This is a genomic window from Streptomyces sp. A5-4 (assembly GCF_051131715.1).
Taxonomy (GTDB): Bacteria; Actinomycetota; Actinomycetes; order Streptomycetales; family Streptomycetaceae; genus Streptomyces.
In genome coordinates this window covers 56,796-113,955 of record NZ_CP178591.1, presented here as the reverse complement: position 1 = coordinate 113,955, position 57,160 = coordinate 56,796, and the positions used below count along the sequence as shown (strand labels likewise).

Annotated in this window: 50 protein-coding genes and 3 pseudogenes (1 of these 53 running past the window's edge); 37 read left to right on the top strand and 16 right to left on the bottom strand. The window is 68.3% G+C overall.

Annotated elements, in window-relative coordinates; genetic code table 11:
• Positions 1-2,059, top strand: the 3' portion of a protein-coding gene (locus ACLLJJ_RS00530; protein WP_434587250.1) for a LamG-like jellyroll fold domain-containing protein. 1,313 nt of this gene lie to the left of the window's left edge; only the last 2,059 of its 3,372 coding nucleotides appear in the window; its start codon lies beyond the left edge, outside the window; the stop codon is at positions 2,057-2,059.
• A 91-nt stretch (positions 2,060-2,150) separates the two neighbouring features.
• On the opposite strand, the gene ACLLJJ_RS00525 is transcribed toward ACLLJJ_RS00530, so the two are convergent.
• Positions 2,151-4,502: an AbfB domain-containing protein gene (locus ACLLJJ_RS00525; RefSeq protein ID WP_434587248.1), complete on the bottom strand. Its 2,352-nt coding sequence runs from the start codon at positions 4,500-4,502 to the stop codon at positions 2,151-2,153.
• 76 nt (positions 4,503-4,578) lie between these two features.
• Complete coding sequence (locus ACLLJJ_RS00520) at positions 4,579-6,960, bottom strand: RICIN domain-containing protein (protein WP_434587246.1); 2,382 nt, start codon at positions 6,958-6,960, stop codon at positions 4,579-4,581.
• 612 nt (positions 6,961-7,572) lie between these two features.
• Between ACLLJJ_RS00520 and ACLLJJ_RS00515 the strand changes: the two genes are divergently transcribed.
• The 6 genes from ACLLJJ_RS00515 (at position 7,573) to ACLLJJ_RS00490 (ending at position 14,604) form a co-directional block, all read left to right on the top strand.
• Positions 7,573-8,658 (top strand): ABC transporter substrate-binding protein, encoded by a 1,086-nt coding sequence (locus ACLLJJ_RS00515; protein ID WP_434587244.1) that lies wholly within the window; start codon positions 7,573-7,575, stop codon positions 8,656-8,658.
• A gap of 84 nt (positions 8,659-8,742) precedes the next feature.
• The gene (locus ACLLJJ_RS00510; protein WP_434587242.1) at positions 8,743-10,362 is read left to right on the top strand and encodes a sugar ABC transporter ATP-binding protein; all 1,620 of its coding nucleotides are present in this window, start codon (positions 8,743-8,745) and stop codon (positions 10,360-10,362) included.
• Positions 10,359-11,330 (top strand): ABC transporter permease, encoded by a 972-nt coding sequence (locus ACLLJJ_RS00505; RefSeq protein WP_434587240.1) that lies wholly within the window; start codon positions 10,359-10,361, stop codon positions 11,328-11,330. Before ACLLJJ_RS00510 ends, ACLLJJ_RS00505 begins: the two co-directional genes overlap by 4 nt.
• Positions 11,327-12,376 carry an ABC transporter permease gene (locus ACLLJJ_RS00500; RefSeq protein WP_434587238.1) on the top strand — a complete coding sequence of 350 codons (1,050 nt, stop codon included), beginning with the start codon at positions 11,327-11,329 and terminating at the stop codon, positions 12,374-12,376. Before ACLLJJ_RS00505 ends, ACLLJJ_RS00500 begins: the two co-directional genes overlap by 4 nt.
• 43 nt (positions 12,377-12,419) lie before the next feature.
• Positions 12,420-13,442, top strand: coding sequence for a LacI family DNA-binding transcriptional regulator (locus ACLLJJ_RS00495; RefSeq protein ID WP_434587237.1), 1,023 nt, complete (start codon positions 12,420-12,422; stop codon positions 13,440-13,442).
• Between the two features lie 46 nt (positions 13,443-13,488).
• On the top strand, positions 13,489-14,604 hold the full coding sequence (locus ACLLJJ_RS00490) for an aldose epimerase family protein (protein ID WP_434587235.1): 1,116 nt from the start codon (positions 13,489-13,491) through the stop codon (positions 14,602-14,604).
• A 1,439-nt stretch (positions 14,605-16,043) separates the two neighbouring features.
• On the opposite strand, the gene ACLLJJ_RS00485 is transcribed toward ACLLJJ_RS00490, so the two are convergent.
• Positions 16,044-19,649, bottom strand: a complete 3,606-nt coding sequence (locus ACLLJJ_RS00485; protein WP_434587232.1) for a protein kinase domain-containing protein — start codon at positions 19,647-19,649, stop codon at positions 16,044-16,046.
• A gap of 637 nt (positions 19,650-20,286) precedes the next feature.
• On the opposite strand from ACLLJJ_RS00485, the gene ACLLJJ_RS00480 reads away from it, so the two are divergent.
• The gene (locus tag ACLLJJ_RS00480; RefSeq protein ID WP_434587230.1) at positions 20,287-20,997 is read left to right on the top strand and encodes an esterase/lipase family protein; all 711 of its coding nucleotides are present in this window, start codon (positions 20,287-20,289) and stop codon (positions 20,995-20,997) included.
• 78 nt (positions 20,998-21,075) lie between these two features.
• Here ACLLJJ_RS00480 and ACLLJJ_RS00475 read toward each other — a convergent pair whose 3' ends face one another.
• Positions 21,076-21,381, bottom strand: a complete 306-nt coding sequence (locus ACLLJJ_RS00475; protein WP_434587228.1) for a cupin domain-containing protein — start codon at positions 21,379-21,381, stop codon at positions 21,076-21,078.
• 353 nt (positions 21,382-21,734) lie between these two features.
• Here ACLLJJ_RS00475 and ACLLJJ_RS00470 point away from each other — a divergent pair, with 353 nt between their 5' ends.
• Entirely contained in the window at positions 21,735-22,091 is a 357-nt protein-coding gene (locus ACLLJJ_RS00470) for a hypothetical protein (RefSeq protein WP_434587226.1), read from the top strand.
• A 530-nt stretch (positions 22,092-22,621) separates the two neighbouring features.
• On the top strand, positions 22,622-23,728 hold the full coding sequence (locus tag ACLLJJ_RS00465) for an alpha/beta hydrolase (protein ID WP_434587224.1): 1,107 nt from the start codon (positions 22,622-22,624) through the stop codon (positions 23,726-23,728).
• 1,199 nt (positions 23,729-24,927) lie between these two features.
• On the opposite strand, the gene ACLLJJ_RS00460 is transcribed toward ACLLJJ_RS00465, so the two are convergent.
• Positions 24,928-25,110, bottom strand: coding sequence for a hypothetical protein (locus tag ACLLJJ_RS00460; protein WP_434587221.1), 183 nt, complete (start codon positions 25,108-25,110; stop codon positions 24,928-24,930).
• Between the two features lie 258 nt (positions 25,111-25,368).
• Positions 25,369-26,028 carry a TetR/AcrR family transcriptional regulator gene (locus ACLLJJ_RS00455; RefSeq protein WP_434587220.1) on the bottom strand — a complete coding sequence of 220 codons (660 nt, stop codon included), beginning with the start codon at positions 26,026-26,028 and terminating at the stop codon, positions 25,369-25,371.
• 63 nt (positions 26,029-26,091) lie between these two features.
• Here ACLLJJ_RS00455 and ACLLJJ_RS00450 point away from each other — a divergent pair, with 63 nt between their 5' ends.
• From ACLLJJ_RS00450 to ACLLJJ_RS00430, 5 genes and pseudogenes are all read left to right on the top strand, one after another.
• Positions 26,092-26,718 (top strand): class I SAM-dependent methyltransferase, encoded by a 627-nt coding sequence (locus tag ACLLJJ_RS00450; protein ID WP_434587219.1) that lies wholly within the window; start codon positions 26,092-26,094, stop codon positions 26,716-26,718.
• 52 nt (positions 26,719-26,770) lie between these two features.
• A pseudogene (locus tag ACLLJJ_RS00445) lies at positions 26,771-26,932 on the top strand (IS3 family transposase); the annotation flags it as partial.
• A 35-nt stretch (positions 26,933-26,967) separates the two neighbouring features.
• On the top strand, positions 26,968-27,369 hold the full coding sequence (locus ACLLJJ_RS00440) for a DDE-type integrase/transposase/recombinase (protein WP_434587218.1): 402 nt from the start codon (positions 26,968-26,970) through the stop codon (positions 27,367-27,369).
• Positions 27,335-28,696 carry an IS30 family transposase gene (locus tag ACLLJJ_RS00435; protein ID WP_434587217.1) on the top strand — a complete coding sequence of 454 codons (1,362 nt, stop codon included), beginning with the start codon at positions 27,335-27,337 and terminating at the stop codon, positions 28,694-28,696. The genes ACLLJJ_RS00440 and ACLLJJ_RS00435 overlap by 35 nt, the downstream gene beginning before the upstream one ends.
• Complete coding sequence (locus tag ACLLJJ_RS00430; RefSeq protein WP_434600253.1) at positions 28,677-29,000, top strand: integrase core domain-containing protein; 324 nt, start codon at positions 28,677-28,679, stop codon at positions 28,998-29,000. The genes ACLLJJ_RS00435 and ACLLJJ_RS00430 overlap by 20 nt, the downstream gene beginning before the upstream one ends.
• A gap of 83 nt (positions 29,001-29,083) precedes the next feature.
• Here ACLLJJ_RS00430 and ACLLJJ_RS00425 read toward each other — a convergent pair.
• Positions 29,084-29,236: pseudogene (locus tag ACLLJJ_RS00425) on the bottom strand (hypothetical protein); the annotation flags it as partial.
• Entirely contained in the window at positions 29,233-29,688 is a 456-nt protein-coding gene (locus ACLLJJ_RS00420) for a MauE/DoxX family redox-associated membrane protein (RefSeq protein WP_434587215.1), read from the bottom strand. The pseudogene ACLLJJ_RS00425 and the gene ACLLJJ_RS00420, both read right to left, overlap by 4 nt.
• A gap of 266 nt (positions 29,689-29,954) precedes the next feature.
• On the opposite strand from ACLLJJ_RS00420, the gene ACLLJJ_RS00415 reads away from it, so the two are divergent.
• Complete coding sequence (locus tag ACLLJJ_RS00415) at positions 29,955-30,251, top strand: hypothetical protein (RefSeq protein WP_434587213.1); 297 nt, start codon at positions 29,955-29,957, stop codon at positions 30,249-30,251.
• Positions 30,252-30,321: 70 nt separating this feature from the next.
• On the opposite strand, the gene ACLLJJ_RS00410 is transcribed toward ACLLJJ_RS00415, so the two are convergent.
• Both ACLLJJ_RS00410 and merB read right to left on the bottom strand, forming a co-directional pair.
• Positions 30,322-30,522: a hypothetical protein gene (locus tag ACLLJJ_RS00410; RefSeq protein ID WP_434587211.1), complete on the bottom strand. Its 201-nt coding sequence runs from the start codon at positions 30,520-30,522 to the stop codon at positions 30,322-30,324.
• Between the two features lie 1,315 nt (positions 30,523-31,837).
• On the bottom strand, positions 31,838-32,785 hold the full coding sequence (merB, locus tag ACLLJJ_RS00405; RefSeq protein WP_434587209.1) for an organomercurial lyase: 948 nt from the start codon (positions 32,783-32,785) through the stop codon (positions 31,838-31,840).
• Positions 32,786-33,222: 437 nt separating this feature from the next.
• Here merB and ACLLJJ_RS00400 point away from each other — a divergent pair, with 437 nt between their 5' ends.
• From ACLLJJ_RS00400 to ACLLJJ_RS00325, 16 genes and pseudogenes are all read left to right on the top strand, one after another.
• The gene (locus ACLLJJ_RS00400; protein WP_434587207.1) at positions 33,223-33,798 is read left to right on the top strand and encodes a redoxin domain-containing protein; all 576 of its coding nucleotides are present in this window, start codon (positions 33,223-33,225) and stop codon (positions 33,796-33,798) included.
• Positions 33,799-33,801: 3 nt separating this feature from the next.
• Positions 33,802-34,653, top strand: coding sequence for a cytochrome c biogenesis CcdA family protein (locus ACLLJJ_RS00395; RefSeq protein ID WP_434587205.1), 852 nt, complete (start codon positions 33,802-33,804; stop codon positions 34,651-34,653).
• A gap of 240 nt (positions 34,654-34,893) precedes the next feature.
• Positions 34,894-35,388: a TQO small subunit DoxD gene (locus ACLLJJ_RS00390; RefSeq protein ID WP_326437162.1), complete on the top strand. Its 495-nt coding sequence runs from the start codon at positions 34,894-34,896 to the stop codon at positions 35,386-35,388.
• A 21-nt stretch (positions 35,389-35,409) separates the two neighbouring features.
• Positions 35,410-35,817, top strand: a complete 408-nt coding sequence (locus tag ACLLJJ_RS00385) for an Rv1678 family membrane protein (RefSeq protein ID WP_434587203.1) — start codon at positions 35,410-35,412, stop codon at positions 35,815-35,817.
• Positions 35,814-36,938: an Rv1679 family acyl-CoA dehydrogenase gene (gene fadE16 / locus ACLLJJ_RS00380; protein WP_434587201.1), complete on the top strand. Its 1,125-nt coding sequence runs from the start codon at positions 35,814-35,816 to the stop codon at positions 36,936-36,938. Before ACLLJJ_RS00385 ends, fadE16 begins: the two co-directional genes overlap by 4 nt.
• 34 nt (positions 36,939-36,972) lie before the next feature.
• Positions 36,973-37,785, top strand: coding sequence for an Rv1680 family SBP-like protein (locus tag ACLLJJ_RS00375; RefSeq protein ID WP_434587199.1), 813 nt, complete (start codon positions 36,973-36,975; stop codon positions 37,783-37,785).
• The gene (locus tag ACLLJJ_RS00370; RefSeq protein WP_434587197.1) at positions 37,779-38,762 is read left to right on the top strand and encodes an Rv1681 family radical SAM protein; all 984 of its coding nucleotides are present in this window, start codon (positions 37,779-37,781) and stop codon (positions 38,760-38,762) included. The genes ACLLJJ_RS00375 and ACLLJJ_RS00370 overlap by 7 nt, the downstream gene beginning before the upstream one ends.
• Before the next feature lie 371 nt (positions 38,763-39,133).
• Positions 39,134-39,517: a hypothetical protein gene (locus ACLLJJ_RS00365; RefSeq protein WP_434587195.1), complete on the top strand. Its 384-nt coding sequence runs from the start codon at positions 39,134-39,136 to the stop codon at positions 39,515-39,517.
• 3 nt (positions 39,518-39,520) lie between these two features.
• Entirely contained in the window at positions 39,521-40,543 is a 1,023-nt protein-coding gene (locus ACLLJJ_RS00360; protein ID WP_434600252.1) for an IS3 family transposase, read from the top strand.
• Positions 40,544-41,024: 481 nt separating this feature from the next.
• Entirely contained in the window at positions 41,025-41,135 is a 111-nt protein-coding gene (locus ACLLJJ_RS00355; RefSeq protein ID WP_434587193.1) for a keywimysin-related RiPP, read from the top strand.
• 25 nt (positions 41,136-41,160) lie between these two features.
• Positions 41,161-43,017 (top strand): lasso peptide isopeptide bond-forming cyclase, encoded by a 1,857-nt coding sequence (locus ACLLJJ_RS00350; RefSeq protein ID WP_434587191.1) that lies wholly within the window; start codon positions 41,161-41,163, stop codon positions 43,015-43,017.
• 41 nt (positions 43,018-43,058) lie between these two features.
• A complete protein-coding gene (locus tag ACLLJJ_RS00345; protein ID WP_434587189.1) occupies positions 43,059-43,313 on the top strand; it encodes a lasso peptide biosynthesis PqqD family chaperone in 255 nt (84 codons plus the stop codon).
• On the top strand, positions 43,310-43,744 hold the full coding sequence (locus tag ACLLJJ_RS00340; RefSeq protein WP_434587187.1) for a lasso peptide biosynthesis B2 protein: 435 nt from the start codon (positions 43,310-43,312) through the stop codon (positions 43,742-43,744). The genes ACLLJJ_RS00345 and ACLLJJ_RS00340 overlap by 4 nt, the downstream gene beginning before the upstream one ends.
• Positions 43,741-45,597, top strand: a complete 1,857-nt coding sequence (locus ACLLJJ_RS00335; protein ID WP_434587186.1) for an ABC transporter ATP-binding protein — start codon at positions 43,741-43,743, stop codon at positions 45,595-45,597. The genes ACLLJJ_RS00340 and ACLLJJ_RS00335 overlap by 4 nt, the downstream gene beginning before the upstream one ends.
• 119 nt (positions 45,598-45,716) lie before the next feature.
• Positions 45,717-46,202: pseudogene (locus tag ACLLJJ_RS00330) on the top strand (ISL3 family transposase); the annotation flags it as partial.
• 596 nt (positions 46,203-46,798) lie between these two features.
• Positions 46,799-47,725: a hypothetical protein gene (locus tag ACLLJJ_RS00325; RefSeq protein ID WP_434587184.1), complete on the top strand. Its 927-nt coding sequence runs from the start codon at positions 46,799-46,801 to the stop codon at positions 47,723-47,725.
• A gap of 140 nt (positions 47,726-47,865) precedes the next feature.
• Here the strand turns inward: ACLLJJ_RS00325 and ACLLJJ_RS00320 are convergent, their stop codons facing one another.
• Together ACLLJJ_RS00320 and ACLLJJ_RS00315 are read right to left on the bottom strand one after the other, a co-directional pair.
• Positions 47,866-48,069 carry a hypothetical protein gene (locus tag ACLLJJ_RS00320; RefSeq protein WP_434587182.1) on the bottom strand — a complete coding sequence of 68 codons (204 nt, stop codon included), beginning with the start codon at positions 48,067-48,069 and terminating at the stop codon, positions 47,866-47,868.
• A gap of 62 nt (positions 48,070-48,131) precedes the next feature.
• Positions 48,132-48,674 carry a transposase family protein gene (locus tag ACLLJJ_RS00315; RefSeq protein WP_434587180.1) on the bottom strand — a complete coding sequence of 181 codons (543 nt, stop codon included), beginning with the start codon at positions 48,672-48,674 and terminating at the stop codon, positions 48,132-48,134.
• A 256-nt stretch (positions 48,675-48,930) separates the two neighbouring features.
• On the opposite strand from ACLLJJ_RS00315, the gene ACLLJJ_RS00310 reads away from it, so the two are divergent.
• Complete coding sequence (locus ACLLJJ_RS00310; RefSeq protein ID WP_434600251.1) at positions 48,931-49,119, top strand: DDE-type integrase/transposase/recombinase; 189 nt, start codon at positions 48,931-48,933, stop codon at positions 49,117-49,119.
• A 27-nt stretch (positions 49,120-49,146) separates the two neighbouring features.
• Positions 49,147-49,494 (top strand): transposase, encoded by a 348-nt coding sequence (locus ACLLJJ_RS00305; protein ID WP_434587179.1) that lies wholly within the window; start codon positions 49,147-49,149, stop codon positions 49,492-49,494.
• Between the two features lie 58 nt (positions 49,495-49,552).
• On the opposite strand, the gene ACLLJJ_RS00300 is transcribed toward ACLLJJ_RS00305, so the two are convergent.
• From ACLLJJ_RS00300 to ACLLJJ_RS00290, 3 genes are all read right to left on the bottom strand, one after another.
• A complete protein-coding gene (locus ACLLJJ_RS00300) occupies positions 49,553-50,119 on the bottom strand; it encodes a nitroreductase family protein (RefSeq protein ID WP_434587178.1) in 567 nt (188 codons plus the stop codon).
• Positions 50,120-50,433: 314 nt separating this feature from the next.
• Positions 50,434-51,753 (bottom strand): aminotransferase class V-fold PLP-dependent enzyme, encoded by a 1,320-nt coding sequence (locus tag ACLLJJ_RS00295; RefSeq protein ID WP_434587177.1) that lies wholly within the window; start codon positions 51,751-51,753, stop codon positions 50,434-50,436.
• Between the two features lie 950 nt (positions 51,754-52,703).
• Complete coding sequence (locus ACLLJJ_RS00290) at positions 52,704-53,822, bottom strand: ScbA/BarX family gamma-butyrolactone biosynthesis protein (protein WP_434587175.1); 1,119 nt, start codon at positions 53,820-53,822, stop codon at positions 52,704-52,706.
• A gap of 75 nt (positions 53,823-53,897) precedes the next feature.
• On the opposite strand from ACLLJJ_RS00290, the gene ACLLJJ_RS00285 reads away from it, so the two are divergent.
• The 3 genes from ACLLJJ_RS00285 to ACLLJJ_RS00275 are packed head-to-tail and all read left to right on the top strand — an operon-like array spanning position 53,898 to position 56,238.
• Entirely contained in the window at positions 53,898-54,521 is a 624-nt protein-coding gene (locus tag ACLLJJ_RS00285; RefSeq protein ID WP_434587173.1) for a ScbR family autoregulator-binding transcription factor, read from the top strand.
• Positions 54,518-55,507 (top strand): NAD(P)H-binding protein, encoded by a 990-nt coding sequence (locus ACLLJJ_RS00280; RefSeq protein WP_434587171.1) that lies wholly within the window; start codon positions 54,518-54,520, stop codon positions 55,505-55,507. Before ACLLJJ_RS00285 ends, ACLLJJ_RS00280 begins: the two co-directional genes overlap by 4 nt.
• A complete protein-coding gene (locus ACLLJJ_RS00275; protein WP_434587169.1) occupies positions 55,504-56,238 on the top strand; it encodes an SDR family NAD(P)-dependent oxidoreductase in 735 nt (244 codons plus the stop codon). Before ACLLJJ_RS00280 ends, ACLLJJ_RS00275 begins: the two co-directional genes overlap by 4 nt.
• Positions 56,239-56,256: 18 nt before the next feature.
• Here ACLLJJ_RS00275 and ACLLJJ_RS00270 read toward each other — a convergent pair whose 3' ends face one another.
• Positions 56,257-56,886, bottom strand: a complete 630-nt coding sequence (locus tag ACLLJJ_RS00270) for a TetR family transcriptional regulator (protein WP_434587168.1) — start codon at positions 56,884-56,886, stop codon at positions 56,257-56,259.
• Positions 56,887-57,160 lie beyond the last annotated feature (274 nt).

Sequence of the window (57,160 nt, the reverse complement as noted above, 5' to 3'; positions counted from 1 at the left end):
GTTGAAGCTCAACTTCGACGCCGTCGACTACCAGTCCACGGTCTGGGTCAACGGCACCAAGGTCGCCGCACACACCGGCGGCTACACCGGGTTCAGCGCCGACATCACCGACGCGCTCAAGGGCAGCGGCCCCCAGGAGATCGTCGTCGCCGTCACCGACAAGACGGGGCCGAACCAGCCCAAGGGCAAGCAGTCCACCAACCCCGGCGGTATCGTCTACACCCCGTCCTCGGGCATCTGGCAGACCGTGTGGATGGAGCCGGTGGCGCCCGCCGCCATCGATTCCCTGACCACCACCCCGGACATCGAAACGGGCCGCCTCGCCGTCACCGTCAACTCCGCCAAGGCGTCCGCCGATGCCCGGATCACCGCCGTCGCCCGGGACCGCAAGGGCAAGGTCGTCGGCACGGTCACCGGACCGGCCAACAGCGCCCTGAGCCTGAAGGTCAAGAATCCGCACCTGTGGTCGCCGGACGACCCCTACCTGTACGACCTCGACGTCCAACTCTCCGACGGCCGCTCCAAGGACGGCGTCGAGAGCTACTTCGGGATGCGCCAGCTGAAGATCGCCAAGGTCGGCGGCTACCAGAAGCTCGTCCTCAACGGCAAGCCGTTCTTCTCACTCGCCATGCTCGACCAGGGCTTCTGGCCCGACGGTCTGCACACCCAGCCCAGCGACGCGGCCCTCACCTTCGACCTGAAGGCGCAGAAGGACCTCGGCTACAACGCGGTCCGCAAGCACATCAAGGTGGAGTCGCCGCGCTGGTATTACCACGCCGACCGGCTCGGGCTGCTGGTGTGGCAGGACTTCGTGTCCGCCGACATCGACAACGACACCGGCAAGGACGCCTTCCTCTCCCAGGGAAAGGAGATGATGAAGCAGCTCCACAACTACCCCTCGATCGGCGGCTGGATCGTCTTCAACGAGGGCTGGGGCGAGTGGGACCGGACCGAGACCGGCAAGATCGCCGAGGACGTCAAGGCGCTGGACCCGTCCCGTGTGGTCAACGCGCACAGCGGCGTCAACTGCTGCTCGTCCAAGGGTGATTCGGGCAAGGGCGAGATCATCGACCATCACGACTACGTGAACAACGACGCGCCGACCCCGGACCACCGCGCCGCGATGGACGGCGAGCACGGCGGCTTCACGCTTCGTACCCCCGGGCACATGTGGCCGGGCGCCCCCGCCAACATCTACAGTGGGGTCGCGGACAAGGCCGCCCTCACGGCGAAGTACGTCGACAACACCCGTACGTACTATCTCGCTGCCGCCGGCGCTGAGCTGTCCGGCTCGGTCTACACCCAGGTCAGCGACCTGGAGAACGAGCTGAACGGGCTCTGGACGTACGACCGCCGCGACATCAAGGTCGACCCGAAGAAGGTCCGGGAGATCAACCGCCAGGTGATCGCCGCAGGGGCCAACGCCGGTGCGCGGGACGAGCTGAAGGGCGGCGGTTTTTGGTCGCTCGACGAGAACCAGGGCGCCACCGCCCGCGACAGCGGTCCCAACAAGGCGCACCTCGCCCTGGAGGGCGGCGCGTCCTGGGCGCCGGGCGCGAAGGGCTCGGCGCTGAAGTTCAACGGCGAGGGGCAGTACGCCCAGAGTGCCGGTCCGGTGGTGGACACCACCAAGGACTACTCCGTCTCCGCCTGGGCCTCGCTGGACACCCTGCCCGGCAACTACGCCACCGTCGTCAGCCAGGACGGCAGGCGCACCGAGAACCCCTTCTATCTCCAGTACGGACAGGGGGCGTTCGCCTTCTCCACCCCGGGCGGCAAGCGCGCCCGCCTGGAGATCACGCCGGAGACCGGGAAGTGGTATCACCTGGTCGGCGTCCGGAAGGGCGACGAGAGCACGCTGTACGTCGACGGGAAGGCCGTGGCCACCACCGCGGCCGGACCGGCCGATGTGAGCACCGGTCCGCTCTCTGTCGGGCGGGCCCAGTACGCCGGTGCGAAGGGCGACTTCTGGAACGGCTCCGTCGACCAGGTCGGGGTCTTCGACAAGGCTCTGACCGCCGATGAGGTGAGCGCGCTGCACGGCCGTCAGAAGCCGTAGCGGGCACCCACGAGGTCGGCCCGGCGACGTACGGGAGAACTGTCCCGTCGTCGCCGGGCCGACCGGTCACGGCCTCAGCGGCCTCGACGCATCATGGGGCCCAGGGGGCGTCCACCGCCCAGGTGGTGTCCTCGGCGAACAGGGCCGGGTTGTCGAAGGCCCGCCCGCCGCTCGGGGTGGCGAGCCACACCTCGGAGTCGATGTGTCGCAGATAGCTGCCGGGGAGGTTGGCGCTGGTGAACCGCACTCCGCCGTTCCCGGCGATCGCGCACCAGGTGGCATCCGCCTTGAACAGCGCGGAGTTGTCGTTGGCGTCGCGACGTACCCGGAAGTCCTGGTGGCGCAGGAACTCACCGGGGTAGTTGCGGGACTCGAAGGAGTAGCAGTTGCTGTTGGCGAGACCGGTGACGACCTTCCAGGTCGCGTCCGCCTTGAGCACAGCGGAACTGCCGCTGTTCACCACCTCGGTGCGGGCCAGGGAGTCGATGTGGCGCAGGTGCTTGGTTGTATGCCCTGGGGTGGTGACCCGTAGCGATTTGTACTGCCCGGTGGGCAGTGTCACCGGGGGAGCGGGGTTGCGGGACGCGTTGATCAGGGCCTGGTTGGCGGCCTTCACCCGCGCCGTGTCCACCTTGACCACCTGGCGGTCGTAGGTGAGGAGCCCGTTCGCCTCGTTCTCGACGTCGGTGATCTCCGTGTAGACCGACGCGGAGAGCCCGGCGGGCAGTTGGCCGACGCGGATGCTGTCGAGGAGGCCGGTGAACCGGTTGTTCAGCGCAGCGATGCTCGGCTGGTCCTCGTAGCTGAAGCCGCCGCCCGGATACCACTCGTGGCCCGGCACCTTGTAGCCGAGGCCGCCGAACTCGCCGAGGACGGCGGCCCGGGTCGCGGTCGGGGCGGTGTTGCCGGGGCCGACGTAGATGTGGTTGTCCACCACGTCGCCGTTGCCCCCGTCGACCGAGCCGCAGCAGTTGACCCCGCTCATGTTGTTGACCAGCCGTGAGGGGTCCTGGGCCTTGACCTCGTTGGCGATCCTGGCCTGGTCGTACTGTCCCCACCCCTCATTCTGGTTGACCCACATGACCACCGACGGGGAGCTGCGGTGCTGGTCGATGACGGCCCGGTACTCCGTCTCCCACTGGGTGCGGGCGGGACCGTCCGGAACCTTGCCGGTGTCCATCGCCGGCATGTCCTGCCACACCAGCAGGCCCAGCCGGTCGGCCCAGTAGAACCATCGCTGGGGCTCCACCTTGATGTGCTTGCGGACCATGTTGAAGCCGAGGTCCTTGTGCGCCTGAAGGTCGTACTTGAGCGCCTCGTCGCTCGGCGCGGTGTAGATGCCGTCCGGCCAGTAGCCCTGGTCCAGAGTGCCGCTCTGGAACACGAACTTCCCGTTGAGCACCGGCCGCAGGATGTTGTCGACCTTGGCGATCCCCACGGACCGCATGCCCGTGTAGCTGCCCACGGTGTCGGTGACGGCCGAGCCGTCGAGGAGGTCGGCCCGTACGTCGTACAGGAACGGGTCCTCGGGGCTCCACAGCCGCGGGTTGGCAACGGGGACGGAGATCTCCCCGCCCTCCGGGCCGGTCGCCGTCCCCACGACGGTACCGCCGCTGGAGACGGTGACCCGGGCGCTGCGGCCTGCCGCGCCCGCCGTCTGGACCTTCACCCGCAGGGTGCTGTTGCCCAGGTTCGGCGTCATGTCGAGGCGGGTGATGTGGGCGGGCGCCACGGGCTCCAGCCAGACGGTCTGCCAGATGCCGGAGGCCGCGGTGTAGAAGATCCCGCCGCCCGGGTGGGGCTTGACGTCGTTGATGCGCTGCTTGCCGACCGCCTGGCCGCCGGTCTGGCTCGGGTCGTACACCGATACCACGACCGTGTTGGTTCCGCCGCCCAGCTGCGGGGTGATGTCGTACGAGAACCCGTCGTAGCCGCCCTTGTGGGCCCCGACCTGGGTGCCGTTGACCCATACCGTCGTCTGCCAGTCGGACGCGCCGAAGTGGAGCTTCACCCGGCGGTTGTCCCAGTTGGCGGGGACGGAGAAGGTCCGCTTGTACCAGAGCTTGTCGTTCTCGGTGATCCGGCGCTGAATGCCGGAGAGTGCGGACTCGGCGACGAACGGGACGCGGATCTGCTCCGGGAAGGCCGTGGGCTGCCCGGCATCACGGCCGGTGACCGCGAAATCCCAGATGCCGTTGAGGTTCGTCCAGTCCGGGCGGGTGAGCTGCGGGCGCGGGTACTCGGGCAGCGGCTTGTCGACCGGCACCTGGTTGGTCCACGGCGTTGTCATGGGCGCCGGCTTCGGCGTCCATGCGGCGGGCGCGGCGGTGGCCGGAGCGGCGCCGCTGCCCACGAGTGCGGTGGCCACGAGGGCGAGCATGCCGGTGGTGGCCGTTAATCTCCGCCACCAGGTGCGGTGGCGTGGTGCGGGTGCTGGTCGCATGGAGGAGTTCCTTTCGCGGTCATGCTGAAGGACTCCCCGCGCCGGAGTGGCGCGGGGAGGGGTAAGAGGAGAGCGCTCAGAGGAGCCGCCACAGGTGGTCGGCCGTTCCGTTGTCGTCGTACTGCACGACATGGGCGCTGTCGTTGGTGGACATTCCGTCCACCCCGAGCACCTTGTCCGCGTGCCGGTTGCGGATCCGGTACCAGCCGGCCCCGTCCGGGACGAGCCGCCACAGGTGGTCGGCGGTGTCGTTGTCGTCGTACTGCACGACGTGCGCGCTGTTGGCGGTGGACATCAGGTCGACGCCCAGCACCTTGCCGGAGTGCCGGTTGCGGATCCGGTACCAGCCGTCGCCGTTGGCCACCAGCCGCCACAGGTGGTCGGCCGTTCCGGTGTCGCCGAACTGCACGACGTGCGCGCTGTTGGCGGTGGACATGCCGTCGACGCCCAGCACCTTGCCGGAGTGGCGGTTGCCGATCCGGTACCAACGGTCCGCGAGCCACGGTTCGCCGTCAGGGCGGGCCGTCGGGAAGGACGTGATCCGCAGCCGCGCCGCGCCCATCGGCACGAGCGTGACCTCCTGGACCGGCTCGTCGGAGCGCGCGGGGCTCGGCTGGAGGGGGGCGACCACGTGCTCGTCGTCCACCGTCCACTCGGGGATGCGCCGGGCGCGGGCGGTGATGGTCAGGGGGGTGCCCTCCAAGGTGAACGGGTTGTCGCCGGGAGCGCGGCCCGTGGAGCGGTGCTGCAGGGAGGTGGTGGGGCGGGCGCTGTCGAGGACGAGGCCGTAGTTCCAGGGGCTGGTGGCGTGGACGGCGTACTCCGGGAAGGTGTCGCTGCCGCCGATCCGCTCGTAGCGCTCCGCGATGCGCAGCGAGTACGTGAGCGGGCCGTGGTCGACGCTGACGGAGTTGTGGTTGTCCGCCCAGGTGCGTACGGCGGTCTGCTGCGGCAGGCGCAGGGTGACCTGCTGTCCGTTGACCTGGATCTGCGGGTTCGCACACCACGCGGGGATACGCAGTACCAGGGGGAAGCGCAACGGTTTCGGCGAGGTGAGGGAGAGCGTGACGGTGTCGGTGAAGGGGTAGCCGGTCTCCTCGGTGAACGTCACCTCTGTGCCGTCCGCGACCTTGGCGCTCACCTGGCTCGGCGCGTACATCGCCGCCGCGAGACCGCCGTCCGGGGTGGCGAGCCACAGTTCTTCGGTGAAGTACGGCCAGCCCATGCCGTAGTTGTGCGGGCAGCAGCGGTACTGGTCCACGCCTGGGAGGAAGGCCAGCATGGCGAAGCCGTTCTGGAACTGGCGGTCGCGCTTGGGCAGGTTGTCCAGATCCACACTGTTGGCGCAGGTGATGTAGTGCACTGCCTTGCCCGAGGGGTCGAGCGAGGCCGGGAGCGAGTTGAAGGCCAGCTCCTCGCAGCGGTCCGCCCACAGCGGGTCCCCGGTGATCCGGGTGAGCAGCTGGTGGCTCGCCATGAACTCGACGATGCCGCAGGTCTCGAAGCCCTGTCGGGGGTCGCCGTGCCCGGGCCGGGCGTTCTCGTCCCCGGCGAATCCGCCGCCGGGGAACTGGCCGTAGGCGTCCATGGCTCTGGTGTACGTGCGGTAGGTGTCGCGGGTGTCGGTGGCCGAGCCGCTGCGCAGTGCGAACTGGGCGGGCTCGCGGAAGCCCTGCGCGATGTTCACGTTGTGCGGGTTGACGAGGTTGTCGCCCCAGTCGGCCCCGTACCGGTGGATCTTGTCGACGAGGTCCAGGAGGAACGCGTCGCCGGTGCGGTTGTAGAGCCACATGATGCTGTCCAGGCCGTCGCCCCAGCGCAGCGCGATCCAGCTGGTGTCGAACGCGCCGCGGCCCTGGGCGTTCATATAGCGGAAGAATTTGCTGAGGAACGGGATGACGCGGGTGTCGCCGCTGTACTCCTGCCAGGAGCGCAGGGCCTGGATCAGCGGGAGGAACGGCCAGAAGTCGGGGCCGCCGTTGAGGGAGGTCCGCAGTGCCTTGGGGCCGAAGAAGCCGTCGGGCTGCTGGGTGGCGAGGATCGCGTCCATCCAGCGGCGGGTGGCGGCGAGTGCGGTGGTGTCACCGGTGACGATCGCGAGGTCGGTGTAGCCCCGGAGCCAGTACGGCGCCTCCTCCCAGCCGCCGCGCTCGGGGCGTACCCAGCCGGTGGCCGTGAAGTCGAGGAAGTGCGAGAACTCCTCGTAGCGGCCGCACAGCCCCTCCAGTTGGAGCCGGAGCTGACCGGCCAGCCAGCCCCGCGCCCGTACCGCGCCCGGGGGAAGCTTCAGGAAGGCGGTGGGGTGCAGGGGAGCCGCGTTGGGGTGGTAGTGGCCGCCCGGGGCGGCCGGCGCGCGGCTGTGGTGGGGTGTCGCGGCGGTTGCCCATCGGCTCGTCGGGCCCATGGCCAGGGCGGTGGCTGCCGCGGTGGTGATGAGTTGCCTTCGGTTCAGGGGCATCGTTGGCTCCTGCTCTTCCGGCCCGGTCGCTGGGCGGCGGCCGGTTCGGTGGGGGTGGCTGCGCGGCACCGTGGCCGTGCAGTGCGGGGCTGCGGGCGGTGCGAAGTGGCCTGACGTGCGGCTGAGCGGTGAGCGGGCTGCTGCCGGGCGTGGGGCGGGGGGCTGTCCGGCCGGGGGAGCGGTGGGGCGGTCGGCGGGGCGCATGCCGAAGGGCGCCGTCGCGTGGTGTGGTGACGGACGGCAGCGGTTCTTTCAACGTTGGAAAATGGGCGTCCGGCGGTATGACAGCACGGTGTCGGGCCGGTGTCCAGACTCTGCACAGGCCCAGTGCCGTACGGCGGATGGATTCCCTCGCGCGAGCCCCGTGGTCGTCCGACACATTTTGGAAACGCATCGCCAGCACTCTTGCCGCCCGTGGCGCACCGGATATATAACGTTGTAAACCGAGTCGCCGACAGACCGTGCAGGCTTTCACGACCGCTGTTCCCGCAGCACGGAGCAGGGGCGTGAGCAATGCAATGACGTCAGCCGCCGAGCGGCCGATGCCTCCTCCCGCACGCCCGACCGCACGCCGATCAGCGTGCCGTCAACCCGCCAAGGAGCGTTCCGCGCATGATGATCCAGCGTCGATCCCGTACCCTCGCCGTGGCCTGCCTCCTCACCGCCACCGTCACGCTGGCCGCCGCCGGCTGCGCCAAGTCGGAGACCTCCAGCAACGCGGGCGGCGACAGCAGCCAGGGGGCCCAGGAGGCCAAGTCCCCTGATTCCTCGTCCGGTTCGGGCTGCTCGCTGAAGACCTACGGCGCGCCGAAGCTGGACCTGAAGAACGCGGTGGTCGGCTTCTCCCAGTCGGAGAAGGAGGCCAACCCGTTCCGGATCGCCGAGACGCGGTCCATCAAGGACGAGGCCAAGAAGATCGGCGTCAAGAAGCTGCTCACCACCAACGCCCAGTCCCAGCTGTCCAAGCAGATCAGCGACATCCAGGACATGCTGTCCCAGGGCGCGCAGTTCCTGATCGTCGCCCCGCTCAACTCCGACGGCCTGGAGCCCGCGTTGAAGGCGGCGGCCGCCAAGAAGGTCCCGGTCCTCACCATCGACCGCACGGTCAACTCCGCGGCCTGCAAGGACTACGTGGCCTTCCTCGGCTCCGACTTCGTCGAGCAGGGCAAGCGCGCCGCCGACGCGATGATCAAGGCCACCGACGGCAAGGGCAAGGTCGCCATCCTGCTCGGCGCCTCCGGCAACACGGTCACCACCGACCGCACCAAGGGCTTCGTCGACCAGGTCAAGGCCAAGGCACCCGGCCTGGAGATCGTCGCCCAGCAGACCGGCGAGTTCGCCCGCGACAAGGGCCAGCAGGTCATGGAGCAGCTCATCCAGTCCAAGCCCGACATCACCGCCGTCTACGCGGAGAACGACGAGATGGGCCTCGGTGCGATCACCGCCCTCAAGGCCGCTGGGAAGAAGCCCGGCAAGGACATCAAGATCGTCTCCATCGACGGTACCCGCAACGCCGTCCAGGCCCTGGTCAACGGGGAGTACAACGCGGTCATCGAGTCCAACCCGCGCTTCGGCCCGCTGGCCTTCGCCACCGCGCAGAAGTTCTACGCCGGTGAAGTGATCCCGCAGAACGTGATCATCACCGACCGGGAGTACGACGAGGCCAACGCCAAGGAATCACTCGGCGGAGCGTACTGACCCCACCGGAGGCCGGCCGCTGCGACCGTCTCGGCGCTCGCGGCGGCCCAGCCCCACTCCCGTAACACCGAAAGGCCAGGATTCATGGCACCAACCGAAGCGACACCCCAGCATGCGGAGACCGCCGGGGCGGGCGGCCGTGCCGCGGCGGCGACCGTGCTCGAAGCGCGCTCGGTGAGCAAGCGGTTCCTGGGCGTCGTCGCCCTGGACGGCGTCTCCTTCTCGCTGCGCGCGGGGGAGGTCCACGCGCTCGTCGGCGAGAACGGGGCCGGCAAGTCCACCCTCATCAAGGTGCTCACCGGTGTCTACCAGAGCGACGAGGGCGAGGTGCGGGTGGCCGGCGAGCCGGTCCGTTTCTCCCGCCCGTTCGAAGCGCAGCAGGCCGGGATCTCCACCATCTACCAGGAGGTGAACCTCGTCCCGCTGATGAGCGTGGCGCGCAACATCTTCCTGGGCCGCGAGCCGAAGAACCGTCTCGGGCTCATCGACTTCGCCCGGATGAACCGCGAAACCACCGAACTCCTCGACGGGTTCGGCGTCCGCGTCGACCCCCGGCGGCCCCTGCACACCCTGGGCATCGGCACCCAGCAGATGGTCGCGCTGGCCCGCGCCGTGTCCGTACAGGCCCAGGTCGTCATCATGGACGAACCCACCTCGTCGCTGGAGCCCCGCGAGGTCGAGACCCTCTTCCGGGTCATCGAGGACCTGCGCGGCGGAGGCATCGCCGTCCTATACGTGAGCCACCGCATGGACGAGCTCTACCGCATCTGCGACCGGGTCACCGTCCTGCGCGACGGCCGCCACATCCACACCGGCGACCTGGCCGGCCTGCAACGCATGCAGCTCGTGTCGATGATGCTCGGCCGCGACATGGCGGAGGTCCGGCGTGACGGCCTCACCGGCTTCGACGCCGCGGGCCACGACGCGGCCCGCGTCCCCGTCCTCACCGCCACAGGCCTCGCCCGCCGCCACCAACTGCACGACATCTCGCTGTCGCTGTACGCCGGTGAGGTCCTGGGACTGGGCGGACTCCTCGGCTCCGGCCGTAGCGAGACCGCGAAGGCGCTGACCGGCGCACTGTCTCTGGACGGCGGTGAGATAACCGTCGACGGCAAGCGCCTGGGCCGCCCCACCCCCGCCGCCGCCATCCGCGCCGGCATCAGCATGCTCCCCGAGGACCGCAAGGCCGAGGGCATCGTCCCCGGACTCTCGGTCCGCGAGAACATCGTGCTCGCCGCCATGCCCCGGCTCTCCCGGGGCGGGATCGTCTCCCGCGACCGGCAGGACCGGATCGTCGGCATCTTCATGAAACGGCTGCGCATCAAGGCCTCCAGCCCCGAGCAGAAGGTCGGCGAACTCTCCGGCGGCAACCAGCAGAAGGTGCTGCTCGCCCGCTGGCTCTGCCTGGAGCCCAAGGTGCTGCTGCTCGACGAGCCCACCCGCGGCATCGACGTCGGTGCCAAGGCCGAGGTGCAGAGCCTCATCGACGACCTCGCCCGTGAAGGGCTCGCCGTCCTGCTGATCTCCTCCGACATCGAGGAGCTCATCGAGGGCGCCGACCGCATCGTCGTCCTGCGCGGCGGAGCGGTCGCCGGTGAACTCGCCGGCGACGAGGTGGACGAGAGCCGCCTGCTCGAAGTGCTCGCCGAACACACGCCCCATCCCGGGGGCAAGGCCCAGGCCGCCCAGGAGGACCCCCGATGACCCAGGCCACCTTGACCCGCCCCGCGAAGCCGCCGGCCCGGCTGCGCGATCCAGCCTGGTACCAGAAGTACGGGGTGTACGCGGCCGTCGGCGTCGTGCTGTTGTTCAACGCGCTGTTCACCGAGCACTTCATGACGGCCGACAACCTGCGCACCCAGCTCGTCCAGGTCGCGCCGATCGTGATCGTCGCGCTCGGCATGGCCCTGGTCATCGGCACCGAGGGCATCGACCTGTCCGTCGGCTCGACCATGGCGCTCGCCGCAGCCCTGCTGCCGCTCTACCTCGGCTACGGTCTGGTACCCGCGCTGCTGATCGCGCTGCTCGCCGGAGCGGTGGTCGGCGCGATCAACGGCACGCTCGTCTCCCTCGTGGGGCTGCAACCCATCGTCGCGACCCTCGCCCTGTTCGTCGGCGGCAGGGGACTTGCCCTGGTGATGGCGGACGGTCAGCTCAAGCAGATAGTCAACCCGGACATCCTCGCGCTCGGCACCGGATCCTTCCTCGGCATTCCCCTGGTCGTCCTCATCGCCGGCGTGCTCGCGCTTGCCGTCGCGTTCCTGGTGCAGCGCACCACCTTCGGACGGCAGATCGTCGCCATCGGCGGCAACCGCGCGGCCTCCGCCCTGTCAGGACTGCCCGTCAAGCGGGTCCTGATCGGCGTCTACATGCTGTGCGGAGTGATGGCGGCCCTCGCCGGCATCCTCGCCACCGCCCGGCTCACCGCCAGCGACCCGTCCTCGCTCGGCACTCTCATGGAACTCTCCGCGATCACGGCCGTCGTCGTGGGCGGCACCCCGCTGGGCGGCGGCTCCATCCGGGTGCTCGGCACCGTCGCGGGCGCCCTGCTGATGCAGCTGCTGCGCGCCACTCTCGTCAAGCACGACCTGCCCGACTCCACCGCACAGATCGCCCAGGCGGCCATCATCATCGCCGCCGTCTACGTCGCCCGGGAGCGTAGGTCCCGATGAACAACACCTCACCCGCCCCCGTGTCCGCCACCGAGGCCCCGGCGCCGCTCAAGAACGCCCCCTCACGGCCCGAACCCCGCCCCGAGCGCACCACCGGCTCGCGTATCGGCGAACTCCTCCAGCGCCAGGGCGTACTCGCGGTCCTGCTGACCGTCATCCTCATCGCCTCGTTCGTCTACCCCACGTTCGCCACCCTCGACAACGCTCGCGGCGTCACCGTCCAGGCGTCCTTCCTCGCCGTTGTCGCCCTGGGCATGACCCTGGTCATCATCACCGGCGGCATCGACCTGTCCGTCGGCTCCGTCTTCGCCCTCGGCGGTGTGCTGGCGGCTTGGGCCTCGCAATGGGGCTTCTTCGCCGCGCTGCTGGTGCCCCTGGCCGTCTGCGGCGCGATCGGACTGCTCAACGGGCTACTCATCGCCCGCGCGAACATGGCTCCCTTCATCGTCACGCTCGCCACCCTCCTCGCCGCGCGGGGCATGCTGCTCGCTTTCACCGACGAAGGGGCCACCACCTACCTGGTGCCCAAGGACTCGGCCTTCGCCGAACTCGGCCAGGGCAGCGTCTGGGGGTTCGGCTACCCGATCCTCATCGCCCTGGCCCTCTTCGGGGCGGGTGGGCTGCTGCTTCAGCGGACCTCGTTCGGGCAGACCCTCTTCGCCGTCGGAGGCAGCAGCGACGCGGCCACCCTGATGGGCCTGCCCGTCGCGCGCACGAAGATCCTGGTCTACACCCTCAGCGGACTGCTCGCCGGACTCGCCGGAGCGCTCAGCGCCGCCCGTCTGTCCTCCGGCGTCACCATCGTCGGCGTTGGTATGGAACTCGACGCGATCTCCGCCGTCGTCATCGGCGGCACCCTCCTCATCGGCGGCGCGGGCTCGATCAGCGGCACCCTGTGGGGCGTCCTGCTGCTCGCGGTGATTCAGAACCTCATCAACCAGATCGGCTCGCTCAACTCCTCGTACCAATCAGTGGTCAGCGGCGGCTTCCTTATCGTTGTCGTGGTGGCGCAGCGTTACCTCGCACGCAGCCGGAGATCCACCTGAACCGCACCGACCGGGCCGAGTCGAACCACGTACAAGGAGTGTTGTGAGCGTCAGCCTCAAGGACGTAGCTGCCCGGGCGGGCGTGTCCATCAAGACCGTGTCGAACGTGGTGAACAACTACCAGCACATCACCCCCAAGATGCGCGCCAAGGTCCAGCAGGCGATCGACGAGCTCGGCTACCGGCCGAATCTCACCGCCCGCCACCTGCGCAAGGGCCGCACCGGCATCATCGCCCTGGCCGTCCCCGAATTCGGCAACCCGTACTTCGCGGAGCTGGCCGGCGCGGTCGTCGACGCCGCCGCCCGGCACGACTACACCGTCCTGGTCGACCACACCGGTGGCCTGCGCGACAAGGAGCTGCTGGTCAGCCAGGGGTTTCGGTCCCACGTCATCGACGGCCTCATCCTCAGCCCCATCCACCTGGAGACCGAGGACCTGATGGCCCGCACCGAGACGGCACCGCTGGTGCTGCTCGGCGAGCGCGAGTACGAGGCCCCGTACGACCACATCGCCATCGACAACGTGGCCGCGGCCCGCGCGGCCGTGGCCCACCTCATTGGCCTCGGCCACCGCAAAATCGCTTTCCTCGGCTCCCGCACCGGCCGCGAGCGCCAACCTGCCCATCTGCGGCTGCGCGGCTGGCGCGAGGAATTGGCGGCCTCGGGCATCGAACCCGACGAGTCCCTGGTCGTCGTCACCGACGGCTACGGCCGCGAGGACGGCGCGGCGGCCATGGCCTCGCTCCTCGACCGGGGGGACCGGCCCGACGCCGTCTTCGCGTACAACGACCTGATCGCGATCGGGGCGATGCGCACCATCACCGAACGGGGTCTGCGCATCCCGTCCGACATCGCGGTCGTCGGCTTCGACGACATCGAGGAGAGCCGCTACGGGGCCACCACCCTCACCACCATCGCGCCGGACAAGGCGGCCATCGCCCAACTCGCCGTCGACAGCCTTGTCGAGCGCCTGGCCGGCACCCCGGTCACCGAACCCCGGCGGCCCCGGCCCGGCTACCGCCTCATCGTCCGCGAATCCACCACCCCCGGACAGGCCGCCCGCTGACGCTCCGCGCCTCCCGCCCGGCGGACCGCACCTCAAGGAACTCCACATGCCCACCGTGCACCGCACACCGTTCGGCCGCGCCCACGGGCAGACGGAGGTCGACCTCTGGACCCTCGACTCGGAAACCGGCGTCCGGGCCGAGATCCTCACCTACGGCGGTGTCCTGCACAGCCTCACCGTCCCGGACACCGTCGGCGCCCCCGGCCTGGTCGTTCGCTCCCTGCCCGCCCTGGACGACTACACCGACAAGAACCCGTACTTCGGGGCGGTCGTGGGCCGGTACGCCAACCGCATCGCCCACGGCCGCTTCACCCTGGACGGCATCACCCACCACATCCCCGCCAACGACCGGGGCCACGCGCTGCACGGAGGCCCCGACGGCTTCCACACCAAGGTCTGGCAGCCTGCGGGACACCGCACCGACACCACCGCTGTCCTCCGGCTCACCCTGCACAGCCCCGACGGCGACATGGGCTTCCCCGGCGCGCTCGACGTCGCCGTCACCTACACCCTGGACACCACCGGGACCCTCGCCGTCGACTACACGGCCGTCACCGACCGGCCCACCATCGTCAACCTCACCCACCACGCCTACCTCAACCTCGGCGCCGACGACATCCTCGGCCACACCCTCCAGGTCGACGCCGGCCACTACCTCCCCATCGACCACGACGGCATCCCCGAAGGCCCGCCGGCCCCGGTGAACGGCACCCCGTTCGACCTCACCGCCCCGCGGCCCATCGGCGAGCCCCTTGCCCGCCCGGACGCACAACTGGGCCGCGCCGGAGGCTTCGACCACTGCTGGGTGCTGCACCCCGCCGCTCCCGCCACCCTGCGCCGGGCGGCCCGCCTCACCGCCCCCGGCGACCGGCGGACCCTGGAGCTGTGGACCACCGAACCCGGCCTCCAGGTCTACACCGCCAACCAGCTCGACGGCGCGTTCACCGACGGCACGGGCCGCCGCCACCAGCGCCACGGCTCTGTCTGCCTGGAGACCCAGCACCTGCCCGACTCGCCCAACCGTCCCGACCACCCCAGCACCGTGCTGCGCCCCGGAGCGACGCTGCGCAGCCGCACGGAATGGCGCTTCCCGCACCTGGACATCGCTCGGGCAGACCGCGTCGGACCGACGCACACCGGCGCGCGACCGGCTGCTCGCTGAGCAGGGGGTGACCGCCCATCAACGGGCGGAGCGGCTGCGGCATTCCTCAACGGCCGGCCGGGGGTTGCACGCGCCACAGTGGTCGGTGGCGAAGCTCGCGAAGTGGGCGCCCCCACTCCCGCTGGCTGCGCACGTCCGTATCAAGCCGGGTCGACACGGCGCACGTCTCGGGCCTTGGCAGACCGGGACGGAGCCACGGTAGGAGAAGCCGGCTGAGCAGCTCCGCTGCGACCCCAACACCGGGGGAGAAGACCAGAATTCACCATCAGCGGTCCGGCGACCACGCGGTGAGGCTTCCGCGATCATCTTCGGCGGATGCGGGTTGTCCTGGTGACTGTTCCTCGACGGGGACGTTCACTGCGGGAAGGCTGAGGAACGGTCGGGCGTGTGGCGAACGTGAGGCCCGGCGCCCGGCTCGAAGGGGAGAAGGCCCGGCAGGCGCAGCCCGCCGGACGGATCCACGGTACGGGTCGTAGGGGCGAGGGAGCCTGTGGTGCGAGAGTGCTGGTTTTGCGGGAATGCCACACCGGCGTCACGGCACGACCGTGTCCTGGGGCTGCACCAGGGCGCCGACACCGCGATGACCCCGTGGATCGTCGTCCTGCGCACCACGTGGCGCCGTGAAATCGTGCATGTGCCACGCTGCCCCCGCTGTCACACCGGATATCAGATCGAGCAGACCGCGGCGGTACTCTCCATGGTCGCGTTACTCGCCTACGCCGCCAGTGGCCAGCTGGACAGACTCCTCGGCACTCTCCCGACCTCGACCGGCGAGCGGACGGCCGCAGTGATCTGGGCGACTGTGGCCTGCCTGCCTGGGCTCACTTGGATCGCCATGAGGCGTGGCCGGTCGGCGTGGCGGCGCCTGGCGCCCCACCGCCTGGGCTACGCCCGTCACCACCCGGAGTTTCTCCGGCTCCGAGATGAGGGGTGGAGGCCAAGGCCGGGGCCCTTCCCCTACTGGACGAAATCCGTCGAACCCCCATTACCCGCCGCCGATGAACAGATTGCGGCGATGGGTCGGACGCACAATCGACCTGGTGGGAACAGCCTGCGCCATTGCCGTCCCGATCACCTACGTCCAGGGCTACGAAGAACTGGCCGGAGGTCTCACGCCACGTATGGGCCTTTGCCTCGTCGCCGCCCGACCGCCGCTGCGCTCCAGCTCAACAGCCATGAACTGCTCGCGCACGTGGGGGCCTGAAATACACCCCGCCCTCCGCGACCGCATCCAGGCGGTGATCACGACCGATGAGGCAGGGCCGGCGGTACCGGGCCGCAGGGCCCCGATGAACTCCGCGGCCGGAGCGTCGTCGCCCTACGCGAGGAACTCGAAACCCTGATCCCCGCCGACCGCGGACCGGGTCGGCCGTGGAAGCAGGGCCCGCCGCCGCGTCGGGAAGCGGGCCGTCGACGTAGGCTGGTTGGTTTCCACCAGGTCAGCATGTCTTGCGGTAGGGGACGTCGGGGATGTGGGTTTTCCATTCCTGTTCCGTGAGAGGGCCTGACTTGGCGCAGAGGTCTCGGATCAGCTGCGCAGGGGCGATGCCGTGAGTGAAGAATCTGCCGCGCTTGTCCACACTGGTTAGTGTCGAGCCGTCTGGAGCGAACGCGAGTGCGACGATCTCGTCGTTGTACGCCGTGAGCGGGGCGCCGAGCTGCGTCCGGGTGCGGCTGTTCCATACCTTGATCTGGTAGTGGGGTCCGGACTGGTGGACCGTGGCGAACAGTCGGCCGTCGGACGAGGCAGCGGTGGCCCCTTCCGGCGTGGACAAGGCAGCGGCTACGGCGCCCGTGCGCAGGTCGTTTCCTTCGGGTAGGAGCGTCCGAGCGTCCCAGAGCCGGATGTAGGGCCTGAATCGACGAGGGTAGGTGTAGATCGTTGCGCCGTCGTCGCTGATGGAGTCCACCTCCAAGGTCGAGGCGCCCTTGGTGATGACCCGGCCGGAGGGGAACGCGACCCTGCCGAGGTTCGGGGCGGCGATCACGGACTTACCGTCGGGCTGGAAGAAGACGGCCCCTCCGTTGCTGGGGTAGCCGAGGTCGGCCTGCACCTTGCGGAGCTGGCGCATGGTGGTCAAGTCGCAGAACGTGAGTGTGTTGGTCTGGGCTTTCACGACCTGGACGGCGAGTGACTTGTTGTCCGGTGAGAACGCGACCCTCTTGTCCGGTGCGAATGGGTACGGCTGCGCCGCTCCGTCGGGCTTGTCCTTTTCGAGGATGGACAGGCTGCCCAGCAACGCCGGCTTCTTCTTGGCCGTATCCCAGATCTCGACTTGGGTATCGGCGACAACGGCAAGCAACCGGCCATCGCGGCTGAGCTGGATCTCCTCCACGCTGTGCCCCCTACTTCCCGCGACCGAGGTCACGGTGGAACGCTTGGTCCGTGACGGCGTGGACCAGATTTCGATGCCGTCGCCATCGCTGAGCGCGAAGGTGCGCCGGTCCAGACTCACCGCACTCGCTTGGTAGTACTCACCGGTCGACTCGGGGGGTTTGGTGAAGGCATGGATGTCGAGCGACCGGACGACGCCGTCGGTTCCGGCGCACCGGAGCTTCGAGTTGTCGGCCGTGAAACGCAGGGCCGTCAGAGGGTGACACTCGCTCTGGGTGGTCGCGTAGCGCATGACAGGCTCGGATGCCCACAACGCTTCTGTGTCCCAGACGATGGCGTTCCGTACGAGAAACCGGCCGTCGTGACTGAAGTGGAGGGGATAGGCGCTGGGGTCCTCGGCGCCCCTGAGCTCAGTGCCGAGCGGTTCTTTGAGGTGTCGGAGGAACACGTTGATCTTGCCGCCCTTGAGCGTCAGAGCCACGGACTTCGCGTCCGGGCTGAACACCGCGGGCCCCTGGATATCGGCGGCCTTGACCCCGTAGGGGAGGGGGACGGGCAGCTTCTTCTTGGTGTGTGTGTCGAACCAGGTGAACCGCTTCCCCTTGGCGCCGTCGGGCACGGAGAGTATGCGTTCGTCCGGGGAGAACGAGGAGTCCGCCGAGAAGGAGACGGGTCCGAGGGAACTCATGGTGATGAACTTGCGGCCGGTGCGCGTGTCCCAGATCGCCATCGTGGTCTTTATGGCGGTGTCGGTCGCTTCGATCGATTCGGCCATCAGGTAGGTGCCCAGCGGGCTGAGTGCGGCCCTCGGCCAGAGTCCGGTGCTCTCCTTGACGGTGGGATAGGTGTGAGTGCTGCGCAGGCGGGCGGTGGAGACGTCGAGCAGGCGGGTGTATCCGTCATCGGTGCTGACGATCGCCGTCCTGCCGTCGTCGGAAAGGTCCACTTGGTGGACCCTGGCCGGGGCGGTGTAGGAACCGGTCTTCCTGCGGCTCTGGACGTTCCAGAACTCCACGCGGGTGCCCGCGGCGGCTACGTAGGTCTGCCCGGTGCTGTCGAGATCTGATTCCGTCGCCACGAAGCCTGGCAGTTTGAGCGCATCGTCTTCCCGCTGGTTGCGCAGGGCAAGCAGGGCCGACCAGGACTCGGGACTGTCGGCCAGGCGTGCCGAAGCCACAGCCAGCCGTCGGCCGAGTTCGGGATCGGTGCGGCGAAGTGACTGGGCTGTGCCGGCCACCTGGGCGGAGGTGGCGCGGTCACGCTGGATGCTGACGGTCTGCCGTTGGTCGAAGGCGATGGTTGCGGCTCCGACCGCGATGACCAGCAGGACGGACAGGACGGCGCTGAGCAGGACGCGTAACCTGCCACGGTGGCGAGCCAGTCCCGATCCGGCGTCCAGGAAGTCGCGTTCGGTGTCGTTGAGGGTCAGATGGCGGCGGCCTGTCGCGGCCCAGTCCCTTGCGCGGTCCAGGGCCGTTCCCTGCAGCAAGTCGCTTTTTTTGTGGCCGTGGTCGTCCCAGGCCCGGGATGCTTCGGACAGGCGCTGATGGACGCCCAGGCCGGCGCGTTCGGCCTCCACCCACCCGCGCAGTCGGGGCCAGGCCCGGATCAGGGCGGCGCTGGACAACGCGACCTTCTCGCCCTCCCAGAGCAGGATCCCGGCCCCGGTGAACGCCTCAAGCACCTCCTCCAGGACCTGCTCCGGAGTCTGGCCGTCGGAGAACTCGGTTCTGCGCGCCGAGCGCAGTGTGTCCTCGGCGCGTTCGCCCGGGGCGACCAGGCGCAGCAACACCCGAGGGGTGGCCTCCCGTGCCGTGTTTCCGAGACGGTCGTACACCACCCTGGCCACTTCGGAGCGGGAGGGCTCGTCAGGCTTGAGCGGGATTCCGGGGGCAGCCCCCCGCACGACATCGGCCAGGTCTGCGCGGCCGACGAGGGACAGCAGGAGTTGCTCTGATGTCGGCCGGTCCCCAGGTTTTTTGGACAGCGAGGCCGCTACCAGCGAACGGAGCGGTTCCGCAAGCATCGAGGTGTCGGGTTCGTGGGTGGAGACCTGATACGTCAGAGCCAATGCGTTCTCGCCGTCGAAGGCGTGTCGGCCGGTCGCGGCGAACACGACGACGGCTGCCCAGCCCCACACGTCGACCTTGCCGTCGCCGTGTTCGCCGCGGCAACGCTCGGGCGGCATGTAGCGAAGGGTGCCCATGGGCAGGCCGGCAGTGGCGGTCCCCTCCATGATCCGGGCGATACCGAAGTCGATCACCCGCGGGCCGTCGGGGCCGAGGAGGATGTTCTCGGGCTTGAGGTCCCGGTGCACCACGCCGGCCCGGTGGATGGCCACCAGCGCCGTGGCCACACCGATCGCCAGACGGCGAAGCTCCTCCGGTTCGTACGGGTCGCCGATGTCGAGCGTGCGCCGCAGATCGGAGCCCGCTACGTACTCGCTGACGACGAACGGGATCGGACCGTCGAGGTCGGCGTGGAGCATCTTCGCGGTGCAGAAGGGCGCCACCCGGCGCCAGGCCTCGGTCTCCTTGCGGAGCATGTCCCGGTCGCTGTCGCTCACCCCGTGGAGAGCCTTGACGGCCACCCGCTCTCCGTCGGCGGCGTACCCCTCGTACACCACGCCCTGACCGCCCGCGCCGAGTCGGCCGTCGAGATAGAAGGTGCCCAACTGCCGTGGGTCGCCAGGAAGAAGCGGTGCCGCCAAGACGAAGCCTCCTGTAGCGCTGAACGTGCCTCACTGATCGTCAAGCTGTATAGACGCTGCCGTCTGCTTATTGGTTCGGCGGGCCCAGCGCCCTCTTCAGGCCCCGGTTCGCCGATCGGTCTGATGACGGTCCTGCCGTGGCACTCGCGGGTCGCAGGGTGGGCACTGCCCGCCGCCCGCTGCCTTGCGTTCTCCAGCTCCTGCGCTGACGGCTCCCCAGTGAAGTGTTCGCACTGGGTTATCGGATCTCCTGAAAGACACTCAACAGTCACGACTGGTGATGCTGGGCAGCAGGAGTCACCGCCGTCCCTGCAATGATCGAACCTAGACTCCCCGGACCGTGATCGTTCCCTAGCGTTCAATCCAGCAGAATCACCGGCGGGACCGTCATCTCGACAAGCGCCCGGTACCCGAATCAGTTGTCCGCGCGCTCGCGATCTGGGATCGCTCGCCTGTCGGGCTCGCAGTGCCGGTGGATCTTGACGGCGAGAGGGTTTTTCGCCGCTTGGAGTGGTGATCATGCAGGTTTGCGTGAGCTCGCGAGGATCCGGCTCACGACCGGGCTCAGCGCAGGAGTATCGGTCCTGGCCTCACCATTCTTCCGAACACTCGTGGGTAACAAGAGTGAGGGGAATCCGTGCCGACGGTCCGCACCAGAATCGTTACGCTCATTTCCGCCGTACTGCTCGCCCTGGCGGCCGCGCTCCTCATCCCGCCCACCGCCTCGGCGGCGCCGCCGGAGCAGTCCACAGCCGCCCGGAACCCGGTGATCTTCGTCCATGGCTACAACGCCGACCCAAGCGTGTGGGGCGGCCTGCGCGACGATTTCAAAGCCGATGGATACACCGATGCCGAGCTGTTCACCTGGGGTTACGACAGCAGCAACTCCGTGAACGAGGTTCTCGCCGGCGAGTTCGACGCGTACGTCGACGAGGTCTTCGCCCAGTCGGGTGCCACGAAGGTCGACGTGGTCGCGCACTCCTTCGGCAGCCTGGTCACCCGTTGGTACGTGAAGTACCGCGGCGGCACCTCGACGGTCGACGACTGGGTCTCGCTCGGCGGCCCCAATCACGGCACGTACATCTCCTGGGCCTGTGTGACCTGGAATCAGGCATGCCGCGACATGAGCCCGGGATCGTACGTACAGGACGAACTCGCCGACGGTGATGAGACGCCCGGCTCGGTCAACTACGCGACCTGGTGGTCGAACTGTGACGAGGTCATCAACCCGGACAGCAGCGTGCTCCTCAGCGGCGCGACCAACAACGCGGCCGGCTGCCTGGACCACAACGAACTGCTCGGCGATGACGGTGTCTCGCAGGGGGTGCGCGCCTTCGTGGCTTCCTGAGCGAAGGCACCCGCCGCTCCGGCCTCGCACCCACCCGCACCGGGACCAGACACCCGGCCAATGCCGCCGGAAGGGCCGCTACCCTTCCGGCAGTTCCACGATTACCAACGTGCCCCGGCTTCCGGGGCGGACCGCGTGTGCCGCCCCCGCCGCCACCATGAACAGCTCGCCCGCCCGCACCGTCACCGGCAGGCCGTCCACCTCCAGCTCCAGCCGGCCGTCGAGGACCAGCAGGGCCTCGGCGGCATCATGGCTCTCCTCCTCGACCGGCAGCTCGTCCATGCGCAGTAGCTTCACGCAGGCCGCCCCCACCAGGCCCAGCCTGCGAGAACTCCACGACTCCGGCAGACCGGCCGCCGTCTCCACAAGGTCGACCGCACTCATGACGCCCCCTATTCACGGACCTGCTTGGTCATGCCGAAACGGGCCCGCACGTAAAGATCAATGGATGCCCTGAAACTAACTGCCCAGGAAGAACAAGTGGTGGACCGTTTGGCAAAGCCTCGCTGGGCCCGGACCGAACTCAACTCCCGGCCCACACCGGAGACTCGTCCATGACCCGGCCGACGATCCGAGACGAGCCACAAAGGTTCAAATGCTGCGGTTGCGGCGGTTGGAAGTCGAGGCCGGTCCTTGCGATGAGGCCCAGGTGGCACGTTGGCCGAACACTGCGGCTGCTGTGACAGCCCTGTGACCGGAGGAGTGGCTTCCGTCACAGCCTGGCCGACCCCGCCCTGGTGAGATGGCCGGATGCGTACCGCCCTGCGCCGCTGACGCCGCTCCTGGTTCACCTCCTGATTGGTGTCCCCACGGCCCTCGCCGTCCTCTGCACGCGCTGGTACATCGCCCACGGCCATTGCGAGTACGCCGACCTGAGCCGCCGCGACCTCGACGGCTGCACCTACGACCAGATCGAGAACAACGGCTTCGCCCTGGTCGCCCTGATCTTGATCGACAGCCTCCTCCTCCTCCTGCTCCTCCTCTTCGACGTCCTGCGCCCCCGGCACGCCGGACGCCCCCTCAAGCCACGCCTGCTGACCCTGCCGGCGATCCTGATCCCGTACGCGGTGTACGTGGTCTACGGGGGACGATGAACAGTCACCGATATCGACACTGCCGACGGCAACCGGCGTTGAGGCGGTGCTCATCCACGACGGTTCGGGCCGCGCTGCTTGTTTCGCTTCCTGCGCTGAGTGTCGGCTGCGCCGATGAGCTTCCAGTCGGGCATCAGGACCGGATCGGATCCGACGCCGTCCAACACAGCAGTCTCGACATCCTGGGCGTGCTGTGGAGAATTCCGGACGACGACTTCACCCGCCCGCATGCTCCAACACGCCCGCGCCCGCGCCTGGGCCAAGGAGCACGGACACCTCGCCGCCCCGCAGGACGCCGCCCACGGCGGCCGCCCCGGCTTCCCGCCCCCAGGGGCCGGCGCCTCCTGACGTGGGGGCGTGAGACCGGCCAGCCGCGGCGGTGGCACGGACACGCGGGGCCTCGGGTATCGACCGGTCACAAATGGCCGGTCGTACGGCCTGTTCGTCGGACGGTACGGGAGACCAACATCGGGGCGTCCGGTCCGCGGCGACTCACCCTGCCGCGCGCATCCCTCGACGACGGGTACCCGATGACGTTTCTCCGCTTCACCACGGTCGGCGCGGCCTTCACGCTCGCAGCCTTGACGGGCACCGGCACGGCGCACGCCGACGCACCGACTGCCGCGCCCTCCGCCTCCGCCGCCTCCGCCTCCGCCGTCCCCGCCTTCACCGACGGCTACGGTCTGACGGTGGTCCCGGGGGCCACCGAGGTGCACAGCCCTACCGACTTCACGATCACGGTCACCACGAAGCAGCTCTCCGGGAAGCACAAGATCCGCATCCTCCTTCCCGCCGGATACGACGCTGCTCCCGACCGGCGCTGGCCGGTCACGTACTTCCTGCACGGCGGCGGCGGCACTGTGGACGACGTCGCGGCGGCTCCGGCACTGCATTCGGACTCGATGATCACCGTGGTGCCGGACGGCGGGCTGAAGGGCTGGTACGCCGACTGGCTGATGCAGAACACGGCGGAAGGGGCCGCGAACTGGGAGACCTTCCACCTCGACCAGGTGGTCCCGTTCATCGATGCCGGCCTCCGTACCCGCACCGACCGGGCACACCGGGCCGTGGTCGGACTGTCCATGGGCGGCTACGGCTCCCTCCACTACGCCGAGGGTCGGCCCGACCTGTTCGGTCACGTCGCCGCGCTGTCGGGAGGCATCGACTTCGGCATGCCGCAGATCCGCGCGGCCGTCCTGGCCACTGAGCTCAACCTCACGGGCGCCTGGTGCGCGGTGAGCAGCTCGTCCAGCTCGTCGGGCTCCGGCCAGTGCACCGGCTACGGCCCCTATGTCGACAGCGACGCGATCTTCGGCTCGCCGTACCCGGTCTTCAACGCCGACCGTGTATGGAAGGCGGTCGATCCGGCCGCGCCGGCCAACCTCGCCAAGCTGTCCGGCACCGGCATCACCGTTTACACCGGTAACAACGACATCATCGACGTTCACACCGAGGCGGCCTCCAAGACCGTCAAGGCCCGCCTGGACCAACTCGGCATCCCCAGCCGCCTTGTCAACTACGGCAACGGCGCATCACTGGCCCCGAGCTGCAACGGCGGCCACAACTACGGCTGCTGGGCCCCCGCCTTCACCGACTACGTTCCGCGCCTCGAAGCCGCCTTCGCCGCGGCGCGCTGACCGACCGACAGAGCCGCGGACACGCCCGGTGGGTTCGCCAACTCGATCATGCGCACGTTCGCTGGCGGTCAAGACGTCGTTGCAGGTGGCCGAAATCGTCGGGGCGGAGATCACCGTCTCCTCGATCTGCAGGTCGGACCGGGGATCCAACCAACCCGGATAGATCTTCTCGCAACTTTGAATCCGTAGGTGGGAGGGTCCCTCCAAAGGAGCCACACCCACCTTCGAATGTAGGCGGAAGATCCCTGCTGTCAGCACGGGTTGGGCGAAACGCTATTCCGGCGTCGGCCCGGTGTGAGCAAGCCGGGGCGCCCTCGTCCAGCCAGCCCCGCTCCACCAGCCGCTTGATCATCTTGATGTGGTTGACACGGCCTTCGACGGGGCCGGAGTTCCAGTGAACGGTCGGTCCCTGGACGACGGCGTCCCATTCCTTCTCCAGACCGGTGGCGCGGCCCTGCTGTAGCCGCTGCGCCAAGTCGCGTGGAGCATCTCAAAACTGTCGGGCAGGTGTAGTTCGGCGCCCACACCGGCGCGGGCGGAGTGCCGCTCGGTGTGGACGGCGTGGTGGGCCGCGCTGGCGTCGATCGTCTCGTGCTGGCTGATGAGCAGGAGGTCGCCGAGGTCACGGAAGCGGCCGGAGGGTGTCGGACCGTGCCACTCGACCACGCTTTCGGAGACGATCTGCGTGGCGGCTCGTCGCGCAGCCCAACCACGAGCTGTGCGACGGTCCATCCGACGGGTGAGGTGCCCGGCGGCCCCGTTCAGCCTGCACCAAGAGCTGCGCGACCAGGGCGTTTACAGCGACTGGCTTCCGACTGAATTTCCAGAAACCAGCGACGCCTGACGTGTCGTCACTTTCAGAATGATCCCACAGTAATCGAACAGCACTGCGGCCAAAGCCTGTTCCTGCCATCGACGACCAACGGCGCCCAGGCACAAGGATTCCGCCCCACGCGACGGCGTCCCGCAGACTACACACAGGGAAGACCATGACGGAGCACGACGAAGTACACCGGCCACCCCAGGATTCCCCATTAGGCCCGCCGCCCGGCGTCTTCGGGCCATCGCCTCAGGCCGAAGTCCGCACGTCGGCCAGCGGCGCGGGTGCCCCATTCCGTGAAAGGCGACTCGGTGATGGCCTCAGCGACGATCGGATGCAGATCTTCCTCCGTCGCACCGGCCTCCTGGAGTTCGAGGATCTACTTCGCGTAGGTGGGTGAGATCGGCGTGGTGATGCTGCGCTCGCGGCCGTCGTCCGAGCTGTCCTTGCAGTCGAATCCGAAGTACGCCGTGATGTTCACCATCATGCCGCTGGAGGTGGACGCCCGCTCGCGTGCCTGTGCCCTGATATGAGGTTGCCACTCGGATTCGGTCTCCTCCACCAAGGCGGCCTGGAGGCGCTTCTGGGGCTTCGTCAGCTTCCCGGCGCGGTAGCGGCTCCACCGTGCGGCGGGAGATGCCCAGAGGCTCCGCCAGATCCTTCGCCGACTCCTTCGTACGCGTGAGGAGGAATTTCACCTGTGCCTTTGCGGAATTCGGCGCGGGCGGGGTGAAGACCTTCCGCTCCGCCCGCGCGAGGGCGTCCAGCAGCAGCCGACCGTGGACGTTGCTTCGGCGGAGGCCACCGAAGGGGCAGTGGCCTAGTCGTGGTCAGTGCAGAGGTGGGCAGTCAGGGCCGCGCAGGCCCACTCCTCCCAGGCGTCGGGGGACCAGCCCCGGTTGCGTACAAAGATCAGGTACAGCTCGGGGCTGAGGAGCCCGTACAGCAGGTCGGCGGCGCGGGCGGTGCCGATGTCGGGGCGGGCGTCGGGCTTGGAGGTCAGTGCCCTCGCTGCGGCGTGCTGGACGGTGTAGCGCGGGTCGGGGTCGGCGGGCCACTGCGCGGCGATCTCCGGGTCCGTGGCCGCGGCAGCCGCGATCAACGGCACGATCGGGGCGACGCGGCCCAGGATGTCGCGTACACCCCGCACATGGGCGCGCAGTTGCCCGGCTGCGGTGGGCTCGGCGCACGCGGCGCGGAACCAGTCCCGGTCAATCGTGGCGACTGGTTCGACGTCGCCCGCGATGGACGTGTCAACGACGTCCTTGAACAGCGTGCGCTTGTTGCGGAACACGAAGTACACGGTCTGGACGGCCACACCCGCGCGATCCGCAACCTCCTGAAGACTTGTCACGCCGTACCCCTGCGCGACGAACAGGTCCCGCGCCGCCGCGACGATCTTCTCGCGGGTGCGCCGCGAGCGCTCGGCCCGCTTGTCGGGGCGCTTGACGTTTCCGTCGGATCCCTTGACTGCATCCATGACTGGAGTCTATCTCTAGAGTTAGTCATTAGAGATGGACTCTAGCTTGTTGGAGGGGTGGCGATGAGTGAGACTCGGACGGCTGCGGAGCTCGACCAGGAGGCGGCCGTGCGCCGCATGTTGGAGGACTACTACCGGAACGGCGAGCCGCCGTGGGACAGCGGCGTCACGCCGCCCGAGCTGGTGGCCCTGGTGGAAGGGCCCGGCGCGCCGATGCCTGGCCGGGCCCTCGAACTCGGCTGCGGCACCGGGACCAACGCGGTATACCTGGCCCGGCACGGCTGGCGGGTGACGGCCGTCGACCTGGTCGACCGCGCGGTCCGGCAGGCGAGGGAGAAGGCGGCCGCGGCTGGAGCGGACGCCACGGTGCTGTGCGGGGACGCCACCCGACTTGACGAGGTGGGCGTGCCCGGCCCGTACGACCTGTTCTTCGACCTGAGCTGCTACTGCGGGATTCCACCACACCGCCGCGACGCCTACGCCGCCGGCCTCACGAAGCGTGCCGCCCCCGGCGCACGACTGCTGATGTTCGGCTACGGGCCCGAGGCGTTCGACGACCCGATCTCCGGCGTCACCGCCGACGAACTCAGCGCCAGGTTCACTGGGTGGCAGTTGGCCGACGTGACACCCGGCACGAACCCGGTCCCGACGTTCTGGTTCACGCTGCACCGCACGGCCGGCATGTCGTGAACTCAGCCACACCGGGCCACTCCAGGCCACGGACCCCGCGCGCCTCGAAGGGGAGGTCGAGGAGATTTTCAAGGAGTCCGGCGGCACCTATGGATCGCCGAAGATCTTCATCCTGCTGGTTCGCGAGGGCTGGCGGATCTCGGTGAACACTGTGGCCAGGCTCATGGCGGAACTCGGCCTCGTCGCCCGGGTGGTGAAACATGGAGGGGGCTGACCAGGCAGGGCAAGCGGTCGGCCGCCCCGGACTTCGTGAATCGCGACTTCACCGCCGAACAGCCGGATCTCGTCCGGGCGGGCGATATGACCGAGATTGCGACCGGCGAGGGCAAGCTCTGCCTCGCCACCGTCATCGACCTGTTCTCACGCCGCCTGCTCGGCTACGCGATGGCCGCCCAGCATGATGCGGGCCTGTTCGTCGCCGCGCTGAACATGGCCGCGGCCACCTGCGGCGGGGACGTCCGCGGCGTCATTTTTCATAGCGGCCGCGGGTCGGAAGGCGAATTCAACTGGTCGTCGCAACACCTTCTGATCACGGAGGTGTGTGATGGGACTACCGAGGAAGCAGCTGCCGGAGGTGCCATCGGGTGCGCGGCGGCAGTGGGCCGCGGACAAAGCGATGCGGCCGCCGATGCGTTCACCGGGCCGGCCTGAGCCTTCGCGTGCTGTGCAACGGGAGTTCTGGCGTCTGATCGCATCTGGGATCACCTCTGTCCAGGCCGCCGAGGGGGTCGGCGGGTCGGCACCGGTCGGGATTCGATGGTTTCGACACGCTGGCGGGATGGCGCCGCTGAGTCTGGACGAGCCCTTGGGCCGCTACCCGTCGTTCGCCGAACGCGAGGAGATCGCACTGCTCAAGGCTCAGGACAAGGGCGTGCGTGAGATCGCCCGCACGATCGGGCGCGACCCGGGAACGATCTCTCGCGAGCTGCGTCGCAACGCCGCGACCAGGGGCGGCAAGCCGGCCTACCGCGCTGTGGTGGCCCAGTGGAAAGCGCAGCAGGCCGCGAAACGCCCCAAGACGGCGAAGCTCGTGGACAACGACAGTTTGCGTGAGTATGTGCAGGACCGGCTCGCCGGTGACGTCCGTCGGCCCGACGGCACGATCGTTCCAGGTCCCGCGACGCCGCCGTGGAAGGGCCTGAACAAACCCCATCGCCAGGACAGGCGGTGGTCAACAGCATGGAGCCCGGAGCAGATCGCCTGTCGGCTGCGGGTCGACTTCCCTGATGATGATTCCATGCACATCAGCCACGAGGCGATCTACCAGTCGCTGTTCATCGAGGGCCGAGGTGCGCTCAAGCGCGAGCTGGTCACGTGTCTGCGCACGGGCCGTGCGCTACGGGAGCCATGGGCGCGGTCCAGGAACAAGCCGCAGGGCCACGTCACCGCTGACGTCGTTCTGAGCGAGCGCCCGGCCGAGGCCGGCGACCGTGCTGTCCCCGGCCATTGGGAGGGCGACCTGATCATCGGGACGGGCAGATCCGCGATCGGCACGCTCGTCGAGCGCAGCAGCAGGTCCACGCTCCTGGTCCATCTGCCACGGCTGGACGGCTGGGACGAGAAACCCTATGTGAAGAACGGGCCGTCGCTCGGCGGATACGGGGCCGTCGCGATGAACGCGGCACTGACAAAGTCGATGACCAAGTTGCCCGGGCAACTACGCAAGACCCTCACCTGGGACCGCGGGAAGGAACTCTCCGGCCACGCCCAGTTCGCCATGGAGAGCGGGACGCGGGTGTTCTTCGCTGACCCGCACTCACCCTGGCAGCGACCGACGAACGAGAACACCAACGGGCTTCTGCGACAGTACTTCCCGAAAGGCACAGACCTCTCCCGGTGGTCCGCCGAAGACCTCGAAGCCGTCGCGTACGCACTCAACAATCGGCCCCGCAAGATCCTCGGCTGGAAGACCCCCGCCGAAGTCTTCGAAGAGCAACTACGCTCACTACAACAACCCGGTGTTGCATCGATCGGTTGAACTCGCCGAATATACGTCTCTAAAGTTTGGCCGGACTTGCCGCGAGCTGGGGGTTTTTCAGTCCATGGGCAGAGTCGGATCTTGTTTCGGCAACGACGTGAGCGAGGCGTTCAACAGCCTGCTGAAGATCGGGTACGTCCATCGGCACACCTTCACCACCCGGGCCGAGGCCCGCCTCAAGATCGATACCTGGATCACCGACTTCTGCAACACCCGTCGGCTCCACAGCATTTGCAGCTTCAAGAGCCCGAACGACTGCGAACACGAGCACCGCACCGGCCTCACCCCGGGGCTGGCCGCATAGAGGAAGTCTCCACGTTCGCGGGGGATTGGCACCTCGAAGGGGCCGTGCTCCCTGCAGCGTTTACGCAGGTAGACCTTCCCCTCGCAAATGTTGACCTGCGCGTCGACCGGGGTCTTGCAGATCGGGCAGCTCGACTTGGTGAACTCGATGAACACTTCGTCACGGTCCCGCTTGACCGGTGTCGCCGGTGTCGGCGCTGCCTGGTCCGTGGCCGGTGCCGTCTCGTCCGTTGTCATCGCATCTTCACATGGTCATCGTCGTGGGCCACCCCGGTGCGGGTTCGGGCCTGATCGGGGTCGGTCCGGGCCCGGCGGGCGGCACGCAGCAACGCGGCCGCGTACAGGAGGGTCAGCGCGTCCTGGACCAGCACGATCCAGGACAACGGCTGGGACAGGTAGACCCCGAAACAGCCGCGGTTCGCGACAGCAAGGCCGCGGGCGTATGCCTGCGCCGCCAACGCGGTCCACATCACCGAGACGGCTGTGCAGACCCACACCGGGGCGAATGCCTTCGATCGCGGGCGGGCCAGGAACCAGATACCGCACCCCAGCTCGCCCGCGATCAAGATCACCGCTAGCGCGGTCGCGGCGGCGCCGTCCACCAGCCCGTACGCGGCCAGAATCGCGGGCATCTGCCCGAAGGAGACGAGCTGGCCGAGAGCCATCGCCGTGTACAGCGCGCCCAGCACGCTCCGCAGCATCATTGTGTGGACGCGCTACGCCCGGATTGGGCCGAGAACTGTTAGGCCGGTCACCGAACAGGCACCTCATCCGAGCGACCATGAGCAACACGGGGTGCTGCCGCCGAGCCTGCTGGCGGGATGCCTCGGAACAGAGGGGCGTGCCCGCTCGTGGTGCGTGTCGGCCGGAGGATGCCCACCGGGATCGGCAGACACCAGACACCCGGTACCCGCTGATCGCGCGTAGAATCGGCTTATACCCGCAGGGAGGCGTCATGCGACGCACCATCCGCATCGGACCGTTCAGATTCGGGACCAGCCGCAGCCGGGAGCGCGCGGTGGCCGGCCCGGTGAGCCGCGATCGTTTCGCCGTTGATGTGGCAGAGGGCCTGATGGGCGTCGGCGTCCCGTTCAGGCGCGGGTGCAGCGCCCTGGGGTTCCGCGTGCTCGTCACTGACAAAGAAACCGGCCGACGCCAGTACGTCTCCGAGAACTACACCCACGACCTCGCGTACGCAGATGGCGAAAAGTACATCACCAAACTGGTCGCCGGCAGGAAGCGCGTGAAGTGACAGTGGGCCCTGCCCGGTGCGTGCAGGGCCGGGCCAACCGCTTGGTGGGCCGCCGCGGGCGTGCGGCACGTCACCGCAGGAGTGCGCGCCGCTCCGCTTCCTCCTTGACCGACCGGAGCGAGCCCGCGACCGTCTTCTCCCACTGTGCGGCGACCAGACGGCCCCAGCGTTCTCCCAGCGCCCACCCGTCGGTGCCCAGCTCACCCCGGTACTCCAGCCGCGAACCCCATCCTTGCTCGATGAGGTGGAAGGACTCGACGACGGTAGGCACCGGCCCGCGCACGAGGCGGAGGTCGACCCGATCGGGGCGGGTGAACCGCGGTGAACCGCACCGTCTCTGCCGTCGTTGCGGTCAGCCGCCCGCCTGCTACAGGGGTGAAGTGCGCGGCGAGCACCATGTCGGCGGCCCGCTCCAGTTCCTGCACCTTCTCCCGCATCGCCCGGGTGACTCGCCCGAGGTAAGGCTGGGCGATCACATCGAAGACCACGTCCCGAGGCGCGCTGATGTCGATCACCTGCGGCCCCAGGGAACGGGTCCGCCGGCCCACACCCAGGTCGAGCGGCAATGCCCCGGTCACCAGCCCCACATACCCGGCCGCAACACCGCCACCCGCCACCGTCACCATCGCCAGCCGTCTGACCATCGCCATACCCACGTTCGTCCTTCCGTCCGCTCCACGTGCCGTCCGGGGCACGACGCTACGGCCCGCAGCCACGGCTGTCGGCGATCGCGCTCACCTTCCGCCCACAGGTCGGCCGTCTAACGTGAGCACGACGACTCGCGCCCGAAGAAAGGCCGGCCAGCGTGCCCGTATCCGATCTCGCCGACGTGCTGACACTGGTCCGCGGCAACCTCCCCGCGCTGGCCACGGGGTCGGGTCGCTGGTCCGGCGTGGTGGCGATCGCCTCGGATCTGGCCGACGGCCACCTCGCCCGCCGCCAGGGGACCGTCTCCCCGTTCGGCGACTACGCCGAACTCTTTCGCCGACGCCGGGTTCTGGACCTGGCTGGTGCTGCGGCACGAACCCAGCCGAACCGTCCGCGTCGCAGCGAGCACCGCATGGGTGGTGCCAGTTGCCGCAGTGACAGCCGCCAGTGTTGCCCGGGGCACGATGGCGGCGCGGCCCCGGCCGGCGCTGCTGCGTCCCGCGGCCGCGATGCAGGCCATTGTCGCGGTACGTCACCTCCTGCGCCCCTGACCGGCGCAGTCGACAGTCGCCGTCCGGCCATTGGCGGCCAAAGCAGTACGGACGGCGGCCGTCTTACCCGTTCACGCATCCCCACCATGGCTCTCGGCGGTCTCCGGTGGGTCTCACTGCTGGCTGCCACAGAACTGCGCCATCGACTCCTCCGTGCTCCGGGGGAAGGTTCCGGCGCGATCGCAGTATTCGGCGGCGAGCAAGCCGCAGCCTCAAAGGTGCAGACGGGATGAGGGCGCGGACGAGGCAGCCGCAGGTCCGCAACAGTCCTTCGGACGGCCGAGACGTTGAGCTCCTCGAAGGGGCGAGCCGATCAGGTGCCGAACTGGCGAATCCGTCGGAGCCAGACAATTGCCACTTGCAGTAAGTGCGGCGAGCCGATCCCGGCTATGCGAGAAGGGGGCCGAAAATGTCGCGGCCGAGCTCCACCGCGGTGGGCTGGTCAAGCACGGTGGCGGTCACCTGCGGATGCTCTGCGATCCACGCCGCCGCACTTGCCGCGGCAGTGAAGAAGTTGATGGAGGAGCGGCAGGAATCAACAGAACGACCGACCTGGCCAGTGGCCGCGTACACCACCACTGTGCTCGCGGGGATGAACTCGGCGACGCCGTCGGTGACCGTGACGGTGACCGACTGCAAGGTCTGCGGATCCATGGAACTGATCGTGGCGTCCACGCCCAGCATGTACGGCATGCCGAGGGCGTCGATGGCGCACATCGCGTAGCCCCCGGCTTCGGCCCACCGCACCTCATGCTGTGTCGGGGACGGGGAGAAGGGGTATGCGGCGACAAGCTGTCCGTCGCCATCGACCGCCACCAGATCAACCGCGGCAAGCTCCTGCAGCGCCGTAGCGGGATCCAAACCGGCAGACTGGGACAGCGCCGCCAGATCCGCGGCCGCCGGAGCACCCCCGGTCGCGGCGAAATACCCGAGCACGCCGCGGTACACCTGACGCAGCCCTTCAGGCAGCTGAGCTGCGCGCTCCGGGCGATCAGCCCGGATCGCGTCATCAGGCCCCGTGCCGCATTGCGACTCGGCGGGCACGGCCGAGACCCCGAAGTCCCTGCAGCGTGGTGGCACGCGGTCGGCCATTGCGGCACACAATGCGGCCTGGATGTCTTGACGGGTAGGAAGATCGAGCCGGCACGCCGCTTGCTCCTCCCCCGCGCCGCCCATCACATCCACGCCTTCGACAAGGACGGTCGGGGAACGGTACTCCCCGACGACTTCGGTGAACGACAGCGGCAGCCCCAGCTCAGCCAGGCAGGAGCGCAGCAGCGCGCGAGTGGCCGGCAAATGAGGGCAGTCGGGTACGGAGCGCAGTTCCACGATCATCTGGCGATGATGCACCCCGTACCCCGCTTCAGGGTCAAGTGCCCGACGTGCACACTGGAAGCATGCGCATAGGTGAGGTCGCCGAAGCCGCCGGTGTCACTGTGGGAGACCCTGCGTTTCTACGAACGCCGAGGCGTCCTCGCCGCACCACGCCGGCTCGGCCCCGTGTGCTCGGCACCCGCAGCCCACAGATCGCCCTCACCCATCATCAGGTCGCAGCCCTGGCCGGCCCCCCCCTGAAGCCACAGCCAACGATCCTGCGCGAGTACGTCGGCCAAGGTCTGATCCGACTCGCCAGAGGCCGCAGCACCGTCCTCGACACCGATCGGCTGAAGGACCAGGCGGGCTGACGTCACGGAATCGTAAGAACACCACAGCACCATCCACTGGGCCGACCGATCTACATTCAGGGCCCATACCAAACATCAGGAGCAGACATGCGTGCCCGCTCGTTCTTCCCAGCCGTCCTGGCCGCCGGCCTGCTCACGGTGACCGGCTGCGGCTCCGGCGGCAGGTCCACCTCGCCCGATGATGCGGGCACGGACGGCTCCACCACAGCCACGGCCTCCGCTCCCGCCTCGGCGGACAGCAGTCCTTCGGGGGCAGTTCCCGAGGCGCTGCGCTTCACCGGGACCACCCTCGACGGGGAGCCGTTCGACGGCGCGACGCTCGCCGGTAAGCCCGCGGTGTTGTGGTTCTGGGCTCCGTGGTGCCCCAAGTGCAAGGCCCAGGGACCGGAGACGGCGAAAGTCGCGGCCGAGTTCAAGGGGAAAGTCAACGTCGTCGGGGTGGCTGGTCTTGACCAGCCGGAAGCCATGAAGAAGTTCGTCTCCTCCACCAAGATCGACGGCTTCCCGAACCTGTCCGACGAGCCGGGCACCATCTGGAAGAAGTTCGAGATCACCGAGCAGAGCACCTACATCGTGCTCGACAAGGACGGGAAGACCGTCTTCACCGGTGTGTTGCCGGGCGGCAAGGGGCTCTCCGACAAGCTCGACGGACTCGTCGGCTGACCGGTGTCCGACCTCCCCATCGCCCTGGCGCTGACCGCGGGCATGCTCGCCGCCGTCAACCCCTGCGGTTTCGCACTGCTCCCCGCGTACCTGTCCCTGCTCATCATCGGCGACGACTCACCCAGCAGGGCCTCCGCCGTCGGCCGCGCACTGACGGCGAGCGCCGCCATGACCGCCGGATTCGCCGGCGTCTTCGCCCTCTTCGGCCTCGCCATCGCCCCGGTCGCCGGCCAGATCCAGCAGCATCTGCCCTGGTTCACCATCGTGTTCGGACTGCTGCTGGTCCTCGTCGGAGGCTGGCTGCTGGCCGGACGCACCCTGCCCCCGCTCCTGCCGAAACTCCGCCGTGCCCCCCGGGTCACCCGGTCCCTGACCTCCATGGCCCTGTTCGGCGGCGCCTACGCCATCGCCTCCCTGGGCTGCACCATCGCACCGTTCCTCGCCATCGTCGTCTCCGCCTTCCGCGGCGGTTCGACGGCCGAGGGCATCGTGCTGTTCACGGCGTACGCTGCCGGGATGGGCGTCATCGTCGGCGCGGCCGCGCTCTCCGTAGCCCTGACCCGCACCGCCCGCGTGTCAGGCATCCGGCGGCTGGGAGCCTTCGCCTCACGGCTGGGAGGCGCCCTGCTACTCCTGGCAGGGGCCTATGTGGCGTACTACGGCTGGTACGAGATCCGCCTCCTGCGGGGCGGCCCGGACACCGACCCGGTGATCGACGCGGCGGGCGAAGTGCAGCGATGGCTGGCGGAAACGCTGACCTGGATCGGCGTCCCCGCCGTGGCCGCGGCCCTCGCCCTACTGATCGTCGGCGGGCTGATGCGCCGACGCCGCGGCCGACCACGCACCCACCCCTGACGCACCGCCGTCCACTCCCCAAGAGCGGGACCCTGTAGTGGCGGCTGTGGGGCGCCTGGGCCAAGGCGCCCCTTTTTCGTAAGGGCTGTCCGGCTTGCGGGGTACGCGTCGGCGTGAGTCGATGGACGTGCGGCTTCGGACGAATCCCCGTCCGCGGTCCAAGGTCAAAGGTCGCCAAACATGGACGTGCCCAACGGGTCCCCGAAACGTCGCGCAGAGGAGCCTCTGGGCTCTTCTCGGTTGTCCCGTCTGCTGCTGGCAGTCTGCCGCGTCGCGGTCGGCCTGCTGTGGATTCAGAATCTCTCGTGGAAGCATCCTCCGGCCTTCGGCAAGGACTCAGGCCCACCGCGGGACCTCTACCGCTGGACGCTGAACGGCGTCGAGCACGAGGTTTTCGCTCCGTGGGCGTGGTTGGTCGAGCATGTGATCATTCCGAATTTCGCGGTGTTCGCCTGGGGCGCCTTCGCCGTAGAGGCTTGCCTGGGCGCGTTCCTGCTGGTGGGCCTGGCAACCCGGTTCTGGGCACTCGTGGGGCTGGTGCAGACGACCGCGATCACTTTCTCGGTCTTGAACACCCCACACGAATGGTTCTGGTCGTACTTCCTCATGTACGTCGCGCATCTGGCGCTCCTGGCCACCGCTGCGGGCCGTGCCTATGGAGTGGACGGTGCGCTGCGCCCCGCCTGGCGGCAGCGCCACGGACTGCTGTCACGGCTACTGCTGGTCGCGTCGTAAGGGTTGCGAAGGAGGCATTCGGTGAAGGCACCACGGACAGCGATCGCCAAGGCCGCTACCGGCCTGGGGCTGGGAGCTGCGGCAAGCGTCGTAGTGGGGATCTCGGACGCGCCCCCGTGGCGGATCGTCACGCTCGGCGGTACGGGAATGCTGGTCCTGCTCATCCTGGCGTGCCTGACGGTCGCCGCGGGGCTCTCCGGGGTGCAGGCCCTGATCGTCCTGGCCGGGACCGGGTTTCTCGCCGCTACCGCCCTGCAGCTGGTCCAGATCGGGTGGACGGATGCGAACCTGCTCGGCGGTGACGGCTCGACCGTGGCCCTGCTCCTTGCGTTCGCAGTCGGTTTGCTGGCCCTCGGCCTTGCCCCGGCGGCTCACCGCGATGCCCCGGATCCGTCCCCATCCTCCTCAGGAAGGCCCGACTCCCCATGAACATGGACAGCACGCTGAAGCCGGTCCTGGCCACTGCTGCGGAGCACGCCCCCGCAGTGGACGCGGACGGCCGGTTCCCCAGCGAAGCGGTTTCCGCTCTGGGCACGTCCGGCCTGATGGGCCTGCCCCTCCCTGAGCAGGTGGGCGGGCTCGGCGCAGGCCCGCCGGAGTTCGCCCACGTCACGGCCGAACTGGCGGAAGTCTGCGGTTCGACCGCCATGATCTATCTGATGCACATCTGCGGTGCCATGACGGTGCTGGCCTCGCCACCGCCCGGACTCCCGTCCCTCCCGTCCGAAATGGCCACCGGCCGGACCTTGGCGACCCTGGCGTTCAGTGAGCCCGGATCCCGCTCGCACTTCTGGGCACCGATCACCCAGGCCAAGCACAATGGTGGCGACGATGTGCGGTTCACCGCGGACAAGAGCTGGGTCACCTCCGCCGGCCATGCGGGGCTGTACGTCACCTCTGTACTGTCGGCCGACGAGCCGGGCGCCGTCGACCTCTACGCCGTCCAGGCGGGCCGGCCGGGCGTGAGCGTCACCGGCTCGTTCCGCGGCCTTGGGCTGCGAGGCAACGCCTCCTCGCCGATGCGCTTCGACGTGACGGCTGCGGACACCACGCGTCTGGGCCCGGCCGGCGCGGGGTTCGCACTGATGACTGAGACGGTGATGCCCTGGTTCAACCTGGGCAACGCGGCCGTCTCCCTGGGCCTGGCCCGATCCGCCCTGAAGGCCGCCGTGCGGCACACCAGCAGCGCCAGACTTGAGCACACCGGCCAGACCCTGGCCGAATTGCCCACCATTCGCGCCCGGCTGGCCCGCACCTCGCTGCAACTCGCAGCCGCAACCGCCTATCTCCACCAGGCGGCGGCGAGCATCACCGCACCCGACGAGGACACACCGCTGTACGTCCTCGGCGTCAAGGCGCTGGCCAACGACACCGCCCTGACCGTCACGGACGACGCCATGCGGGTGTGCGGCGGCGCGGCATTCTCCCAGCACCTGGGCATCGAGCGGTCTTTCCGGGACGCCCGCGCGGGTCATGTCATGGCCCCCACCGCCGATGTTCTCTACGACTTCTACGGCAAGGCCATCACCGGCCAGCCGGTATTCGGCTGACCCCGCACAGCACGAGCATCAGGAAGAGGAGACCATGACGGAACCGCTGGTGGTAGGCGCGGTGGCGTACACCCCCAACGTCGTGCCCATCTGGGAGGGCATCCGCGACTACTACCGCACAGCGCCCGTCGGCATGGACTTCGTCCTGTTCTCCAACTACGGCCGCCAGGTCGACGCTCTGCTGGCCGGCACCATCGACATCGCCTGGAACACCAACCTGGCCTGGGTACGCACCGTCCTCCAGGCCGACGGCCACGCCACGGCGCTCGCCATGCGCGACACCGATCTGGCATTCCGCAGCCATTTGGTCTGCCGCGCTGGTGCGGGACTTCGCGGCCCGGGGGACCTCAAGGGGCGACGGTTGGCGCTGGGCAGCCGGGACTCCGCGCAGGCGGCGATCCTGCCGCTGCACTATCTGCGCCGCGAGGGGATCACCGACGGTGAAGTCGAACTCCTGCGCATCGACAGCGATCTAGGCAAGCACGGCGACACCGGCCGCAGCGAACTGGACGCCATCCGGGCCGTACTCGACGGCGACGCGGACGCCGCCGCGATCGGCATCACCACCTGGGAGGCCATCGGACGCGACGAACTCATGCCCGGCGCCCTGGAATCCTTCTGGACCAGCCCCGCCTACTGCCACTGCAACTTCACCGCCCTCGACACCCTCGACACGGCACGCACCGAACCCTGGACAGCACACCTGCTGGCCATGGACTGGGACGACCCCGAACACCGCCGCATCCTGGAACTCGAAGGGCTCAGACGCTGGGTACGCCCCGAACTCGACGGCTACACGGACCTCTTCCAAGCCGTCGAAGAACAGGACATCGCACCACGATGGTGATCCTCGAACTGGTCGAGCAGGTCCTCTCCATGGCGGAGGGAGACACCATCACGCTGCCGCTTGACTCGGCGGACGAACGGAACCTGGCTGCCGCGTGGTGCGCCCGCACCGGCAACACCCTGGTGGCCGCCGACGACAGCAGCGTCACGGTCCGGCGCGGACGCCCGGCGGATCCAGTGGCAGCACTTCCCGCGGACCGCCGCCCCGGCGCACGCCTGTGGCTCTACACCAACTTCGACTGCAACCTCGCCTGCGACTACTGCTGCGCACGATCCTCACCCCAAGCGGACCGACGCGCACTGGGCGTGGACCGGGTACGGGAGATCGCCGAGGCCGCACCCGCCGCCGGAGTCACCGAGATCTTGCTCACCGGCGGCGAACCGTTCATACTCCCCGACCTCGACCAGATCGTCGCCAACTGCACCGCCGCGCTGCCCACCACCCTCCTCACCAATGGCATGCTTTTCCGCGGACACCGGCTCCAGATGCTCCAGGCCATGCCCCGCGACCGCCTCACCCTGCAGATCAGCCTCGACTCCGCCACCCCGGACCTGCACGACACCCACCGGGGCAAAGGCAGTTGGGCCAAAGCCGTCGCCGGCATCCGCACCGCACTCGGTGAGGGTTTCACCGTACGGGTGGCAGCCACCCTCACCACCGACGACCTCAAGGAGGAGCGCGAGCTTCGATCCTTCCTCGACTCGCTCGGCATCCCACACCAGCACCAAGTGGTCCGGCCCCTCGCCCACCAGGGCGCCGCCGACGACGGCCTCGAACTCACGGTGGAAACCCTGATTCCAGAGGTCACCATCACCGCCGACGGCGTGTACTGGCACCCCGTCGGAGCCGACAACGACGAGCAACTCGTCACCCGCGACATCTTCCCCCTGGACGCCGTCATCGACCTCGTCCGGGAGCAGTTCCGCGCCCACCAGGCCACAGCGGACGCCGCTGCCCGCACCTTCCCCTGCGCATGAGCTGGTCCTGGGCGAGCAATGCGTTCTACCTGCCGAGCGACAGCATCCCGCCGTGATCCCGGCCCGTTCAACCGACAAGGACTTATGAATGATTGAGGCTGATAGTCGGGCGCTGGATATTCGGAAGTATCGATTCTGCGGAGACGGAGTCACTTCAGATACCGATGAAACCCGAGGTGATGGACCGGAAGGGGCTGCTTACGGTGCAGAAACGAATGCTCGCGCTGCTGCGCCGCCTACACGGCTTGCTGATCGCCTTGGCGGCGAGGAGGGAGCGCCGGATCGCCTGCGCCCTCTCTGTCAGCCTTGGGTGAGACGTTCCGCTTCGGCGGGTTAGCCTGAGAGGGCACCGACAGGAGAACCACCCCCTCATGACCAGCACCAATCCCACCGGAGCCGACCCGGCCCCCAGGCCGAAGCGCCGCTCCTTCAGCCCGGAGTACAAGCTGCGGATCGTCGCCGAGTACGATGCCGCGCCCAGGAATGAGAAGGGCGCGGTCCTGCGCCGCGAGCGGCTGTACCACTCGCACCTCACCGAGTGGCGGGCCGCGCGGGACGCCGGTGCCCTGGAAAAGCTGGTCGACCATCGCACCAGCCCGGCGCGGCCGAAGAAGCCGGCTGCCGAGACAGAGAACGAGAAGCTGCGCCGCCAGGTGGAACGGCTGGAGAAAGAACTGGCCCGGAACAAGGCCGCGCTGGAAGTCATGGGAAAAGCTTCCGCGCTCTTGGAAATGATCTCCGAGAGCGCGGACTGAAGCCTGTCACCGGCCCTGTCGTGGACGAGGCGTTCACCGGCGTCGAGGCTGAGCTGGGCATCACGGGCCGCCTGCCGGCTGACCGGTCGGTCCAGGGCCACCCACTACCGCAGGCTTCGGCCCCCGCCACCACGCAAAGAACGTATCCCTCAGGTGCAGCCGTCGGCCCTGTCGGACGAAGAGCGGGCCGCAGTCCTGGACTTGATGAACAGCGACGAGTACGCCGAGCTTGCGCCCGCGCAGATCTGGGCCCGCGAGCTGGATGCCGGGCGCTATCGCTGCTCGATCTCGACGATGTACCGGATCCTGCGCGAACAGGGGCAGAGCGGCGAGCGCCGACGGCAGGCCACCCATCCCGCCAAGACGGTGCCCGAGCTGGTCGCCACCGGGCCCTCGCAGGTGTTCACCTGGGACATCACCAAGGCGGCCGGACCGGTCAAGGGCGTCTGGTATCACGCCTACGTCGTCATCGACATCTTCAGCCGGTACATCGTCGGCCACACCGTCGAAGCGGCCGAATCAGCGACACGGGCCGAGGAGCTGATCCGCGAGACCATCACCCTCAACGGCATCGTGCCCGAGACCGTGCACGCGGATCGCGGCACCTCGATGACGAGCAAGAAGGTCTCCCAGCTGCTGATCGACCTGGGTGTCACCCGGTCCCACTCGCGGCCGAAGGTCTCCAACGACAACCCATACAGCGAGGCCCAGTTCAAGACCACGAAGTACATGTCCGACTACCCCGAGCGATTCGCTTCACTGGCCCACGCCCGCGAATGGTTCGACGCGTTCATCGCGTACTACAACCACGAACACCGGCACTCGGGCATCGGCTGGCACACCCCGGCCTCCGTCCACTTCGGGACCGCCGAGGAGGTCCGCGACCAGCGGGCCGTCACCCTCGCCGAGGCATACACCCGTCACCCCGAACGCTTCGGCCGCCGCCCCCGACCACCCGCAATACCCCAGACCGCCTGGATCAACGACCCGGCCAAGCGCCGCGAAGCAACACCACAAACCTCATAGCGTCACGACCGTCTCACTGGACTTGAATTCTTCCGGCGAGGTCAGAGAGATCGGCGGCTACATCCAGCCATTCAGGCAAGGTAAGCACGGCAAAGAAGCACGGCGGTAAGAGTGAGTGCGCCCGGGCGGCTCCGTCTGATTCCGGTCGGTGTATACCCCTCGACAAGCCCGCTGGGGACTTTGGGATGCGCAGGTCGAAACGTTTCTCTGTCCCCAAAAGCACCCCGCTCGCCCGATGTTGTCTTCTGGCCGAAACCCATGACCAGCCGTGCAGTTGGCGGACTCTATTTGCGCTTTACGTATGATCCGATTTTCTTTAGTGGTCTTGCCACGGCACCCGCTGATGCGGGTAGCTATGGCGTGCACCCGCTTCCTTGTTCCGGGCTTCCGATGAGCCCTGGGCGGGGTGGCTGTGAACCGGCCTCCGGTTCACAGCCGACCAGGGAGGTGGTCGTGCACACCTGCACGTGAGGGAGACGTCATGAAGAAGGCTTACGAAGCGCCGGCGCTCGCCAAGCTGGGGACGTTCCGGAAGAAGACCGGGCTCCTGCAGCGTTCCGGCAACGACCGGCTCCTCCTGAGCAAGAACTGACGACCGACGGTTCTGACTCGACGTCATGACTGAACAGCATGAGAGTGCGGGGGCGGGCCCCGGCGACGCGCACTTCACGGTCTTCACCGACCGTGAGAGCGCGGCCGCCGCGGTCCGCCCCTTCTCCCGCCCCGGAAGTCGGACCCTCACACATGCCTCGGGCCGTCCCTGGCTCGTCGGCCACTGGCACGACGACGAGATCGTCACGGCACATGCCGGCCGCACTGGTCTCGCTGTCATCGGCTGCTGCCCGATCGATGCCGGCGAACTTCAGCGCCGTGCCGGCCGACTTCGTGACCTTGCCGAGCTCGACGCACTGGCTCGCTCCCTACCCGGCAGCTTCCATCTCGTCGCCGCGCTCGACGGTCAGCTCAGGGTGCAGGGCACCGCGTCCGGGCTCCGACTGGTCTTTCACGCCCCCGTTGACGGCGTGCAGGTGGCTGCCAGCCGCGCCGACGTACTCGCCGCCGCGCTAGGCGCTGAACCGGACGGGGAGCAACTGGCCGTCCGGTTGCTGTGGCCGGTTCCCCATCCGCTCGCTGAAGCACCCATGTGGAGAGGCATTACCGCCGTGTCCCCACAGGACGCGCTGATCATCGCGGCGGACGGCCGGACCGTGCGCCACTCGCGCTGGTGGACACCGCCGGAGCCGTTGCGCACGCTCGCCGATGGCGCCCCCCTTGTCCGTGAAGCCCTGGTCACGGCGGTCGATGCCCGTACCCGGCAGGGCGGCGTGGTCAGCAGTGACCTGTCCGGCGGCCTGGATTCCACCTCCATCTGCTTCCTGGCGGACCGTTCACCGGCCCATGTGGTGGCCAGCACCTGGCCGGGGCGCGATCCCGCCGACACTGATCTGTACTGGGCCGAACAGGCCGCCCAGTCAATGCCGGACATCGACCATGTGGTCTGGGACGCCCACGCCTCTCCACTGGTCTACAACGACTTGCTCAGCATCGACGACCTGCTGGACGAACCGACCATCGGCGTCATGGACCGCTCCCGAGTCCTGCACCACCTGCCCGCCATGGCCGAGCGCGGCAGCCGCCTACACCTGACCGGTATCGGCGGCGACCATGTGGCCTGGTGCTCCGAGGCGTACTACCACCGGCTGCTGCGCACCCGCCCACGGTTCGCCCTCTCTCAGCTTCGCGGCTTCCGGGCCCTGTGGCAGTGGCCACTGAGAGGCACGGCACGGGCACTGGCCGACTCGCGGCCGTACGGGAAGTGGCTGGCCGACTCCAGCGGTCGCCTGCGCGACCCGCTGCCTGCCACGGTCAGCACCAGCCTCGGCTGGGGCATGCCCCCACGCCTCTTCGACTGGGTGACCCCCGACGCCGAACGGGCAGCCCAGCGGGCGCTGCGCGAGGCCGCGGCGAACGCGGTCCCGCTGCACCCAGACCGCGGCCTGCACGCCGACCTCGACCAGATCCGTTCCTGCACACGCATCATCCGCCAGTGGGACCGGATGGCCGCCCGGGCAGGCATGCCGATGGCATCGCCGTTCCTCGACGACCGCGTCATCGAGGCATGCCTGGCGGTGCGCCCGAGCGAGCGTGTCACGCCCTGGCAGTACAAACCCCTCCTGACCGCCGCGATGAGCGGCATCGTGCCCGATGCCTGCCTGCGGCGCACCAACAAGGCCGCCGCCTCCATGGACGCCTCCAACGGGCTGCGCGAACACCGCGCTGATCTGCTGGCACTGTGGGAGGACTCCCGGCTGGAGCAGTTGGGCCTGGTCGACGGGAACGCGTTGCGCCGGCTCGCCCAACGGCCGGCCACACCCGAGCTGCGCGACGCGATCCTCTACTCGACCATCGCCGCCGAAGTCTGGCTGCGCGGCCTGGACCGCACCACTGAGCCTAAAGCGCAGGCCCGTTACTAAAACCGTTCTCTGAACTCGACCCCGGGAAAGGTACGCACACCATGGCATTGCGGTTCGGCGCCAACGTCTCCGCGGCGGAGACCGATTACGGCACGGTCCTTCTCGACGAACATGTCGGCCAGTACTGGGAGTTGAATCCCACTGCCACCCTGGTGGTCAAGACACTGATGGCGGGCGGTGACGAAGCGGACGCGGTCGCCGCGGTCGCCGACGAGTTCGACATCGACGTCGCCCAGGCGAGGCAGGACGTCGATGCCCTCGTCCAGCAGTTGTGGACCTCGGGGTTGGTGGAATGACGACCCCCAGCGCACTGGAGCGACCCACCGGCGTCCCCAGCGCGCGGCGCCTGGCCGCCCGACTCGTCCTTTTACCCGCGCTCGTACTCTCCTTGCTGCCGCCCCGCCGGATCCGTGCCGTGCTCGGCCTGGCCCGCCGCGGCGCCAGACCGGCCACGGCCGCACAGGCCAAGAATGCGCGGGACGCCATGTGTGCAGTGAGCCTGCGGTGCGCCGGGCCGAAGGGCTGCCTGCCCCGTTCCCTGGCAGCCGCATTGCTGTGCCGCCTGACGGGGAGCTGGCCGACCTGGTGCACCGGGGTGCGCGTAGTACCGCCGTTCACGGCGCACGCCTGGATCGAGGCGGACGGCCGCCCCATCGGCGAGGGCGTACCCGACGACTACTTCACCCGGCTCATCACGGTCGCCGCCGTGAGCCGATCGGGCCGATGACCGACACTGTCGTGAAGCAGGCACAATCCGCGGCGGGAGATGACCGCTCCACACAGACCGCGGTCGCCACCATGTACCGGCTGACGGACGGGCACCGCGCGTCTGCCCTAATCGCCACCGCGCTCACTTTGGTCGGCTCCGCCCTGGGCCTGGCTCAGCCGCTCGTCGCGAAGCAGGTCGTGGACGCGAGCGGACGCGGACAGGTACTGGGACCCCTGCTGCTGCTCCTGGCCGCATTGTTCGTCACCGAAGCGGCGACGGGCGCGATGGGCCGTTTCGTTCTGGAGCGCATGGGGGAGGGCGTCGTACGGCAGCTGCGTCACAACCTGGTGGGGCGGCTGCTCCGACTGGAGATGCGGGAATACGACAAGCACCGCAGCGGCGACCTGATCTCCCGGGTCACCACCGACACCACCCTGCTCAGAGAAGTGGTCTCCCAGGCACTGGTCGACCTGGTGACCGGCACCCTCGTCGCCGCCGGGGCGATCGTCCTCATGCTGTGGATCGACCCACTGCTGCTCCTCCTGGTCGCGGCGACCGTGACCGTCGCCGCCGTGATCGTCGCCTCGCTGCTCAAGGGCATCCGTGTCGCCTCTGAACGCATACAAACCTCCATCGGCGCGATCGCCGCCGACCTGGAACGTGCGCTCGGTGCCCTGCCGATGGTCCGGGTGCACCGCGCGGAGGACCGTGAAGCTGCCCGCATCGGCGCATGCGTCGAATCGGCGTACATCGCCGGTGTACGGACCGCGAAACTCGCCTCCGTGATGAGCCCGGCCGTCGAACTCGCCGTCCAAGGCTCCTTCCTGATCGTCCTGGTCATCGGCGGTCTACGGGTGAGCACAGACGCCAACTCCCTCGGCGACCTGGTCGCCTTCCTGCTATTCGCCTCGTATCTGGTCCTGCCGCTGTCCTCGGTCTTCCGCGCGGTCGGCCTGATCCAACGCGGCATGGGCGCCTACCAGCGCATCGAACAGGTGCTGTCCCTGCCGGCAGAGCCCTCACAGGCCCAGACACCGGCCCGGGCGTGTACACGGGAACCGGCCCGGCAGACCCTCTCGCACGAGAAATCTGCCCTCGCCCTGCGGGACCTCAGTTTCGGCTACGACCCGAGCCGGCCTGTGCTGCGCGGCATCTCCTTCACCGCCCCTCACCGGAGCCAGACAGCTCTGGTCGGCCGGTCGGGTGCGGGCAAAAGCACAATCTTCGCCTTAGTGGCCAGATTCTACGAACCGGACTCCGGCGCCCTGCTCTTCGACGGCCAGCCTGCCACCGAGCTGAGCCGCGCGGAGTGCCGGTCGCGCATCGCGATCGTCGACCAGAACACCCACGTCGTCCACGGCTCACTGCGGGACAACATCACCTACGCCGAACCCAACGCCTCCGAGGCCGAAGTCCAGCGCGTAGTCGAACTCGCCCAGCTCACGGGCGTCGCCGAACGGCTGCCCGGCGGCCTGTCCGGCATGCTCGGCGAACGCGGCGGCACCCTCTCCGGAGGCGAGCGCCAGAGAGTCGCCCTGGCCCGCGCCCTCCTCGCCCGGCCCTCCCTCCTGCTGCTGGACGAGCCGACATCCCACCTGGACGCCGTCAACGAAACCGCGCTCACCGCCGTGATGCGCGACGTGGCCCGAGAATGCGCCGTCCTGGTCATCGCGCACCGCCTGTCCACAGTCCAGCACGCCGACCGGATCATCGTCCTGGACAAGGGCACCGCCGTCGCCTGCGGACGTCACGAGGAACTGCTCACCACCAGCCCCACCTACCGCGAGCTGGCCGCCGGACAGATACTCCGTCCAGCCACCACGCCCTCCCACGTGACGTCCGCACGCCCGCACCCGCACAGCCCCCTGTGAACCGGTCGGGCACAGGGGGTGCGGCGGCGCCTGGGCACCGCAAAAGCCGGGACTGTAAGAAGAACGGCTCTGTCCCGTAGCCGGTGGTGACGGCAGGTGACGAGAATCTTTGACGTCATATGCGAGATGTCAACTCCCTTGTGGCGACGGGGTTTCCAGGGCTCTCGGCGCTGGTCATAGATGATGTGGCGGACGACGGTGAGGTGATCCGGGTCCTGGCCCGGACCGGGATGTTCCCCTTCCCTGCCCGATGCGTGGGGTCACGACGGGGAAGGCGCACGGGTACCACGGCCGGACAGCCGCGGACGTGCCTGTCGATGGCCGCCGGGGTCGTGGTCAACATCCAGGTGCGACGTCCGGTCTGCCGGTGGCAGACCTTCCGCGAACAAGTCCCCGGGCTGATCCAGCGCCTTCAGGGCCGCACCACGCGTCTGGCCAGCCAGGTCTCGGGAGTGGTCAAGGCGTATGTGGCCGCCCGGCTCACCCGGTTACTGGCCACGCCCGTCTCCTATGCCACCGCGCTGCGCGTCCTGCGGCGCATCCCCGTACCGACGGTGCGGATCCCACGGGTGATCGAGGTCGACGACTTCGCCCTGCGCCGCCGCATTTTCCGGCGTCATTGCGTACGACATGTATGAGGACTAAAATTTCCCATCAAACACAGGTGGCCGCATATGCCGAAAATCCTTGGATTCGGCCACCTCGGTTCAAGCAGGGAAAAACGAGCAGTCGACGCAATGCGCCGTCGCCACCCAGCTCTACCTGCCCCGGCGTTGTGCGAAGCGCCTCATCGGGTCCTGGGTGTTCGGGCGGTCAGAAGTACCCTTCGGCTGCTGCACCTGCGAGAACCCGCAGATCAGTGCCCACGCGCTTCCAGAAGTTTCAGAAATGGCTAATTCGCGTCGGTCTTTGGCGGTCGAATCGAGCGAACGTTGACTAAACGCTAAATTCGAGGGAGTTTTCCTACCGCAGGTGATGTGCCGGCCTGTCGGGTAAATGTCGACGAGGATCGCACGCCTTATACCATTACAAATATCTGGACAGGAGTGTCGTATGGAAGTAGCGCGGAATTTCTCGGACTGCCTCACGGTATGCGACATCAGGAAAGTGTTCGAGGAACAATTGTTCTTTTCTCGGTGCTGTGCCGTCCTGATTTCGCGCTTCGGATCGATCCCCGTTTCACCTGAGCCAGAGGAACCCTGTGAACAGGAAACAGACCACCGCTCTCCTCGCCCTTCCCACGCTCTTCGCCGGGGCTGCGCTTTTCCTCGGTGCTCCTGCCGGTGCCTCGGCCCTGGCCTGCACCGCGGGCACCGCGGGCGTCGCGGGCGCCAACGGCACCACAGCCCACCCCGCCGGCTTCCCCGGGACCGCGGGGGGCGCCGCGAGCGGAACCGGGAACTGCGCCGGCGGTGCGGGTGGTCCTGGCGGTAACGGTGTGCTGGGCGGGGTCGGCGGTGCGGGGGGCAACGGCGGGCTCGGTCTGGGCGGCGGCTCCGGCGGCGCGGGTGCTGTCGGCGGTAACGGTGGTCCCAATGGTGCGGCGGGCGGTAACGGTGGCACCGGTGCCACCGGCGGCCTCAACGGCGCGGGCGGTGCGGGCGGTGCGGGCGGTGCGGGCACCCAGGTCGCTGCGGGCGGCATAGGTGGGGCCGGCGGCAACTCCGGTGCCAGTGCCGGAGCCGGCGGTAAGGGTGGCCTGGGTGGTGTTGGGGGGTCCACCGGTGGTGCGGGCGGCAACGCGGGCAACGGCGGCATCGGCCACGGCGGCGGCACGGGCGGCAACGGCGGCGCCGGCGGCATCAACAGCTCCGGCAACGGCGGCAAGGGCGGTAACGCCGGAAGCGGCGGCAACGGCAGCTCGGGCGGCGCTTACCCGGGTGGTGCCGCAGGCATCGGCGGGGCCGGCGGTGTGAGCTCCGGCGGCATGGCCAACTCGGGCGGCAACGGCGGCATCGGCGGCAACGGTGGCGTCAAGTCGGGCGCCAGCGCCGATGGGACCTGCGGTATCGGCGGCGCCGGTGGCAACGCCACCGGGGGCGTGCTCTTCTACGGCGGGACCGGCGGGACCGGCGGAACCTTCGGCGCCGGCAGCCCCTGCGCGAGCGGCGCCAACGGAACACCGTGACCTTTCATGCCAGGCGCCCCGCACCATCGCGCCGCAAGGCCACCTGGCGCGGTCCCGGGATGTGATGGCCGCACCTTGACCCCCGCCACTGAGAGTCGGTGAACCGACTCTCAGTGGCGGGGGTGTACCCCAGGGCGGCTTCAAGCTCCCGGTAGGAGCGGGCTGTCGGTGATGCCCCAGATCCAGACGGCGTGTTCGGGTGCGTCCCGGATCGCTCGGGTGGTCTTGGCGATGTTGTCCGCTCCCAGCAGTCGCAGCCTGCCGATGGCCAGGTTCCGCAGAGCGGCCATCGCCCGCGGCGCGCTGCCGGTGTGGACGGTGGAGGCGTCCTCGGCGAACACCACATCTCTGACATGGTGGCTGAAATTTTCGATTCCCCCAGTGCCCGCGTACGTATCCGCCCAGGTCAGCGGGGCTGGCCTGGTGGGTATCGAGGCTGGTGACGGCGTAGACCGTCTCCCGGGTCTGCGGGGGCGTGGGTGACGGCGGACAGCAGGTGCCGGTGGCGCTGCTGCCGGTGCGCGGATCCGGACAGCGCCTTGCCGTCCACCGCGATCGCCGGCCGCGGCGACGAGACGGTGCGGCCGACATCGGTGTGGTCGCGTTCGGTCAGGTAGGCACCGATCGCAGTGTCCAGGGCATCGCCGTCGAGGGCGGCCAGGAGCCGGGTGAGGGTGGCATGGGACGGGGCTCGCCGACGTCCGGGCAGGTGGCGGCGGATGCCGAACTGTTCCAGCACCGTGGTGGTGGCGCGCTGTCCCCACTCGGTGATCTCGGTGATCGTCCGGGCGCCGGAGACGACTGCGCAGGCGCAGATCAGCAGCAAGCCGACCAGGGGATACCACCGACCGCGACGCGAACGCGGATCGGGTACGCGCCCGAAGTGGGCGCACAGGCGACCGGTGTCGTGCTCGTGGAGGGGACCCAGTTTCGCCAGAACAGCAGGCATCGGGAAGGATGGAGCGGCAGGCACGGGACCTCAAAGTGATCAGCTGGCGTAGACACCCTGATGATCACCGGTCTCGTGCCTGTGCTGTTGCCGCGTCAACTCCCGCTGGGCGCGGACGATCTACGCGATCCCGGAACTTGCAACCGCCCTGATGCTCCAGCGGATGAACGTACAGGCCGGAGCGGAACTGGTCCGCGCGCTGATGCGCGAGCTCGGCCTGGTGCCATGTCAGCCGCGGCCCTGACGGGCGACCACGATCGCCGATGATTCGGCGCCGGCCACGCCCGACCTGCTGGCCCGTGACTTCACCGCTGACGCGCCCGGGCGCAAACTGGTAAGCGATATCACCTACGTTCACACCTGGGCCGGGTTCTTTTATCTCGCGACCGTCATCGACTGCCACACCAAAGCTGTGGTCGGGTGGGCGATGGCCGACCATATGTAGACCTCTCTCATATCGGATGCACTCGATATGGCGGCCCGGAACATCGACCTCGCCGAAGGCTGCATATTTCGTTCCGATCGCGGCAGTCAATACACGTCCCGGGAACTTCGTTGCAAGCTCCGCTCGTTGGGTCTGCAGGCGTCGGTCGGCCGCACCGGTGTCTGTTGGGAAAATGCCATGGCTGAATCATTTTTCGGCGCCCTCAAAAACGAACTCGTGCACCGGGCTGCGTTCGCAACACGCGCACATGCCCACCGGGCGACCGTCCGCTACATCGAGATGTTCTCCAATCAAAAACGCCTCCACTCCGGACTCGGCTACAAGACTCCCGCGGAAGTCCACGCCGAGTACGAGGAGTTGCAGGCGGCAATATAACGAGAACCCTCAACATCGCTGTCCGAGAAGCACAGGGCCCCTCAGTCACCTACCAGGGTCAGAGGGGCCTGAAGTTGGAGATGCGGTGGGTGATGTCCTTGGTCGCTTGGCGCTTTGGCGGTTCGGATTGCTGGGGGGTGCCTATGCGTAGCCAGCCGAGGAGGCGTTCCTGGTGACGCAGACCCATGGCCTGGCGTACCTGGTCGGTTTCGGCGTTCTTCCCGCTGTGCCAGTTGCTGCCGAAGCCACGGGCGTGAAGCAGCAGTGCCAGGGAGTTGGTCATGGCGGTGGTGGCGGCGAGTTGTTCCCACTCGGGGATGGAGGCGGGATCTTCGGTGTCGATCGGTAGGGGGGAGAACACGACGGTGACGAGGAGTGGCGCTCTTTGGTTCTCCTGTGTATTTCCGGGACGGGTCTGAGTTCCTGCGTATCGGTCGGCGAAGGGGCGCTGCAGGGCTGTGTGGCCTTCGTTGCGTATGAGGATGAGTCGCCAGGGGCGGAGCCCTCCATGGTCGGGCGCCGTGGCGGCTACACGCAGCAGATAGGCGAACTCCTGGTCGTTCGGGGCAGGTTCGACGAGGTGATGTTCGCTGCGGCGGGACAGTACGGCCGTCATGACATCCATGGTCGATCCTCTTCTGCGTAGGGCAAGGGGTGGTGGGAAGTGGGCAACGGTGTGCTCTCGCCCGTAGCGGGGCTGTCCGTTGAGTCAAGTCAGGGGCGTTCTGGTGTGAGGGGCAGCCCTCCTGACGCTGATGGAGATGCTGCGGCCGGCCGCAGTGTTGTGCTGCGACGCGGGCAGCCACTGTGGCGCGTAGCGGCGTCCGGCGTGCACCACCGGGTTCATGGGGACGCGGTGGTGCACGCTTGTATGTGCTGGATACCGGGGTGGTTCCGTCGGCATTGCGGTGGGGGTGCCGCAGTAGTGATCGCGGGCGGTCAGGCCAGTGAGCGTACGACGCGCAGAGCCATGTCGATGTCCTTGGGGAAGTTGACGATTCCGGCAGACAGGCGCACGTGCGGGACTGCGTATGGTGTGCCGCTGGCGATGACCCGATGGTCGCGGAAGATCTTTACGACGTCCATTGGCTTATAGCCCTTTACGTCGAAGCAGACGAAGCCTGCGGACAATGCGGGGTCGAGCGGCGTGTGAAGGGTGACGTGTTTCATGCGGGCCAGACCTTCCTTGATCTGGCTGTTCAACTCGGCTATCCGGTCCTGGACGCGGGTGCGTCCAATCTGTCGGTGGAAGCGGAACGCTTCGATGGTGGCCCATTGGTGCTCGTACGCGAAAAACCCGCCGGGGCTGATCCACGCGGCGTGGGTCGGACCGACCGGCGGGCGGTCCTGCCGCCAGGCGTCGGTTGTTTCCTTGGCCATCAGGCTGGGAATCGTGGGCTGAAGAAGTTCCCAGTTCTCCGCTTTCGCCCAAATGATTCCGGTGCCGCGCGGACCGAGGATCCACTTGTGCGTGCCTGCGGAAAAGAAATCGCAGCCCATCTTCGCGACGTCTTCGTCCACTACGCCGAAACCATGGACCCCGTCCACCACCAGCAGGATGCGATTCGACTCGTCGCGGTGGCGGTTCAAACTCTTGAGAGCGGCCGCAAGTTCGGCAATAGGCAGCCGCACGCCTGTTCCGGAATGGACCCAGGTGACACCGACGACTCGGGTGTTCGGGCGCACAGCGGCGCATATCCGTGCGATGGCCTCTTCCGCGGAGAAGTTCAGCGAAGATTCGTAGAGCGGGATTTTACGCATGCTCCCGCCCCACTTTTCGACAGCAAGACGTATCGACTCGTGGTGCGGGTAGAACTCGTGCGTGGTCGTCAGGACCTCTTCGCCCGGCTTCAGGCGCAGCCCGTTGTAGATGAGGGCAAGTCCCATGGTGGTGCTGCTGGTAAGTGCGATCTCTTCAGGCTTCCCGCCGACATATTCGGCAGCGGCCGCGCATACGTCGGGCCACAGCTTGTCCTCGTCGAGTTGGAACATGTTGTCGTCGAGGAAGCTGTACGGATTCTCGTCGAACGCCTTCCGGTATTTCGTGATCGCGTCGCGTACGGGGGCCGGGTTCGAGGCGAAAAAGAAGTTCGACAGATGCGCGAACCTGGGTGAGAGCAGGAACTGTGCACGGACGGATTTCCAGTTGTGCGGTGCGAAGGGCTGGGGTGCGGCCGCCTGTGCGCTGGCATTCCCCATTGCCAGTGAGGAAGCCGCGATGCCGGAACCGACAAGAATTTTGCGACGCGAAAGAGACACGATCAGTCCTCCAGGAAGCGGGGTGGTTTGTGTGGGCCGGCTGAAGACGGCCGTAGCGTGTCGCCGTTTTTTTGCTGAGGTTCACTGCTAACAGGGTTCGGAGTAGCCTGTCAAGAAATGTTCCAGAATCCGCTCAGGCGATCTTGCGGTCTGGGCGATGGTGAGCCTTGTGGAGGGCGGTGTGGGAGTTTCGGACTACGTCCATGAGCCGGCGGAGAAAAGGGCCGGTAGGTTTGACGGAATGTGGATTTGCTCGTTGGCTGTCTTCTATTGAACCCAAACTCTTCGGGTTCCTTCTCGCAGAGCTGTGACCTGGGGCGATTCCTCAGCAGCCCGAGCAGACCAAGAGTTTCGGATCAATAGCTACCCGTACGGCGAATATGTGAAATGGTGGAGAAATGAAGTTTTGTCGGAGGCAGGGTCGCTAACCGTTATTCAGGGGACTTCGAGTGCGGTGCGTGTGTTTTCGACTGAGGAAGCTCCTCAGTCGAAGCCGCGGATGGGCGCGGACTGCAGCTCTCGCGCGGTGGGAGCGGTGCGGCGCCGGGAGGCGGTGCGTACGCGTTGCTTCGCCGCCGCGCGGCGGTGTCACGCGCGGGGCCGGGGTGTGGGCCGTGTGGAGACGGCGGGTTTTCGTTTGGAGCGGCGGCGGTTGCGGCGGTGTCGGTTACTCCGGCCCTGCTCCAACTCGCTTCTGCTCGGAGCTTGGTAGAACGCGGCAGACCCTGCCACGTCGACGTCATATGCATGCGCCCTGCGGTGCCGGGCGCCCGGGGCAAGTCGGTGCGGCGCCCCCTCCGGCGGGGCGGTTCCGCCGAGGGGGCCTCGCCGTGCGTGTGGTGCCCGTCTGTGGTCGGAGATCTTCTCTCTCCGTGTAAGCGCCCGTGGGAAGGGTGCAGTTTCGCCGGGGCGTCGGCAACGGGGAGGTCCCGTGCGGGCGCGGTATTTCCCTACGTGGCAGGGCTGTTCCACTCGGCCCCGCACGGGGCTGAAACCTCGCAGGTCGCGGCCGGTCGCGGTATCTCGGGCGCCGGTGAGCCATAGGTCCGCTGTGCCGAGAAGAAGGGGCGTCGTGCGGCTTCGACGGGCGTGGGCAGTGCGGCTTCCCCGGACTTGGGCAGCGCGGCTTCGGTGGTTGTGGACGGTGCGGTTTCATCGGGCGTGGACAGTGACATCTCGCCCGACGTGCACAAGGTGTTGTCCTGCTCGACGGCGAAGCGGAGCCGGTCGGGTCTCGCTGCAGGGAAGAGCTGGATCCAGCACGGTGCGTCGAGCTCGAGGTAACGGTGGAACTTCGTTTCCATGCCTACGACTACGACCGGGACGGGGGTGCGCGCCGCCTGGGCGGCCTGGCGGGCGGCTTCCAGAATGAGCATGCCCGGGACGTGGTCGACGGGATGGTCGAACAGCGCGGGGTGTTCGGTGTCGACCCGCAGCTGCCAGCAATTGCTGCGTCCTCCGGGGGCCAGGACGACGTCTTCGGACAATCGGCGGCCTGCCAGGTGCGCGAGAATTGCCTTCTCGGGCGGACGGGCCATGGCGAGGGCGCTGTTCAGTTCGCTGTGAACTCCGCGCAGCCGGCGGTAGACAGCGGGGGAGTGGCTGGTGAAGCGAGCTTCGGCCGTGCCCAGATGCCGGCCGTCGCGCTCGGCGCGCAACTGCAGTGTCATCGCTGCGAGGTTGGCGCGGCGGCGTTCTATGCCCGTGCAGGAGATGTGGAGTACCAGCTCGGCCGGTCCGGCGCTGCTGCGCAGATTCTCCAGTGCTAGGCCGTAGCTGAAGTGTTCCCAGATCAGGTGGTATCCGAAGGGGACGTCATAGGCGACATGGGACAAGAGGGGGATGGCCTGCCGGACGGTCTCCGCGAAGAGCATGGGATCGTACAGCTGGTGGGCCAGGCGGTAGAAGCCGTGGGTACGCGGCCATTGGGCCGTCACGGTGTACTCATCGGCGGAGCGTTTGTGCCAGCTGGTGAGCAGCACCTCGGAGTGGGCAGTTTTGTGAACATACTTGCTCGGAACAGCAGTTTCCGGGCGTGCGAGCTCGCTGGTGGTGCTGTGCATAGTCATCCCCTGTGCCTCGTGGCTGACGTACGAGCGCTAACATAAAATACATTCTTTTTCCTTGATGACGATCGGATGCAGGTGACTGATCTCAAGCAGGAGCGCGCCGTGCGCACGCGCAACCTGCTCTTGCGGGCCGCGGCGGAACTGTTCGACGAGGAGGGCTACGAAGGCGCGAGCGTCACTCGCATCGTCGAACGGGCCGGCCTCACGCTGGGCGCCATGTACTTCCACTTCGCCTCGAAACAGGACCTGGCGCGCGAAGTGATGAACGCCCAGCCCGATGTGATCGAGCCGTTGCTGAACTCGGTCGGCCTGCAGCGCCTGGTGGACATCACCATGGTCTGGGCCCACCGGCTGCAGACCGACCCGCTGCTGCGCGCCGGTGTCAGGCTCGCCGTCGAGCAGGGCCGCTTCGGCATGCAGGACAGTGCCTCGTTCGAGGGCTGGAGAGACATCATGGTCGGCCACCTCGAAGTGGCCCGCGACGAAGGGGACCTCCGTGAGGAGGTATCACCCCAGGAAGTGGCCCAGTTCATCGTCGGAGCCTGTACGGGCGTGCAGCTGTACTCGCAACTGGTCTCTGGCCGCAAGGACTTGATGGAGCGCACCTACGTGATGTGGCGGCTGCTGCTGCCGGGGCTCGCGGTACCCGAGGTCGTTGCCGCCATTGTGATCGACTGCAACCGCGGAACGGCTTCATGAACGTCCCCCGCCCCGCGCCGCAGAGCGGCCCGGGGACGGGCCGCCGCATCGTCATCGCCGGGGCCACCGGGACCGTAGGCCGGCTCACCGCGGCACGTCTGGCTGCCACCGGAGCGCACGAGCTGACCCTGTTGACCAGGGACCCGGAAAAGGCCGCCGCCCAGGGGCTTCCCGGTCGGCTGGTCGGCGCGGAATTCGCCTCGCCCTCCACGCTGCGCGACGGAATGCGCGGTGCGGACACTCTGTTGCTGATCACTAACGATCCCCTGCATCCCGAGCACGACATCAACCTCCTGGCCGCCGCCGCGGCAGCTGGCATGGAGCACGTGGTCAAACTGTCCGCCCAGGCCGTGAGCGATCCGGATGCCGACGACCTCATCACCCGCTGGCAACGGGAGAATGAACAGCGACTCAAAGACAGCGGTCCTGCCTGGACTTTGCTCCGCCCGCGCTCCTTCATGACGCATGCTCTGGCGTGGAGGGACGGCATCGTCGAGCGCGGCGTCGTACGCAGTGTTCACGGTGACTCCCTAAACGCCTGCGTCGACCCGTCCGACATTGCCGACGCGGCCGTCCGGGCGCTGACCGTCGACGGCCCTCACATGCGTACCTACGCACTCACCGGGCCGCGTGCGATCTCCGACCGGGATAAGACCGCCGTCCTCGCCGACATCCTGAACCAGCCCCTGGCCTTCGAGGAGATCTCCCTGGACCAGGCGCGCCAGCAATGGCGCGGTCGTCTGCCGGAATGCATGGTGGATGCGCTGACCGCCAGTGCCGAGCGGCAGCGGAGCGGGGCCAAGGCCGCTGTGGCCGACGGCGTGCGGGAAGCGACCGGCCACGCTCCTCGGCCGTTTCGTACCTGGGCGGCCGAGGAGGCGTCGGCCTTCACTCGTCCCGGTGTCCAATCGCCCGCCCCGCTCACCGATTGGACTGTGCCGCCATGTCTTCTCCCTCTCCTTTGCTCCAAGGCAGGACCGTCATGATCACCGGTGCGTCCAGCGGAATCGGTGCTGCTGCCGCCCATGTCTTCGCCGCCGAGGGCGCCGCCGTGGTCCTCATGGCCCGGCGCAATGACAAGCTCGAGGACCAGGCCCGGCTCATCCGGGAGAGCGGCGGCCAGGCGCTGTGCGTGGCGGGAGACGTCACCGACAGCGGAGATGTCCAGCGCGCCGTGGACCGGGCGCTGGACACCTACGGCCAACTCGACGCGGCCTTCAATAATGCCGGTTGGGCCACCTCGGGCACCCCGCTGCACAAAACGCCTGACGCCGACTACGACCGGATGATGGATGTCAACGTCCGTGGCGTCTGGAACTGTCTTCGCGCCCAGATCACCGCGATGCTCGACACCGGAGTCCGCGGCGCCATCGTGAACACCTCCAGCGTCGCCGGGCTGCGCGCCACCGGCACCGCGGCCCCCTACATCGCGGCCAAGCATGCGGTGCTGGGCCTGACGCGGGCCGCCGCCGATGAGTACGGGCCGCACGGCATCCGCGTCAACGCCCTGGTGGTGGGCAGCACGCGCACCGAGCTGATGGACGAGATTCTTGCCCAGACGCCGTCGTTGTACGAGCCGTTCACCGCTCGCTCCATCCAGCGCCGCCTGGCCGACCCTTCCGAGGTGGCCCAGGCCGCGCTGTGGCTGTGCTCCGACCGGTCCTCGTTCACGACCGGAGCCGCCGTCCCGGTGGACGGTGGCTGGACCGCGCGGTGACCCGAAGGGACCGCCGCCTCAGCCGGGGCTTCCTTCCGGCAGCAGAAGGTGCGATCCGGGCGCGGCTACCGAGCAGAGCATCAGACACCACAACTGGGGGAGTACGCCGAGGCCTTCGCAGTCCGAGCCCGGCGGGCGTGCCGAGGGGCTGTCGAACCCGGCCAGCAGGCACACCACCAGGCAGCACAACAGCTCCGCCGAGCAGCTCTCGCCCAGATCCCCCCGTGCCTGCGCCTTCTTGGCAAGCCGCTTGATGTCACCGAGCCAGATCTGGTCCCAGGCGCAGCCGGTAAGGGCGGCTTCTCCCAGGGCGGCCTCACGGCTCAGCCGAGAGGCCGCCCGCACTGTGATCTCGGCGCGCAGCAGCCTGGCGACTTCGTGGGTGATGTCGATGACATTCTGCAGGGGCAGTTGCGAGCGACCCAGCGCACGGTCGAGCGCCGTGCGGGTGGAAGCCGCACCGTCCTCGTACACGCCCCGGGTCAGCTCGGGTTTGGTCCGGAAATGGAAGGTGAGCGCCCCCAGGGTCACCCCGGCCTGCGAGGCGATACGCGCCAGCGATGTACCGGCGTAGCCGTGCCGGGCGAGCTCCGCCGCAGCCGCCAGCAGTACTCGGCGTCGCGTGAGCGCGGCTCGTGTCTGCGGCACGTTGTTGATCCCTCTGTGAGTCGGCTGAATGGTCCCCGTCGTAGGGCAGTGCCGGAGGCCCATCGCCTTCTTGTCCGGCACGATGGGCCGACTTCTCCAGCGTTCACCGTGACGGTCTCCGTGGGGCGTCCGGTGCCCAGGGCGACGGGTGCGGTGGCGTGCTTGACGGCCTGGGCGGGATCGCGCTCCACCAGTCGAGCCGGTCAACAGACATGGTTCCTCCACCAGTTGAGAATGTGCGCCGCATTCTACAGAACATAAATAGCTTTATTTT

What these genes read in the sequence shown, in the direction of transcription:
- ACLLJJ_RS00375 (WP_434587199.1), top strand. Translation starts at nt 36,973, where the DNA reads ATGACGGAACCGCTGGTGGTAGGCGCGGTGGCGTACACCCCCAACGTC.
- fadE16 (WP_434587201.1), top strand. Translation starts at nt 35,814, where the DNA reads ATGAACATGGACAGCACGCTGAAGCCGGTCCTGGCCACTGCTGCGGAG.
- ACLLJJ_RS00435 (WP_434587217.1), top strand. Translation starts at nt 27,335, where the DNA reads ATGCGGCCGCCGATGCGTTCACCGGGCCGGCCTGAGCCTTCGCGTGCT.
- ACLLJJ_RS00345 (WP_434587189.1), top strand. Translation starts at nt 43,059, where the DNA reads ATGGCATTGCGGTTCGGCGCCAACGTCTCCGCGGCGGAGACCGATTAC.
- ACLLJJ_RS00365 (WP_434587195.1), top strand. Translation starts at nt 39,134, where the DNA reads ATGACCAGCACCAATCCCACCGGAGCCGACCCGGCCCCCAGGCCGAAG.
- ACLLJJ_RS00370 (WP_434587197.1), top strand. Translation starts at nt 37,779, where the DNA reads ATGGTGATCCTCGAACTGGTCGAGCAGGTCCTCTCCATGGCGGAGGGA.
- ACLLJJ_RS00455 (WP_434587220.1), bottom strand. Translation starts at nt 26,028, where the DNA reads ATGGATGCAGTCAAGGGATCCGACGGAAACGTCAAGCGCCCCGACAAG.
- ACLLJJ_RS00500 (WP_434587238.1), top strand. Translation starts at nt 11,327, where the DNA reads ATGAACAACACCTCACCCGCCCCCGTGTCCGCCACCGAGGCCCCGGCG.
- ACLLJJ_RS00350 (WP_434587191.1), top strand. Translation starts at nt 41,161, where the DNA reads ATGACTGAACAGCATGAGAGTGCGGGGGCGGGCCCCGGCGACGCGCAC.
- ACLLJJ_RS00525 (WP_434587248.1), bottom strand. Translation starts at nt 4,502, where the DNA reads ATGCGACCAGCACCCGCACCACGCCACCGCACCTGGTGGCGGAGATTA.
- ACLLJJ_RS00415 (WP_434587213.1), top strand. Translation starts at nt 29,955, where the DNA reads ATGCGACGCACCATCCGCATCGGACCGTTCAGATTCGGGACCAGCCGC.
- ACLLJJ_RS00355 (WP_434587193.1), top strand. Translation starts at nt 41,025, where the DNA reads ATGAAGAAGGCTTACGAAGCGCCGGCGCTCGCCAAGCTGGGGACGTTC.
- ACLLJJ_RS00335 (WP_434587186.1), top strand. Translation starts at nt 43,741, where the DNA reads ATGACCGACACTGTCGTGAAGCAGGCACAATCCGCGGCGGGAGATGAC.
- ACLLJJ_RS00315 (WP_434587180.1), bottom strand. Translation starts at nt 48,674, where the DNA reads ATGCCTGCTGTTCTGGCGAAACTGGGTCCCCTCCACGAGCACGACACC.
- ACLLJJ_RS00340 (WP_434587187.1), top strand. Translation starts at nt 43,310, where the DNA reads ATGACGACCCCCAGCGCACTGGAGCGACCCACCGGCGTCCCCAGCGCG.
- ACLLJJ_RS00490 (WP_434587235.1), top strand. Translation starts at nt 13,489, where the DNA reads ATGCCCACCGTGCACCGCACACCGTTCGGCCGCGCCCACGGGCAGACG.
- ACLLJJ_RS00450 (WP_434587219.1), top strand. Translation starts at nt 26,092, where the DNA reads ATGAGTGAGACTCGGACGGCTGCGGAGCTCGACCAGGAGGCGGCCGTG.
- ACLLJJ_RS00520 (WP_434587246.1), bottom strand. Translation starts at nt 6,960, where the DNA reads ATGCCCCTGAACCGAAGGCAACTCATCACCACCGCGGCAGCCACCGCC.
- ACLLJJ_RS00275 (WP_434587169.1), top strand. Translation starts at nt 55,504, where the DNA reads ATGATCACCGGTGCGTCCAGCGGAATCGGTGCTGCTGCCGCCCATGTC.
- ACLLJJ_RS00510 (WP_434587242.1), top strand. Translation starts at nt 8,743, where the DNA reads ATGGCACCAACCGAAGCGACACCCCAGCATGCGGAGACCGCCGGGGCG.
- ACLLJJ_RS00290 (WP_434587175.1), bottom strand. Translation starts at nt 53,822, where the DNA reads ATGACTATGCACAGCACCACCAGCGAGCTCGCACGCCCGGAAACTGCT.
- merB (WP_434587209.1), bottom strand. Translation starts at nt 32,785, where the DNA reads ATGATCGTGGAACTGCGCTCCGTACCCGACTGCCCTCATTTGCCGGCC.
- ACLLJJ_RS00515 (WP_434587244.1), top strand. Translation starts at nt 7,573, where the DNA reads ATGATGATCCAGCGTCGATCCCGTACCCTCGCCGTGGCCTGCCTCCTC.
- ACLLJJ_RS00400 (WP_434587207.1), top strand. Translation starts at nt 33,223, where the DNA reads ATGCGTGCCCGCTCGTTCTTCCCAGCCGTCCTGGCCGCCGGCCTGCTC.
- ACLLJJ_RS00465 (WP_434587224.1), top strand. Translation starts at nt 22,622, where the DNA reads ATGACGTTTCTCCGCTTCACCACGGTCGGCGCGGCCTTCACGCTCGCA.
- ACLLJJ_RS00280 (WP_434587171.1), top strand. Translation starts at nt 54,518, where the DNA reads ATGAACGTCCCCCGCCCCGCGCCGCAGAGCGGCCCGGGGACGGGCCGC.
- ACLLJJ_RS00300 (WP_434587178.1), bottom strand. Translation starts at nt 50,119, where the DNA reads ATGGATGTCATGACGGCCGTACTGTCCCGCCGCAGCGAACATCACCTC.
- ACLLJJ_RS00505 (WP_434587240.1), top strand. Translation starts at nt 10,359, where the DNA reads ATGACCCAGGCCACCTTGACCCGCCCCGCGAAGCCGCCGGCCCGGCTG.
- ACLLJJ_RS00475 (WP_434587228.1), bottom strand. Translation starts at nt 21,381, where the DNA reads ATGAGTGCGGTCGACCTTGTGGAGACGGCGGCCGGTCTGCCGGAGTCG.
- ACLLJJ_RS00305 (WP_434587179.1), top strand. Translation starts at nt 49,147, where the DNA reads ATGGCGGCCCGGAACATCGACCTCGCCGAAGGCTGCATATTTCGTTCC.